The 54,168-nt window shown below is 55.1% G+C and carries 47 protein-coding genes, 1 tRNA gene and 1 pseudogene; 36 read left to right on the top strand and 13 right to left on the bottom strand.

The window, feature by feature from the left end; all coding sequences use genetic code 11:
- Nucleotides 1–295: 295 nt before the first annotated feature.
- From gyrA to dnaA, 9 genes are all read right to left on the bottom strand, one after another.
- Nucleotides 296–2,839: a DNA gyrase subunit A gene (gene gyrA / locus IDH44_RS22790; protein ID WP_190921134.1), complete on the bottom strand. Its 2,544-nt coding sequence runs from the start codon at nt 2,837–2,839 to the stop codon at nt 296–298.
- 198 nt (nt 2,840–3,037) lie between these two features.
- Nucleotides 3,038–5,131, bottom strand: a complete 2,094-nt coding sequence (locus tag IDH44_RS22785; protein ID WP_190921133.1) for an ATP-binding protein — start codon at nt 5,129–5,131, stop codon at nt 3,038–3,040.
- 1 nt (nt 5,132) lies between these two features.
- Nucleotides 5,133–6,233: a cobalamin B12-binding domain-containing protein gene (locus IDH44_RS22780; protein ID WP_190921132.1), complete on the bottom strand. Its 1,101-nt coding sequence runs from the start codon at nt 6,231–6,233 to the stop codon at nt 5,133–5,135.
- Between the two features lie 242 nt (nt 6,234–6,475).
- Nucleotides 6,476–8,386: a DNA topoisomerase (ATP-hydrolyzing) subunit B gene (gyrB, locus tag IDH44_RS22775; protein WP_190921131.1), complete on the bottom strand. Its 1,911-nt coding sequence runs from the start codon at nt 8,384–8,386 to the stop codon at nt 6,476–6,478.
- Nucleotides 8,387–8,441: 55 nt separating this feature from the next.
- Nucleotides 8,442–8,690: an extracellular matrix regulator RemB gene (gene remB / locus IDH44_RS22770; protein WP_190921130.1), complete on the bottom strand. Its 249-nt coding sequence runs from the start codon at nt 8,688–8,690 to the stop codon at nt 8,442–8,444.
- Between the two features lie 38 nt (nt 8,691–8,728).
- Complete coding sequence (gene recF / locus IDH44_RS22765; RefSeq protein WP_190921129.1) at nt 8,729–9,838, bottom strand: DNA replication/repair protein RecF; 1,110 nt, start codon at nt 9,836–9,838, stop codon at nt 8,729–8,731.
- 25 nt (nt 9,839–9,863) lie between these two features.
- The gene (gene yaaA / locus IDH44_RS22760; RefSeq protein WP_190921128.1) at nt 9,864–10,082 is read right to left on the bottom strand and encodes a S4 domain-containing protein YaaA; all 219 of its coding nucleotides are present in this window, start codon (nt 10,080–10,082) and stop codon (nt 9,864–9,866) included.
- 25 nt (nt 10,083–10,107) lie between these two features.
- Complete coding sequence (gene dnaN / locus IDH44_RS22755; RefSeq protein ID WP_190921127.1) at nt 10,108–11,250, bottom strand: DNA polymerase III subunit beta; 1,143 nt, start codon at nt 11,248–11,250, stop codon at nt 10,108–10,110.
- Nucleotides 11,251–11,506: 256 nt separating this feature from the next.
- A complete protein-coding gene (gene dnaA, locus IDH44_RS22750) occupies nt 11,507–12,862 on the bottom strand; it encodes a chromosomal replication initiator protein DnaA (RefSeq protein WP_190921126.1) in 1,356 nt (451 codons plus the stop codon).
- Nucleotides 12,863–13,561: 699 nt separating this feature from the next.
- On the opposite strand from dnaA, the gene rpmH reads away from it, so the two are divergent.
- From rpmH to IDH44_RS22690, 12 genes are all read left to right on the top strand, one after another.
- Nucleotides 13,562–13,696 carry a 50S ribosomal protein L34 gene (gene rpmH / locus IDH44_RS22745; RefSeq protein WP_190921125.1) on the top strand — a complete coding sequence of 45 codons (135 nt, stop codon included), beginning with the start codon at nt 13,562–13,564 and terminating at the stop codon, nt 13,694–13,696.
- A gap of 99 nt (nt 13,697–13,795) precedes the next feature.
- On the top strand, nt 13,796–14,137 hold the full coding sequence (rnpA, locus tag IDH44_RS22740; protein ID WP_190921124.1) for a ribonuclease P protein component: 342 nt from the start codon (nt 13,796–13,798) through the stop codon (nt 14,135–14,137).
- A 284-nt stretch (nt 14,138–14,421) separates the two neighbouring features.
- Nucleotides 14,422–15,144 (top strand): YidC/Oxa1 family membrane protein insertase, encoded by a 723-nt coding sequence (locus IDH44_RS22735; RefSeq protein WP_223869956.1) that lies wholly within the window; start codon nt 14,422–14,424, stop codon nt 15,142–15,144.
- Nucleotides 15,141–15,767 (top strand): RNA-binding cell elongation regulator Jag/EloR, encoded by a 627-nt coding sequence (jag, locus tag IDH44_RS22730; RefSeq protein ID WP_190921122.1) that lies wholly within the window; start codon nt 15,141–15,143, stop codon nt 15,765–15,767. The genes IDH44_RS22735 and jag overlap by 4 nt, the downstream gene beginning before the upstream one ends.
- Nucleotides 15,768–15,799: 32 nt before the next feature.
- On the top strand, nt 15,800–17,179 hold the full coding sequence (gene mnmE / locus IDH44_RS22725; RefSeq protein WP_190921121.1) for a tRNA uridine-5-carboxymethylaminomethyl(34) synthesis GTPase MnmE: 1,380 nt from the start codon (nt 15,800–15,802) through the stop codon (nt 17,177–17,179).
- Between the two features lie 18 nt (nt 17,180–17,197).
- Complete coding sequence (mnmG, locus tag IDH44_RS22720; RefSeq protein WP_190921120.1) at nt 17,198–19,087, top strand: tRNA uridine-5-carboxymethylaminomethyl(34) synthesis enzyme MnmG; 1,890 nt, start codon at nt 17,198–17,200, stop codon at nt 19,085–19,087.
- A 45-nt stretch (nt 19,088–19,132) separates the two neighbouring features.
- The gene (gene rsmG, locus IDH44_RS22715; RefSeq protein WP_190921137.1) at nt 19,133–19,807 is read left to right on the top strand and encodes a 16S rRNA (guanine(527)-N(7))-methyltransferase RsmG; all 675 of its coding nucleotides are present in this window, start codon (nt 19,133–19,135) and stop codon (nt 19,805–19,807) included.
- 569 nt (nt 19,808–20,376) lie between these two features.
- Nucleotides 20,377–21,192 carry a nucleoid occlusion protein gene (noc, locus tag IDH44_RS22710; protein WP_190921119.1) on the top strand — a complete coding sequence of 272 codons (816 nt, stop codon included), beginning with the start codon at nt 20,377–20,379 and terminating at the stop codon, nt 21,190–21,192.
- Nucleotides 21,193–21,713: 521 nt separating this feature from the next.
- Complete coding sequence (locus IDH44_RS22705) at nt 21,714–22,487, top strand: ParA family protein (protein ID WP_190921118.1); 774 nt, start codon at nt 21,714–21,716, stop codon at nt 22,485–22,487.
- Nucleotides 22,468–23,328 carry a ParB/RepB/Spo0J family partition protein gene (locus tag IDH44_RS22700; protein WP_190921117.1) on the top strand — a complete coding sequence of 287 codons (861 nt, stop codon included), beginning with the start codon at nt 22,468–22,470 and terminating at the stop codon, nt 23,326–23,328. Before IDH44_RS22705 ends, IDH44_RS22700 begins: the two co-directional genes overlap by 20 nt.
- 109 nt (nt 23,329–23,437) lie before the next feature.
- Nucleotides 23,438–24,598, top strand: coding sequence for an aminotransferase class V-fold PLP-dependent enzyme (locus IDH44_RS22695; protein WP_317890240.1), 1,161 nt, complete (start codon nt 23,438–23,440; stop codon nt 24,596–24,598).
- A gap of 41 nt (nt 24,599–24,639) precedes the next feature.
- Complete coding sequence (locus IDH44_RS22690) at nt 24,640–25,128, top strand: DUF4446 family protein (protein ID WP_190921115.1); 489 nt, start codon at nt 24,640–24,642, stop codon at nt 25,126–25,128.
- Here IDH44_RS22690 and yyaC read toward each other — a convergent pair.
- Complete coding sequence (gene yyaC / locus IDH44_RS22685) at nt 25,103–25,696, bottom strand: spore protease YyaC (protein ID WP_190921114.1); 594 nt, start codon at nt 25,694–25,696, stop codon at nt 25,103–25,105. The two genes, IDH44_RS22690 and yyaC, sit on opposite strands and share 26 nt — an antisense overlap.
- An 81-nt stretch (nt 25,697–25,777) precedes the next feature.
- Here yyaC and IDH44_RS22680 point away from each other — a divergent pair, with 81 nt between their 5' ends.
- From IDH44_RS22680 to IDH44_RS22665, 4 genes are all read left to right on the top strand, one after another.
- On the top strand, nt 25,778–26,011 hold the full coding sequence (locus tag IDH44_RS22680; protein WP_317890239.1) for a DUF3343 domain-containing protein: 234 nt from the start codon (nt 25,778–25,780) through the stop codon (nt 26,009–26,011).
- 127 nt (nt 26,012–26,138) lie between these two features.
- Nucleotides 26,139–27,014, top strand: coding sequence for a mechanosensitive ion channel family protein (locus IDH44_RS22675; protein ID WP_190921112.1), 876 nt, complete (start codon nt 26,139–26,141; stop codon nt 27,012–27,014).
- Nucleotides 27,004–27,222 carry a DUF951 domain-containing protein gene (locus tag IDH44_RS22670; protein ID WP_190921111.1) on the top strand — a complete coding sequence of 73 codons (219 nt, stop codon included), beginning with the start codon at nt 27,004–27,006 and terminating at the stop codon, nt 27,220–27,222. Before IDH44_RS22675 ends, IDH44_RS22670 begins: the two co-directional genes overlap by 11 nt.
- Nucleotides 27,223–27,282: 60 nt before the next feature.
- A tRNA-Ser gene (locus IDH44_RS22665) sits at nt 27,283–27,374 on the top strand.
- A gap of 437 nt (nt 27,375–27,811) precedes the next feature.
- On the opposite strand, the gene IDH44_RS22660 is transcribed toward IDH44_RS22665, so the two are convergent.
- A complete protein-coding gene (locus tag IDH44_RS22660) occupies nt 27,812–27,997 on the bottom strand; it encodes a YjzC family protein (RefSeq protein ID WP_190921110.1) in 186 nt (61 codons plus the stop codon).
- 258 nt (nt 27,998–28,255) lie between these two features.
- Between IDH44_RS22660 and rpsF the strand changes: the two genes are divergently transcribed.
- The 4 genes from rpsF (at nt 28,256) to IDH44_RS22640 (ending at nt 30,958) form a co-directional block, all read left to right on the top strand.
- Nucleotides 28,256–28,540: a 30S ribosomal protein S6 gene (gene rpsF, locus IDH44_RS22655; protein ID WP_190921109.1), complete on the top strand. Its 285-nt coding sequence runs from the start codon at nt 28,256–28,258 to the stop codon at nt 28,538–28,540.
- A gap of 59 nt (nt 28,541–28,599) precedes the next feature.
- Nucleotides 28,600–29,154 carry a single-stranded DNA-binding protein gene (gene ssb / locus IDH44_RS22650; protein ID WP_190921108.1) on the top strand — a complete coding sequence of 185 codons (555 nt, stop codon included), beginning with the start codon at nt 28,600–28,602 and terminating at the stop codon, nt 29,152–29,154.
- A gap of 49 nt (nt 29,155–29,203) precedes the next feature.
- Complete coding sequence (rpsR, locus tag IDH44_RS22645; protein WP_190921107.1) at nt 29,204–29,479, top strand: 30S ribosomal protein S18; 276 nt, start codon at nt 29,204–29,206, stop codon at nt 29,477–29,479.
- 291 nt (nt 29,480–29,770) lie between these two features.
- On the top strand, nt 29,771–30,958 hold the full coding sequence (locus tag IDH44_RS22640; protein ID WP_190921106.1) for an AI-2E family transporter: 1,188 nt from the start codon (nt 29,771–29,773) through the stop codon (nt 30,956–30,958).
- Nucleotides 30,959–31,103: 145 nt separating this feature from the next.
- Here the strand turns inward: IDH44_RS22640 and IDH44_RS22635 are convergent, their stop codons facing one another.
- Nucleotides 31,104–31,451, bottom strand: coding sequence for a DUF4870 domain-containing protein (locus tag IDH44_RS22635; protein ID WP_317890238.1), 348 nt, complete (start codon nt 31,449–31,451; stop codon nt 31,104–31,106).
- A gap of 195 nt (nt 31,452–31,646) precedes the next feature.
- On the opposite strand from IDH44_RS22635, the gene IDH44_RS22630 reads away from it, so the two are divergent.
- The 16 genes from IDH44_RS22630 (at nt 31,647) to IDH44_RS22555 (ending at nt 53,211) form a co-directional block, all read left to right on the top strand.
- Complete coding sequence (locus IDH44_RS22630) at nt 31,647–32,696, top strand: LCP family protein (protein WP_223869952.1); 1,050 nt, start codon at nt 31,647–31,649, stop codon at nt 32,694–32,696.
- Nucleotides 32,697–32,741: 45 nt separating this feature from the next.
- Nucleotides 32,742–33,215: a CBS domain-containing protein gene (locus IDH44_RS22625; RefSeq protein ID WP_190921104.1), complete on the top strand. Its 474-nt coding sequence runs from the start codon at nt 32,742–32,744 to the stop codon at nt 33,213–33,215.
- A gap of 3 nt (nt 33,216–33,218) precedes the next feature.
- Nucleotides 33,219–35,240, top strand: coding sequence for an amidohydrolase family protein (locus tag IDH44_RS22620; RefSeq protein ID WP_190921103.1), 2,022 nt, complete (start codon nt 33,219–33,221; stop codon nt 35,238–35,240).
- Between the two features lie 157 nt (nt 35,241–35,397).
- Nucleotides 35,398–36,363, top strand: coding sequence for a DUF2232 domain-containing protein (locus IDH44_RS22615; RefSeq protein ID WP_223869951.1), 966 nt, complete (start codon nt 35,398–35,400; stop codon nt 36,361–36,363).
- A gap of 18 nt (nt 36,364–36,381) precedes the next feature.
- Complete coding sequence (locus IDH44_RS22610; RefSeq protein WP_190921102.1) at nt 36,382–38,343, top strand: DHH family phosphoesterase; 1,962 nt, start codon at nt 36,382–36,384, stop codon at nt 38,341–38,343.
- Nucleotides 38,340–38,786, top strand: a complete 447-nt coding sequence (gene rplI / locus IDH44_RS22605; RefSeq protein WP_190921101.1) for a 50S ribosomal protein L9 — start codon at nt 38,340–38,342, stop codon at nt 38,784–38,786. Before IDH44_RS22610 ends, rplI begins: the two co-directional genes overlap by 4 nt.
- Nucleotides 38,787–38,856: 70 nt before the next feature.
- Entirely contained in the window at nt 38,857–40,218 is a 1,362-nt protein-coding gene (gene dnaB, locus IDH44_RS22600; RefSeq protein WP_190921100.1) for a replicative DNA helicase, read from the top strand.
- Nucleotides 40,219–40,380: 162 nt separating this feature from the next.
- The gene (locus IDH44_RS22595; protein WP_190921099.1) at nt 40,381–41,664 is read left to right on the top strand and encodes an adenylosuccinate synthase; all 1,284 of its coding nucleotides are present in this window, start codon (nt 40,381–40,383) and stop codon (nt 41,662–41,664) included.
- Nucleotides 41,665–41,816: 152 nt separating this feature from the next.
- Nucleotides 41,817–42,722 carry a hypothetical protein gene (locus IDH44_RS22590; RefSeq protein WP_190921098.1) on the top strand — a complete coding sequence of 302 codons (906 nt, stop codon included), beginning with the start codon at nt 41,817–41,819 and terminating at the stop codon, nt 42,720–42,722.
- A gap of 146 nt (nt 42,723–42,868) precedes the next feature.
- Nucleotides 42,869–44,371 carry a M23 family metallopeptidase gene (locus tag IDH44_RS22585; RefSeq protein ID WP_190921097.1) on the top strand — a complete coding sequence of 501 codons (1,503 nt, stop codon included), beginning with the start codon at nt 42,869–42,871 and terminating at the stop codon, nt 44,369–44,371.
- Nucleotides 44,372–44,805: 434 nt separating this feature from the next.
- The gene (locus IDH44_RS22580) at nt 44,806–46,440 is read left to right on the top strand and encodes an extracellular solute-binding protein (protein WP_190921096.1); all 1,635 of its coding nucleotides are present in this window, start codon (nt 44,806–44,808) and stop codon (nt 46,438–46,440) included.
- 178 nt (nt 46,441–46,618) lie between these two features.
- On the top strand, nt 46,619–47,524 hold the full coding sequence (locus IDH44_RS22575; protein ID WP_190921095.1) for an ABC transporter permease: 906 nt from the start codon (nt 46,619–46,621) through the stop codon (nt 47,522–47,524).
- A gap of 25 nt (nt 47,525–47,549) precedes the next feature.
- Nucleotides 47,550–48,434: a carbohydrate ABC transporter permease gene (locus IDH44_RS22570; RefSeq protein ID WP_190921094.1), complete on the top strand. Its 885-nt coding sequence runs from the start codon at nt 47,550–47,552 to the stop codon at nt 48,432–48,434.
- Between the two features lie 33 nt (nt 48,435–48,467).
- Nucleotides 48,468–50,789: a helix-turn-helix domain-containing protein gene (locus tag IDH44_RS27255; RefSeq protein ID WP_190921093.1), complete on the top strand. Its 2,322-nt coding sequence runs from the start codon at nt 48,468–48,470 to the stop codon at nt 50,787–50,789.
- A gap of 379 nt (nt 50,790–51,168) precedes the next feature.
- Nucleotides 51,169–52,482, top strand: a complete 1,314-nt coding sequence (locus IDH44_RS22560; protein ID WP_190921092.1) for a hypothetical protein — start codon at nt 51,169–51,171, stop codon at nt 52,480–52,482.
- 294 nt (nt 52,483–52,776) lie between these two features.
- Complete coding sequence (locus IDH44_RS22555; protein WP_190921091.1) at nt 52,777–53,211, top strand: hypothetical protein; 435 nt, start codon at nt 52,777–52,779, stop codon at nt 53,209–53,211.
- A gap of 282 nt (nt 53,212–53,493) precedes the next feature.
- Here the strand turns inward: IDH44_RS22555 and IDH44_RS22550 are convergent.
- Nucleotides 53,494–54,084, bottom strand: a pseudogene (locus tag IDH44_RS22550) (IS1634 family transposase); the annotation flags it as partial.
- Between the last annotated feature and the right edge of the window lie 84 nt (nt 54,085–54,168).

The raw sequence follows: 54,168 nt of genomic DNA, 5'->3' as shown, positions 1-54,168 counted from the left end.
TCCCGAAAGAATCTGGGGCTTTACGCTCGTTGTTCAGTTTTCAAGGAACCATTTTGTTCGTCTTGCTCGCCTCCGCTCTCTCAAGCGGCGACCAGAATAATATATCACATTTCCTTGGTATAATGCAAGACTTTTTTTAAAATTTTTGCGGTGGCAGTGCGCTGATTCGATCGATTAAGATGTGCCAGCGATCCCCTAAAGTCAAGCAAAAGGAGCCGTGTATATGACCCTCGCCGCAAAAGCGGCAAGAAGTAATATACCACGGCTCTCTATCCTGCGTCAAGCATTATTATATTTATTCTTCTTCCGCTTCGCCGGGGGCTACATCCAGTTGCGGAAGAGCACCTTCATCCAAGTTCTCCAGCTCGCCATCCACAGCCTCGACTGCAGCTTCGACCAAGGCCTCTGCTTCTTCGCTGCGTTCTACTTTGGTTACCGTAGCGACGGCGTCGTCCTCGCGGATGTTGATCAGCCTTACTCCCTGCGTGATGCGTCCCATTTCCGAAATTCCGGAAATACTCGTGCGAATCATCGTCCCCGAAGAAGTCATAATCATAAGATCCTCCTCGTTGCTGACCACCTTGAGGCCCACGACGGGACCATTCTTATCCGTCACGTTCAGGGTCTTGATGCCTTTACCGCCGCGGCTCTGGGTCCGATATTCTTCGATATTGGTACGTTTGCCGTAGCCCTTCGCCGTCACGATCAGCACATCCTGCTCGGGGATGATGACATCCATGTCGATAACCGCATCGTTGTCATCCAACTGGATGCCTTTGACGCCCGTCGCCGAGCGCCCCATGAAGCGTACATCTGATTCCAAGAATCGAATGGACATGCCCTGGGCTGTGCCCATAATGATCTCTTTTTGGCCGTCTGTGAGTTTGACGCTGATTAGATCGTCGTCCTCGCGCAGGGAAATGGCAATTAGGCCGACCTTGCGGATGTTGGCATAATCGTCAAGCGAGGTTTTTTTGACCACCCCTTGCCGGGTTGCAAAAAACAGGTAGTGCTCGGAGTCGAACTCCTGCACCGGAATGACCGCATTGACGGTCTCGCCCTGCTCGATCTGAATCAGATTGATAATCGGCGTGCCGCGTGCTGTCCGGCTCAATTCCGGAATTTCGTAAGCCTTCAGCCGGTACACCTTGCCCTTATTCGTAAAGAACAACAAATAATGATGGGTATTGGACACAAATAGATGCTCGACAAAGTCGTCTTCCTTAGTCTCCATGCCGATTACCCCGCGTCCGCCGCGCTTCTGACTGCGATACGTCTTGACCGGCAGGCGTTTGACATAGCCGGTATGGGTGACGGTAATGATGACATCCTCCCGCGGAATCAGGTCCTCGTCAAGAATCTCATTTTCGCCAATAGCCAGCTCCGTCCGGCGCTCGTCGCCGAATCGCTCCTTCAGCTCGTTCAGCTCTTCGCTGATAATGCCCAGGATCAGCCGTTCGTTGGCGAGAATTTCTTCGTATTCGGCAATTTTGCGCAGCAGCTCCGCATACTCCGCCTCGATCTTGTCCCGCTCCAGTCCGGTCAGGCGCTGCAGGCGCATATCGAGAATCGCTTGCGCTTGCTCCTGGCTCAGCTCAAAACGCGAGATCAAGCCGTCACGCGCTTCATCGGCGGTGCGCGAAGCGCGGATCAGCGCAATCACCTCATCGAGATGATCGAGCGCGATGCGTAGTCCTTCGAGGATGTGTGCGCGCGCGCGCGCCTTGCGCAGATCGTATTCGGTACGACGGCGAATGACCTCGATCTGGTGATTCAGATAATGATACAGCACATCCTTGAGACTGAGCACCTTGGGCTCGCCGTTGACGAGCGCAATCATGTTGATGCCAAAGTTGCTCTGCATTTGCGTGTGCTTGTAGAGATTATTCAAAACGATGCTCGGGTTGACATCCCGCCGCAATTCAATGACGATACGCATGCCGTTACGATCCGACTCGTCTCGAAGATCGGTGATGCCGTCAATATTTTTGTCCCGCACGAGCTCGGCGATTTTTTCTACGAGCCGCGCCTTATTGACCTGGTACGGGAGCTCGTGCACCAGGATGCGCGCCTTGCCGCTCGTCTCCTCGATGACGGCGCGGGCCCGCATCGTCACCGATCCCCGACCGGTATTGTACGCCTGGCGGATGCCAGAGCGTCCCATGACCAGACCGGCTGTCGGAAAGTCGGGCCCTTTGATAAATTCCATCAGCTCGTCCGATGTGATTTCCGGGTATTCAATCATGGCCTGCAGACCGTCGATAACTTCTACAAGGTTATGCGGCGGGATATTCGTCGCCATGCCGACCGCAATGCCGGAGACACCATTGACGAGCAGCTGTGGGAAGCGCGCCGGCAATACAGCAGGCTCATGCTCCTCCCCGTCGTAATTGGGGATGAAGTCGATCGTCTCTTTGTTGATGTCACGCAGCATTTCCATCGCAATTTTGGAGAGGCGTGCCTCTGTATAACGCATCGCTGCCGCCATATCGCCGTCGACCGAGCCAAAGTTGCCGTGGCCGTCGATCAGCATGTAGCGCAAGGAGAAATCCTGCGCCATCCGCACCATCGTCTCGTAGACCGCGCTGTCGCCATGCGGGTGATACTTGCCGATGACTTCGCCTACGATCCGGGCCGATTTTTTGTAGGGCTTGTCCGGGGACATGCCGAGCTCCGACATGGCAAACAAAATTCGGCGATGCACCGGCTTCAATCCGTCGCGCACGTCGGGGAGCGCCCGGCTGACAATGATGCTCATCGCATAATCCATAAAGGAATCGCGCATTTCCGTTCCAATATCACGACCTCGTATTTGAGGGGAACGCTGATCTTCCGCCATGCTCAACCTCCTGATCTATCCCTAATCAACGCACTATGGTTAGTATATTCATTTCACATTTAATAGACAATTAAACGTGCGAACGCGTTATTGTCTATTATACCATTCCTTGCTGCCGGTGTGGGAATAAAAAGGCAGTCCGTTTCCGGATACCGGAGACAGACTGCCCAGCGCTCCTGAACTTGAAGCAGCTTCTATTTATTGTTCTCCGCTACGCAGCGCGATCATATCAGCGAATTTGTCGCAAGAGTGTTCGTACAATCGCTGCAAATATTCAAGCAGCTCTGAATAGCCGCCGATGGTCCGGACCTTGGCGCGTCGCTCGATCGCGGAGGCCACATCGGCCAGCACGGCCATGCCGATACTGAGACTGGCCGACTTGATATCATGCGCGGTCTGCTCGGAGAGCGTCAGATCGCCCGCTTCCACCGAACGCGCCAGCATCGCCAACTTGGCTGGCGTATCCTGCTGATACATCTCGAACAATTGCCTTAGCATCGCCAGATCTTCCTCGTCCCAAGGCGAGGCGACAATGTCCTGGATCGTCTCCAGATGAATCAATTCTTCTTCATTGGGCTCGCCATTCAGCGCACGCTTTTCGGCTTCGCTTTTCCATTCCGGCAGCCACAGATTGAGCATTTCCCGCAGCTTTTCGAGCTGCACCGGCTTGGTGATGTAATCGTCCATTCCCGCCTGCAAGCTGCGATCGCGGTCTCCCTTCATCGCGTTGGCCGTGATGGAAATAATGGGCACCCGCTCGCCGGCGCATGCCGCGCTCTCCAGCTCGCGAATTTTGCCGGTGGCCTCGAAGCCATCCATGACCGGCATCTGATTGTCCATCAGCACAATGCCTGGTTTTTGTTGCTCCCACATCCGGACCGCTTCCTCTCCGTTGCGGGCCACCAGCACATTGGTGAAGCCAAGCTGCTGCAGCTGCAGCATGGAAATCTGCTGATTGACGACGTTGTCCTCCGCCAGCAAAATAACCGTATCCAGATTTTTCTGAGCCAGCTTGTGCTGGGATTTAAAGGCCGAACGCGGGGCTACGATTTCGCCGGCCGGCACCTCCGCTTTTTCGAGCTCGATTTCGATCCAAAAGGTGGAGCCGACGCCTTTTTCGCTGACGACGCCGATTGAGCCATTCATCATTTCCACCAGCCGCTTGGTAATCGACAGGCCAAGTCCGGTAGAGCTCTGCGGCTGGGTATACGATTGGTCCACCTGATAAAAAGGCTGGAATAATTTTTTGCTATTCTCCGCGCTGATGCCGATCCCCGTGTCGCGCACCTCGCAGCGCAGTCTTTGCTTCACCCCGGAGTCCGCCACCATGAACCAGCGAATTTCGATCTCGCCGCTGGTGGTAAACTTGATCGAATTGCCCACAAGGTTCACCATAATTTGGCTGATCCGATTGACATCCCCCCGCAGCAGTTGACTAATCTGAGGGTCAAGGTAATACGACATGCGGTTCATCTGCTCGTCTGCACGTGCCTGCAGCAGTTGCATCACGTTCTGCACTGCCGGCTGCAGGTAGAATTCCTTGCGGTCCAGAATCATTTCGCCCGCTTCGATTTTGGACAGATCAAGAATATCGTTAATGATGCTGAGCAGCAGATTGCCGGAATTGAGAATAATCGAAACCGTTTTTTGCTGCGCTTCGTCCAGCTCGGACTGAGATAGGAGCTCCGTACTGGCAATAATGCCGTTCATCGGCGTACGAATCTCATGACTCATCGTCGCCAAAAAGATGCTTTTGGTTCGATTGGCGTTCTCGGCATTTTCCTTGGCCAGCTTGAGCTCAATATTGGTCTTGGCCAGCTCGCGCTGCAGGGAAACCATCTCGTTGTTCAGCGCCGAAAATTCGTCGTAATTTTTTAGTTCCTGCTCCAGCTTCTGAACCATCTCCTGCGACAGCTTTTTAATCGTATCGCGCAACGAGACCATCTGCTGGTTGTTGATTTTCATCAGTTCATCGTAAAAGTAGGAATAGCTCGTGCTGTATGTGGAGCCGACAAGCAAGATATGGTCCTCAAACAAACCGCCGTTCATGTAAAAAAGTTCGGTCTTTTCCGGCAAATTCAGGTTGATCTCCCAATTGAAAACCGCTTGCTTGCGCGACAATTCTTCAAGAAAGTCCCGAAACTTGACCGTATTGAGCTCATCCATCGCGGAAAACAAGCCTCGCGATTTGTCAATCCGATCGGCAAGCTTGAGATCGTCCCGGATGATGCGTGTGATCTTTCCCCGATTGTCGCATAGCAATGAGATGACGTTACCCTGGTCCTCCTCCACGCTAAGTTGTCCTCCCAGCTTCGTCTGATGATACTAAAGGGTTCAGCAAATGCGTAGCCATCTGGATTGCCTCACGGGCCGAAACGGCATATCCGTCCGCCCCGACCTGCTTCCACAGGTCCTTGTCGATATTAAACGGCAGCCCGCCGACGAGTACCTTCACGTCGGCGCATCGTTCGTCGGCGCGAATATCGGCAATCAGATTTTTGACCAACGTGACATGATAAGTCATGGTGGCCGAGACGGCCAATACATCCGCCTTGCGTTTGATCACGGTATCGATAATGGCCCTAGTGGGCACGTTGGCTCCAATGTAATACGTATCCCATCCATGCAGCTCGAAGATATCGGAGATCATCCGCAAGCCGATCTCATGCAGTTCCTGCCCGATGCACGCCGCCACCAGTCTGGGACCGCCGCCCTCGGCCGAGAAGATATACGGATAGAGCTGTGACATGATCGTCTGGGTAGCTGCAGTAAAATAATGCTCCTGCGCGACGCTGATCTGATTCGTCTGCCACAATCGCCCAATCTCGTATTGGGACTGCTGGAAAATATGGGTATAAATCTGCTCCACGGATATTTGGCGCTGCACCAGGTCCATAATCAGCCGACTCGCGCCGCTGCGGTCGCCGCTCAATAGCAGCTCCGTATATTGATTCGCCTCTGCTTGCAGCTCGCTTTCTTCCAAATGCGATTTTTGCGGAGCCAGCGGCGTTGAAATTTGGACATAAGCATGCTCAATATAGGAGTCGACTACGGCATGCAGTTCTTCTTCCACGCGCTCGGCGATGACAGCGCGAATGCAATCGATGTTAATTTTGAGGTCGTCCGTAGTCACCTGATACCCATCGAGCAGGACCTTCAGCCAATGGATATAGCTTGAGAACAATAGCGGACTGTGAATCTGCAGGCTTTGCCCCAGATAGCGAATATTGTATAGCGTATCCTGCAGCGTCTTCCTCCGACCTCGCTCGCCGAATCGTTCCATCAAGTCCGGCTGCAGCTTATATTGGCGAGCAGTCGCCAACTCGGCCAATTCATCGCTGAGGGCAATCAGTCGTTCCCCTGCCGTAGCTGATAAGCTCGGTGTCGTTGTCATGAAGACTCACCTCCGGATTCTGGATGCTGACAGGTATTTTGGATATGAATTGCGACCAATATACTAGATCATTATACTACACTTATTTTCAAAAACCCAATTGTAAAAGAAGTAAGCTATGCATAGAAGTATGGTAACACACCTGCTCTGATCGACCAACCCGCCGTTCAGATTGCCTGGTACCTTCCGCAATCTTAACATAAAAAAACTGCCGATCATATTCGGCAGTTGGAAGGAATAGTCTATACATCAAGATTTTTTACATATCGAGCGAAGCTTTGGATAAAATCGCGGCGCGGCTCGACATTGTCGCCCATCAGGGTGTCAAAAAGCACGTCCGCCTCTATCGCATCCTCAATCGTAACCTGCAGCATGGTGCGGCTCTCGGGATCCATTGTCGTCTCCCACAGCTGGTCCGCGTTCATCTCGCCGAGACCTTTATAACGCTGGATGCTCAGCTTCGTGCCTTCGCCGAATTCGGCGATAATGCGTTCGCGCTCTTCCTCGCTCTGCGCGTAGCGCACCACCTTATTGCGCTCTATTTTGAACAACGGCGGCTGCGCGATGTAGACATAGCCGGCCTCAATAATTTTGCGCATGTAGCGAAAGAAAAAGGTGAGCAGCAAGGTGCGGATGTGGGCGCCGTCGACATCGGCATCAGTCATGATGATAATTTTGTGATACCGTGCCTTTGCCAAATCGAAGTCCTCGCTGATGCCGGTGCCAAGTGCAGTAATAATCGCGCGAATCTCGGTATTGCCCAGGATGCGGTCCAGCCGCGCCTTCTCTACATTGAGAATTTTGCCGCGCAGCGGCAGGATCGCCTGAAAATGCCGGTCCCGTCCCTGCTTGGCCGAGCCGCCCGCGGAATCGCCTTCGACAATGTAGAGCTCGCTGATTGAGGCGTCCTTGGAGGAGCAGTCGGCCAGCTTGCCGGGCAGCGAGCTCACCTCAAGCGCGCTTTTGCGGCGGGTAAGATCGCGGGCCTTGCGCGCTGCGTCGCGCGCGCGCGCCGCCTGCATGCCCTTCTCCATAATTTTGCGGGATACGGACGGGTTTTCCTCTAGGAATTCCTGGAACTTCTCGGCGAAGCACGATTCAACGATGCTGCGCACCTCACTGTTGCCGAGTTTGGTTTTGGTCTGCCCTTCAAACTGCGGCTCGGGAATTTTGACTGAGATGATCGCCGTCAGCCCTTCCCGAACATCGTCGCCGGTAAGATTGGACACATTATCTTTAAGCATGCCGATTTTGCGCCCGTAATCGTTGACAATCCGCGTCAATGCGCTTTTGAAGCCGGACTCATGCGTACCGCCCTCATGGGTATTGATGTTATTGGCGAAGGAGTAAATGTTCTCCGTAAAGGAATCGTTGTACTGGAGTGCGACCTCGACTTGAATCTGCTCCTTGACGCCCTCGACATAGATCGGCTGCTCGTGCATCACCTCACGGTTGCGGTTGAGGTAATCGACGAATTCGATAATGCCGCCGTCGTACTTGTACGTATTGCGGGTTTCGGTCCGTTCGTCGTAGAGCGAGAGCTCGATCCCTTTATTCAAGAACGCCAGCTCACGGATCCGCGTCTGCAGCGTTTCGTAGTCAAATATCGTCGTCTCCGTGAAAATGTCCGGGTCGGGCTTGAAGCGCGTCTGCGTCCCGGTCTCGTCCGTGTCTCCGATGACTTCCAGATCATGCTGCGGCGCACCGCGCCGGTACTCTTGCCGATAAACTTTGCCGTCGCGCTTGACCTGTACAATGACCAGCTCCGAGAGGGCATTCACAACCGACACGCCGACCCCGTGCAGGCCGCCGGACACCTTGTACCCGTCGCCGCCGAACTTGCCGCCGGCATGCAGGACGGTCATGACGACCTCCAGGGTCGACTTTTTCATTTTGGAATGCTCTCCGACGGGAATGCCGCGGCCGTTGTCGATGACTGTGACGCTGTTGTCCGGGTGAATGATGACTTCGATGCGCGTGCAATACCCGGCCAGCGCCTCGTCAATGCTGTTGTCGACAACCTCCCACACCAGATGGTGCAGACCCTTGCCGCTCGTGGACCCGATGTACATGCCGGGACGCTTGCGCACCGCTTCCAGCCCTTCGAGTACCTGAATCTGACTCTCATCGTAGGTATGCTGATTCAAAGACATGCTTGCTTCACTGCTCCTCTCAGGCTGCTCAACTAACTGCGCGGCTGCCGGCGTATCAGGTAGCCGCAAAATGATGGGCCCGCTTCTTGAGCGTCGAAGAAGATATGGGCGAATAAAACACTTTTTGCTTTGTGATGACGATGGATTTGGATTCTTCCTCGCCGATGACCTCCACGCCTTTGCGCTCGCGCGCGCCTGCGACGAATTGCTTCGACAGCTTGGAGGATTGCTCGATGGAAATGTCAAAAATGGCCACTAGCTCGGAGGCCCGTATAATTTTTTCTCCGCCCAGATGGATATACAATGCGATCCACTCCTTATCGCGAGCGTATGTTCGTCAGGCTAGCGCATCACTTGGCCCTCCTGCACTTGATACACCTTGGCGTCCTTCAGCTTGGCCAGATCGACGCTTTCGAGTCCGGTCGTCGTAATGAAGGTCTGCACCTTGCCCTGGAAGGTCTCGATCAATTGCGTCTGCCGCTGACGATCAAGCTCCGAAAGCACATCATCCAGCAGCAGCAGCGGATATTCGCCGATTTCTTCGCGAATCAGCTCGATTTCGGCCAGTTTGAGCGATAGCGCGGTCGTGCGCTGCTGACCCTGCGAGCCGTAGATTTGGGCTTCTTTGCCGTTAATTTCGAACGCTAGATCGTCGCGATGTGGGCCTACCAGTGTAATGCCCCTTCGCATTTCCTGATCTTTCACCTGTGTTAACTTTATCATAAATTGATCAAATAAAACAGATTCATCTTGATCGGCTGCGGCGTCCAGCGAAGGACGGTAATGAATGCGCAATTCCTCCTTGCCGGCCGTAATGCCGCTGTGGACCTGCTCGGCCCAGCGCTGCAGGGTATAAATAAAGCCTTGCCTTTTTTTCATAATTTTAACACCGTGCTCGGCGAGCTGCGCATTCCATACCTCCAGCATGGTCTGTTGGGTGGCTGACGCCTGCGGCGATTTCAAAAAATTGTTGCGCTGCTGCAGCACTTTTCCGTACTGCTGCAACAGGTGCAAATAACCGGGCTGCACCTGGCCGATCTCCATGTCGAGAAACCGGCGGCGATTCCCGGGGGTTCCTTTCACGATTTCCAGATCCTCAGGCGCAAACATGACCACATTGAGCGTGCCGACAAAATCGCTGAGTCTGCGTTGCTCCAAGCCGTTGATCTTCGCTTTTTTCCCCTGCGCCGAAAAGCTGAGCGCCAGCTTGACGTCGCCATATTTCTTGGACACTTCTCCCTGCACGTGCGCAGCATCGGCGTTCCAACCGATCAATTCACGGTCCTTGCCGGTACGATGCGACCGCGACAGTGCAAGGCAAAAGATTGCCTCCAGCAAATTCGTTTTGCCCTGCGCGTTGGGCCCAATGAACAGATTGACGCCGCTATCGGTCTGAATGTCCAGTTTTTCGTAATTGCGGTAATGCTGCATTGCAATTCGGTTCAAAAACACCTCTTGGCCTCCTGTGCGGGCCGCGCTAGCCTTCTCGCGTTACCGCAAACGTCCCGTGCGAGCCGACGGATACGCGATCGCCGGGGTAAAGCTTGCGACCGCGCCGGTTGTCCGGCTCGCCGTTAATGACGACCTCGTTGGTCTGCAAAAAGATTTTGGCTTGTCCGCCGGAATCGATGCAATCGGCCAGCTTGAGAAACTGGCCGAGGGCAATATATTCGGTCGTAATGGAAATTTCTTTCATGGGAAAAGAACCTCCGCTGCATGCATTAGCCTGTCGTCCGGTAAGGCAGAACGAGATGCAGGCTGTGATCATGTTCTGTCGGCTTGACGATGATCGGGCTCATGGCGCCGTTGAAGCCGATGAATAATTGTTCGCTGTCAATGGCTTTGAGCGTATCGAGCATGTATTTCGAGTTGAAGGAAATACGCAGCGGTTCGCCCGCGATGCGTACGGCGTCCAACTGCTCGGTGACCTTGCCCAGCTCCGACGAGCTGGAGGAAATTTCGATTGTGCCGTCCTCGAGCGTAATCAGCCGCACGATATTCGTTTTTTCCTCGCGCGACATCAGATAGGCCCGATCGATCGCATCGGTTAATCGGCGCGTATCCAGTACTAGTTCTGTTTTGTATTGTTGCGGAATAATCTTAGAAGTATCGGGATAGGTCCCGTCCAGCAGACGCGAATAGAACAGCACACGGCCAATCTTGAACAAAATCTGGTTGTCTGTGACGACGATCTCCACGGGTTCCCCTTGATCGGGTACCAAGCGAGAAACCTCCTGCAGCGTGCGTCCGGCTACGACGACATTGGCAAAGCGGTATTCCGGCGCCGTCTCCACATTAGCAACGCGGCTGGCGAGCCGGTGCCGATCGGTTGCCACGAATTTGAAGCGCCCTTCCTGCAGGTTCCAGAGCACGCCGGTCAGCACGGGCGTTTGCTCGCTTGTGGAGACGGCAAACGCGGTTTGACGGATCAAGGTTTTGAGCAGCGCGCCTTGAATCGCAAACGATTCGTGTTCGTCCATTTGCGGCAGCACCGGAAATTCTTCCGGATCGAGACCGACCATTTGGATGTCGCTGGATCCGGAACGCAGCCGGGTCTGGAAATGCTCGCCAACCTCAATTTCGATTTCGTCGGACGGCAACTTCTTAATGATTTCGACAATAAATTTGGCGGGCAATACGACGCTGCCCGGCTTGTCGATTCTAGCGTTAATACGCTCGCCGCTTTCGACCGGCACGAAGCTCTGGATGGAAATATCCGTGTCGCTGGCGGTCAAGGTTAGACCTTGGTGCGCCACCTCGAATTTGATGCCGCCGAGAATCGGAATAGCAGGCCGCGTTGACGCGGCTTTGGATACTTGCTGAATGGCGTCGTTCAGTTCGTTTTTTTGGATCATCAGTTTCATCGCGATTCACTCCTAATTGCAGCCGCTAGTATTTAAGTTATTTTAACATTCTTTTAGTAGAAGTCGTAGTAGGGGCGCTGGATATGTGGATAAGCCAAGAAAACGCAGACGGAGCAAGCTTATCCACATGTGCATAGCTTGTGAATGGGCTTGCTCTGTTGTACACAGGTGTATGCGCATGACGATTCGGACAAGACGTCCTTTGACGGCGCTACGTGTTTTGTGCTGTCCGGGCCCCGAACCGGGAGCCTTTTGTCTAGGCATGCGTGTGGCTTTTGATTCGTTCGGACAGTGTCTGCACGATCTTGTACAGTTCTTGGTCCACCTTGAGCTGCTGGCTAATTTTCTCGTGCGCATGAATGACAGTCGTATGGTCGCGTCCGCCGAAAGCTTCGCCGATTTTGGGCAAGGAGAATTCAGTGAGCTCGCGGGCCAGGTGCATGGCGATTTGCCTTGGAAATGCGACGGCCTTGGTCCGTTTGCGCGCCTTGAAGTCCTCCAGCTTGAGGCCGTAATATTCACCGACGCGCTGCTGAATATCCTGAATGGTAATCATTTTGGGACGCGTCGACGGAATAATATCCTTGAGCGCTTCCGCTGCCAAATGAGACGAGATATCTTGATTGATCAGCGAGGAATAGGCGACGACGCGAATCAGCGCGCCCTCCAGCTCGCGGATGTTGGTATCGATCTGATTGGCGATATAGATCATCGCCTCGTTTGGAATATCCAGATTGTCCGCTTTTGCTTTTTTGCGCAGAATGGCGATCCGCGTCTCCAGATCCGGCGGTTGAATATCGGTGATCAGGCCCCATTCAAAGCGCGAGCGCAGCCGTTCCTCGAGCGTCGGGATTTCCTTGGGCGGCCGGTCGCTGGAAATGATGATTTGTTTGCGTTCTTCGTGGAGCGCGTTGAAGGTATGGAAAAATTCTTCCTGCGTTTGCTCCTTGCCCGCCAAAAACTGAATGTCGTCAATGAGTAAAACGTCGATATTGCGATATTTAATCCGAAAATTTTCGCCGCGGTTGTCCCGAATGGCATTAATGAACTCGTTGGTAAATTTTTCGGAAGAAATATAGAGCACGCGCATGTGCGGATTATGCTCCAAGATGTAGTGGCCGATCGCATGCATCAAATGCGTCTTGCCAAGTCCAACGCCTCCATAGAGAAACAGCGGGTTGTACGCCTTGGCTGGCGCTTCCGCCACCGCCAGCGAAGCTGCGTGCGCAAAACGGTTGTTCGAGCCGATGACAAAGCTGTCGAAAGAATATTTGGGATTGAGCATATGCGAGAACGACTCTTCCTGAACCGGCATCGGAGCCGGCTTCGCCGGATAAGGCGCTGCCGGTTCGGGCGGCTTGTCTTCTTCGATAGCAAAGCGAATGTCGATTGTTCTGCCGAGAAAATCCTGTAGCGTGGCGCGCACGAGCTTGGTGTATCGACTCTCCAGCCACTCTGCGGCGAATGTCGTCGGCGCAGTAATGACAAGCAGATCTTCTCCGATCATAGACGCTTTGGTGGCCTTGAACCAGGTATCGAAGCTCGGCTTGCTCAGTTTGGATTGAATGATTGACAGCACCTGCTGCCAGACTTCATGCGTATCGCGATCCACAGCATGTCACTCCTTGTCCGTAGGGTGCGTTAGACAAGCCGAGCTCCTGTGTAGGCGCGTGTCCGGGCTTGTCATAAGACGCGAAACGTCTCCCGGAGCGTTGCAGCTGGCGGGAGACTTTGAGCGTCAGTATCGTTTTTCGCCGTCCGAGGGCGGGGAATTCGTCGAAATATAATCCACATTATTAAGAATTATGTAGGTGGAGTTATACGATGGGGATGAAAATTGTTCACAATGTTATCCACAGGCTGTTAATAAAACGCGGGCATTGCCATAGCCGTCCACATCAAAAACAAATCTATCATAGCAAAATAACCCCTTGAATTCAATGGCACGAACGATTTTATCCACATTATCAACAACTTGTATGACGCAGTTATATACAACACTAGATATTGTTTATAACTTGTTAAGATTCGACAGCATTCGCGTAAACGACTGAAAATGTTGTCCACATGTTGTTAAATTTGTTGAAGCGGGACCGATCCTGTGGATGAATGGCGAATCAAAGGGGAAAGAAGGGAACGCACGTGGAACCTTGACTTTTGAGGATAACCGTGCGATAATGATAGCTGGTGTTTTCTGCTTGCATGAGGTAATGGTACGGCTGCCACGGTTGAGGGACAGACCGCGCCGTGTGCGGATGACCCAATAGAAGAAGCAATATTGAGATCGTTCATGTAAGGAGGTGCAGGATCGATGAGACCGACATTTCGGCCGAACGTGAGCAAGCGCAAAAAGGTGCACGGCTTCCGTAAACGGATGAGCACGAAAAATGGACGCAAGGTACTGACCGCTCGCCGCAAAAAGGGAAGAAAAGTACTGAGCGCATAGAGCAAATGATGTTTCGAGGGAAAGGCCACGTTCGGTGGTCTTTTTTTATGGAAATATGGGAAGGCTTGAAATATATGAAGAAGGTTCGGTGGATGGTCCGTGCAACGTAAGCTGCGCCTGAGGAACAGACAGGACTTTAACCGCATATATCGAGGCGGCCGTTCGTTTGCGAATAGCCAGCTCGTCGTGTACTGGAAGCGCACGCCGGAGGTGGAGCACTTCCGGATGGGCGTGTCGGTCAGCAAAAAGCTGGGCAATGCCGTCGTGCGCAACCGGATGCGAAGGGTGCTCAAAGAAATCGTGCGGCTGCAGGCGGATCGGATCGGGAAGCATGTGGACTTTATTCTGATTGCGCGTCGACCTGCCATCGGCATGCGTTCAAAGGATTTGGAGCGCAGTGTGCTGCATGTGCTTCGCAAGGCGAAATTGTTGTCACGCTAAGCGATCCGGACAAGCCGCAGGTTCTGTTTCCTTGTCCCAGAATATGTGATATAGTTGAGAATGAACGCGTGGCTTCTCGGAACGAAACTCGCTGCGCCCGTAAAAGAACGGCTTGTCCGTTTCGCCTTGAAATTATAGAAAGCATAGGATTTCGCTTATGCTTTTCTAAATTTCTCGGAACGAAACTCGCTGCGCCGTAAAAGAACGGCTTGTCCGTTTCGCCTTGGAGAGGAGTTTTGATGTTGTCCCGGATTTTACGAAAAAGATGGCTGCTTATATTGGCAATGCTTGCGCTAATGGTGGTGCTGGCCGGCTGCGCGCCGCTCGACCATACGATGGACACAGGGGACTTGAAGAACGGTAACTTCTGGGAGCGCAACGTCGTGTATTACTTCGCGACCATGCTCGATACCTTCGCCGATTGGTTCGGCGGGTCGTACGGGCTGTCGATCTTGTTGCTTACTATTATAGTAAGAACAATCATTCTGCCGTTGACGCTGAAGCAATATCGAAGCTCCAAGGCCATGCAGGCGCTGCAGCCTGAGATGAAGCAGATTCGCGAGAAGTACAAGGATAATCCGCAAAAGCAGCAGGAAGAGACGATGAAGCTGTTCCAAAAGCATCAGGTCAATCCGCTTGCCGGATGTCTGCCGCTGATTGTGCAGATGCCGATTTTCATTGCCCTTTACAATGCAATTTACTGGAATGCCGATATACGCGAGCATACATTTTTGTGGCTCCAGCTGGGGGAGAAGGACCCTTACTTCATTCTGCCGGTAATCGCGGCGATTACGACGTTTGTGCAGTCGAAGATGATGCCGCAGCAGCCGAATAACCCGATGCAAATGATTTTGCTTATTTTCCCGGTACTGATCTTCGTTATGGCCATTTCGTTCCCGGCCGCGCTTCCGCTGTACTGGATCTACAGCAATATTTACACCATTACTCAGAACTACTTCCTGTATGTCCGCAATTCGGATAAAGGCAAGGAGGTTCCTGCAAAATGAAAACGCTCGTTGCATCGGGCAAGACGATCGAAGATGCGGTAGCGAATGGATTGGCACAATTGCAAGTGACCGAAGATCGCGTACGGACCACCGTACTGGAGCAGCCCGCAAAAGGGCTGTTTGGTCTTATCGGGGTCAAAGAAGCAAAGGTTGAACTGGAGGTGCTGCCCGATCCGGTAGGGGAGGCGGAGCGCTTCCTGCGCGAGGTGGCGGAAGCGATGGGATTATCGGTGCGAATCTCTCGCGCCGACGAGGATGACAGCGTGCGGCTGGAGCTCGTCGGCGGAGACGAGCTGGGCATGATGATCGGCCGTCGCGGCCAGACGCTGGATGCTTTGCAGTACTTGACCAATATTGTTGCCAATCGTCATGCCGACGAGTATCTTCGCATCGTGCTCGATGCCGAGAATTTTCGCGCGCGCAGGCGCCAGACCTTGGAAGATTTGGCCGATCGTTTGGCCAGTCGCGTCATTCGGACGCGTAAGGAAGTCGTGCTCGAGCCGATGCCGGCCCATGAGCGCAAAGTCATCCACACCCGGCTGATCCAACATCCGCGTGTGAAGACGCACAGCACAGGCGACGATCCGAATCGACGCGTCGTGATTGCGATGAGAACGTCATAAAAAAGCATGACAACATAGAGGTGTCAAAGCCTATGATACTGGATACGATTGCCGCTATCTCGACCGCTGTGGGAGAGGGCGGCATTGCCGTTATACGGGTAAGCGGAGTTGAAGCAGTCCCTGCGGTGGAGCGCATGTTTCGTTCCAAAAGCAAGCTAGGCGAGGTCGAATCGCACACGGTGCATTACGGCCGTATTGTCGATCCGCAAACGGGTGAGGCCATCGAGGAAGTGCTCGTTACGGTGATGCGCGGACCGCGCTCCTTCACAGCCGAGGATGTCGTGGAAATCAGCACGCATGGCGGGTTTATTTCGGTCAAGCAAGTGCTTGATCTTGTGCTGCGTCAGCCTGGATTGCGTGCGGCTGAGCCAGGTGAATTCACGAGGCGGGCTTTCCTGAACGGCCGAATCGATCTGACGCAGGCCGAAGCGGTCATGGATCTGATTCGCGCCAAGTCGGACCGGGCATCGGCGATTGCGCTCAAGCAGGTCGACGGCCGTCTGGCGCGCATGATTCAAGGGCTGCGCGGCGAACTGATCGAGCTGCTGGCGCATATTGAGGTTAACATTGATTATCCCGAGCATGACGTGGAAGCGATGACGGCCGATTACATTCGCACGCAATGCGGCAAAGTCATTTCGCGCGTGGATGAGCTGCTGCGCACCGCGAACGAGGGCAAAATATTGCGCGAAGGCATTACGACGGCTATTGTCGGCCGGCCCAATGTCGGCAAGTCTTCGTTGCTCAATGCGCTGGCGCAGGATAACCGGGCTATCGTGACCGATATTCCCGGTACGACGCGGGATGTGATCGAAGAGTATGTGACGGTGGGAGGGATTCCGCTCAAGCTGCTCGATACGGCGGGTATTCGAGAGACACTCGATACGGTTGAACAGATCGGCGTAGCGCGCTCGCGCGCGGCTATCGTCGATGCGGATTTGATCTTGTTCGTCCTGAGTGCCGGCAATGCGCTGCATGAGGACGAGCGCGAGCTGCTCGCGCAGTTGCGCAGCCGCCAATGCATCGTAATTTTGAACAAAAGCGACCTGCCACGCCGGCTTGAGCTGGAGCAGGTGCTGGAGCAAATGCCCGAGCCGCAGCTTGTGCAGATGTCAGTCTTGCAGGAGCAAGGACTTGAGCAGTTGGGGGACGCGATTCGCACGATCTTTTTCGCGGGCGAGCTGGAGTCTGCGGATCTGACTTATGTCAGCAATGCGCGGCATATCGCGTTGTTGAAGCAAGCGAAGGCTGCGGCTGCGGATGCGATCGATGCGGCCGACGCGGGGATTCCGATTGATTTGATCCAGATCGACGTACGTACCGCCTGGGAGCGCTTGGGCGAGATCAATGGCGAGAACGCCGGCGATTCGTTAATCGATCAGATTTTTTCGCAATTCTGTCTCGGAAAATAAGAGGAAGGAGAAGACAACATGACGTACGAAGCGGGAAACTACGATATTATCGTCATCGGCGCCGGTCATGCCGGCTGCGAGGCGGCACTTGCCGCGGCGCGCATGGGATGCGAAACTCTGCTGTTGACGATCAATCTGGATATGGTGGCCTTCATGCCGTGCAATCCGTCGATTGGCGGCCCGGCCAAAGGCCATGTCGTGCGGGAAATCGATGCGCTCGGCGGGGAGATGGGGCGCAACATCGACAAAACATATATTCAAATGCGAATGTTGAATACCGGCAAGGGGCCGGCGGTCCATGCGCTGCGGGCGCAGGCCGACAAATTTCTGTATCAGCACATGATGAAAAAAACGATTGAAGAAACGCCGCGCCTTACCTTGCGCCAGGGCATGGCGGAGGAGCTGCTGGTGGAGGACGGTGCTTGTACCGGTCTGGTCACCAAAACAGGTGCGATCTACCGTGCCAAATCGGTCGTCCTGACGACAGGCACGTATTTGCGCGGTAAAATTATTATGGGCGAGCTGATCTACGAAAGCGGCCCTAACAATCAACAGCCTTCCGTCAAGCTGTCCGAAAGCTTGCGTGAACTGGGCTTTGATCTGGTGCGCTTTAAAACCGGCACGCCGCCGCGCGTCCATAAGGATACAATCGACTTCGACAAGACGGAGATTCAACCGGGCGACGTAAAGCCGAAGTTTTTTTCCTACGAAACGCTCTATGCGGATAACGAGCAACTGCCATGCTGGCTGACCTATACCTCGGCCGAAACGCATCAGATTATCAACGACAATCTGCACCGCGCCCCTATGTTCTCTGGCGCAATCGAAGGGACGGGGCCGCGCTATTGTCCGTCAATTGAGGATAAAATCGTGCGCTTCGCCGACAAGCCGAAGCATCAGATTTTCCTGGAGCCGGAGGGCAAGCAGACATCGGAATACTACGTACAAGGGCTCTCTACCAGTATGCCCGAGGATGTGCAGCTCAAAATTTTGCGCTCGATCCCCGGTCTCGAACGCGTCGAGATGATGCGCAACGGTTATGCCATCGAATATGATGCAGTCGTGCCGACGCAGCTCTGGCCGACACTGGAGACGAAGAGGGTACCGTATCTCTTCACAGCGGGACAGATTAATGGCACATCCGGCTATGAAGAAGCGGCGGGGCAGGGCATCATGGCCGGAATCAATGCAGCGTGCAAGGTGCTCGGCAAAGATCCGGTCGTGCTGGAGCGTTCACAAGGCTATATCGGAGTTATGATTGACGATCTCGTCACGAAGGGAACGAACGATCCATATCGGCTGTTGACCTCCCGTGCCGAGTACCGCTTGCTGCTCCGCCACGACAATGCGGATATGCGATTGACCCCTCTGGGCTATCAGCTCGGCCTGATCAGCGAGGAGCGTCACGGCAAATTTCTCGTCAAACGCGAGCGGGTACAGCAGGAAATCGAGCGTCTCAAGTCTGTCAAAATCAAGCCCGATGAGCCGATTCAGTCGATGCTGCAGGGCCTGGGTTCGGCGCCGATTACTCAGACTTCCGACGCACTGTCATTGCTACGTCGCCCTGAAGTGACCTACGCGCACCTGGAGCCGTTGATTCCGTCTCCGCTGGAGCTGACGGACGAGATGAAGGAGCAGGTGGAAATTCAGATCAAATATGCAGGCTATATTGAGAAGCAGTTGCTGCAGGTGGAACGAATGAGCAAGATGGAGAAAAAGAAAATTCCGGCCAATATCGACTATGCGGATGTGCGTGGCTTGGCGTCGGAAGCCAGACAAAAGCTGACCGAGATCCGGCCATTGTCGATTGGTCAAGCTTCCCGAATCGGCGGGGTCACACCGGCTGACATTTCGATCCTTCTGGTGTATATGGAGCATCACAACCGCGTCGTCGCGGCTCGGGGGTAGAACGTGAAGCATTGGTTCGAATCAAGGTTGGCAGAGCAAGGGCTAATGTTGTCCCTGGAGCAGTCCGAGCAATTTGAGATCTATTACCGTATGCTGGTCGAATGGAATGAACGTATGAATCTGACCGGCATTACCGAGCGCGAGGCCGTATATGAGAAGCATTTTTACGATTCCCTGACGGTGATGATGCGTGCTCCCCAAGGTGTGAACAACATTCATACAATGGCTGACATTGGTTCCGGGGCAGGCTTCCCGAGCGTGCCGATCGCGATTATGCTTCCCGAGCTGCGGGTGACCATTGTTGACTCCCTTAACAAACGCATTCAGTTTTTGCAAGCATTGACGGATGCGCTTGGGCTGAAGCATGTGAAGGGTGTGCACGGTCGTGCAGAGGATGTCGCACGCAGGACAGAGCATCGTGATCGTTACGACCTGGTGAGTGCCAGAGCGGTAGCTCGATTGTCGGTATTGAATGAGCTGTGCTTGCCCTTTGTTCGCCCGCAAGGCCATTTTGCAGCGATGAAAGGGGCCGATCCAAGGCTTGAGCTAGAGGAAGCGGGGAACAGCCTGAAAAAGCTGAAGGGGACCGTGAGAAAGGTGGATCAATTGGAGCTGCCCCAAGAAAGATCCGAACGTCACATTGTATGGATACACAAAACGGATGCAACGCCGCCTGCTTACCCGCGCAAGGCAGGCACACCGGCCAAAACCCCCTTATAAACGTCAAGCCAACCCGAATCGCTCTGGTTGACGGCGATGACGCAGATGCGTCATAATAATACCAATGTTCCACGTGGAACATTGGTTTATTTTTTGGGAATCGCAGATGTCAAGCAGGAAATGAAACGGGGATCGACGAATTTATTAGAGTATATATCCTATCTCAAAAGTATAGAAAGCAACTCGCTTCGCCGCAAAAGGACGGCGCCAGCCTATTCGTCTTGAATTGATAAATTCTTGGGACGAAGCTTGCTCGGTCGCAAAACGTCTTCGCCGTTTCGCCTTCGATCGGAAGACTGTATCGGCTGAATTGGTGTGCCCGTGGCAGGAGCTTCAGGCGGTTAAACGTGCTTTAAAAACGGCTGATTCATTTTGGAATAAGAGTGCGCATTCGGTGTTGCCAATCGAACGAATGGATAGCGTGGGGAGAGCGAGACGTGTCGCGCCAGACAAAGCCGGCGGACGTTTCGCGTGGTCGCAATAGATGGCCATGTGAGTTTCGCCGTGAACTAAATTTCGTCGTTTGGCTTTGCGGGTATCTTAAAGATGATCGGGTGGTAATCCATATTATGAAAGAACAATTTTCACGTTTATTCGGGCTTGGGGAGAAACCAGCGCAGGACGAAGTGAAACAGCTTCCATTGACGCAGATTGATCCCAGTCCGTATCAGCCACGGACCATATTTGACGACGAGAGAATTGACGAATTGTGTCAGACGATTCGGACGCACGGCGTCATCCAGCCGATCGTCGTCAGAATGCGTCAGGACCGGTATGAAATCATTGCCGGCGAGCGGCGATTTCGGGCGGTTTCGAAGCTTGGCTTGGACACCATTCCGGGAATTGTACGGGATTTTAATGATGCGCAGGCAGCTTCCATTGCCTTGATCGAGAATCTGCAGCGTGAGGGATTGACTGCCATTGAAGAAGCTGCGGCCTATCAGAAGTTAATCGATCTGCATCAATTGACGCAAGAAAGCTTGGCACAGCGGCTAGGGAAGAGTCAGTCAACCATTGCCAATAAAATACGCTTGTTGAATCTGTCGGAGCCGGTGAAGCAAGCCTTGATCGATCGTAAAATAACGGAGCGCCATGCTCGTGCCTTGCTCGCGCTCGACGGCGAAGAGCTTCAAATGAAGATTTTGAAGGAAGTCTTGGAAAAAGAACTGAATGTCAAGCAAACCGAGGGTCGCGTCGCTTTTTACAAAGAGGTCAAAAAGCTCAATAAGTCGCGGCGCGTCTCGTATACAAAGGATGTCCGGCTGGCCTTGAATACGATTCGGCAGTCCATCGAAATGGTGTCGGGTTCAGGGCTTAAGATCAAGACGGATGAAAAGGATACGGAAGAACATTACGAAATTGTTATTAAAATTCCGAAACGTTAAGCACATAAGGCTCATGAGCCGCCGTCCTGATTGGGACGGCGCGTCCTTTTGTAATAGGAGGTCAAAGAGGCCTTGCCGTTTCGCCTTGAAATCATAGAACGTATAAAAGTTGTTTGATACGTGTCTAGATTTTTCGGAACGAAGCTTGCATGCCGTCCGAGGACGGCATGCAACCGTTTCGCCTTGAATAGATAGAATTTATAAGATTCACGCTTATAAACGGCTCTATCTATTCTCGGAACGAAACGGAATCGGCCATAAGAAGACGGCCTCGCCGTTTCGCCTTGAAATCATAGAACGTATAAAAGTTGTTTGATACGTGTCTAGATTTTTCGGAACGAAGCTTGCGTGCCGTCCGAGGACGGCATGCAACCGTTTCGCCTTGAATAGATAGAATTTATAAGATCCACGCTTATAAACGGTTCTATCTATTCTCGGAACGAAACGGAGGTTGGCGATGACGGTCATGAACGGCTGTAACAAAATCAGGATATTATGCTCAAATTATAGAGGTGAACAGCTTGGCTAAGATCATAGCGATAACAAACCAGAAGGGTGGCGTTGGAAAGACAACGACATCCGTCAACTTAGGCGCATCGCTCGCTTCCTTAGGAAAGCAGGTGCTGCTCGTTGACATTGATCCGCAAGGCAATACAACGAGCGGAGTAGGGATAAACAAAGGCGACGTCGAAAATTGCATTTACGACGTGCTTATTAATGAGGTCCACCCGAATGATGCCATCCAAGAGACGATGATTCCCGGACTTTCCATTATTCCGGCTACAATACAGCTTGCAGGGGCGGAGATTGAACTGGTTCCGACGATTTCCCGAGAAGTGCGGTTGAAAAAATCGCTTCAACTCGTTCGTCAGCATTATGACTACATCTTGATTGATTGCCCGCCTTCGCTCGGTATTTTGACAATCAACTCCTTGACGGCTTCGGATTCGGTCATCATCCCGATTCAGTGCGAATATTACGCGTTGGAGGGGCTGAGTCAACTGCTGAATACCGTTCGTCTGGTCCAAAAACACTTGAATACCCAACTGCAAATTGAAGGTGTGCTGCTGACGATGTTCGATGCGCGGACGAACCTGGGGATTCAAGTCATAGAAGAAGTGAAGAAGTACTTCCAACAAAAAGTGTACCAAACCATTATTCCGCGCAATGTACGACTCAGTGAGGCGCCTTCGCACGGGCAATCGATTGTAACATACGACCCTAGATCGAAGGGTGCCGAAGTCTATCTTCAACTGGCAAAGGAAGTGATCACATATGAGCAAGCGGCTAGGTAGAGGGCTTGATGCATTAATTCCGTCATTGTCAGTCAGCGAAGACGATAAAGTGGTTGAGGTCCCGCTGGAGCAGCTGAGGCCAAATCCGTATCAGCCCCGCAAGACATTCGATGACGATTCCATCCGCGAGCTTGCCGAGTCGATCAAGCAGCATGGCGTGATTCAGCCTATCATTGTTCGCAGTGTCTTGAAGGGATATGAAATCATCGCCGGCGAGCGGCGATACAGAGCCTCCAGCCTTATTGGCATGAAAACGATTCCTGCAGTCGTTCGTTCTTTCTCGGATCAGCAGGTAATGGAAATCGCATTGATTGAGAATTTGCAGCGTGAGGACCTCAATGCGATTGAAATCGCGATTGCGTATCAAGCCATTATGGACAAATTCCAGTTGACCCAGGAAGAACTTTCATTAAAAGTTGGGAAATCGCGCTCACATATAGCCAACTTTTTGCGCTTGCTTGGACTACCGGAGGAAATCAAGGAAAATGTTTCACGTGGAACATTATCGATGGGGCATGCCAGAGCGCTCGCGGGGATTAAGCAGGATAAGGTGCGCAAGGAACTCGCTCAGGAAGCGGTCGCTCAAGAATGGAGCGTGCGTGAGCTGGAAGATGCGATTCAAAAACTGGATGTTCGATCGACAGAACAAAAAGTAGAGACTGGGAAAACAAAAACGAAAAAACGCGATCCCTATATTGAAAATATCGAGGAGTCGCTCCGGGAAACATTTAAGACAACCGTCAAAATCAAACAGCAAAAAGATAAGGGTCGGATTGAGCTGTTGTATTACAATAAACAAGATCTTGAACGATTGCTTGAACTGCTCGAGAGACTGGCCTAAAGTTTGTTTTGCAATAGCACGCCAAGTTGTATTCTTCTCGGGGAAGGATTAAACTTAGGGGTGCTATTGTTTTGTCGAGATGCGGGCTGTAAAGGGAAGGGGTGGGAAGGTGCAGAAAGAAAATGAGGTGCTGTATTTCGACCATGCAGCGACATCCTGGCCGAAGCCGCAGGCGGTGCTGGATGCGGTCATGTCGGCCATGCAACACGAATCGGCTAACCCCGGGAGGGGAAGCCATCGGATGGCGGTCAAAGCAAGTCGGGTGCTTTTTGGAGGGCGGAGATCGCTTGCCAAGCTGTTCGGAATTCGCAACCCTAATGATATTGCGTTCACCTTGAATACGACAGCCGCCTTGAATGTGGCGATCAAAGGATTTTTGAAGCCGGGGGATCATGTGATAGCCACTGCTGTCGAACACAATTCGGTCCGCCGTCCGCTCACGTATATACGCGAGCATGGTGTTGAAGTGTCGTATGTAGATACCGACGAGCACGGGGAACTGGACGCAGCGATGGTGGAATCGGCCATTCGCCCGCATACCGCTTTGATTATTGTTAATCACAGCTCCAATCTGCTCGGAAGCATTCTGCCGGTGGCGGATATCGGGGAGGTCGCACGTCGGCATGGCGTTCGCCTGTTGGTGGATGCGGCGCAAAGTGCCGGGGTACTCGACATTGATGTGGAAGCGATGGGTATAGATATGCTCGCGTTCCCCGGCCACAAGGCTCTGCTCGGTCCACAGGGGACAGGAGGGCTCTACCTGCACCCCGAGCTTGATCTGGAGCCGCTGCTGCACGGGGGGACGGGGAGTCAATCCGAGGCGGAAGGGCAACCGGATATTCGGCCGGACCGATACGAGGCAGGCACGCCGAATACGCCGGGCATCGCCGGTCTCCGTGCAGGGGTAGAGACGATCCTGGATGTAGGCACTGCTCGTATTCGCGCGCACGAGCGTGAGTTGACGTTGAGGCTGATGGACGGGCTGCAGGCGCTCAAGGGATTGCGAATCTTGGGGCCGCCGGCCGGGCGGCCGCGCACCGGGATCGTGTCGTTTGTAGCGTCTGAGGTGGATCCCTCGGAATTGGCGTTCATTCTCGATCAGCACTACGGCATTGCGGTGCGTGCCGGGTATCATTGTACGCCGCTCGCGCATGGTCAAGCAGGGACGTCGTCGACCGGAGCGGTGCGGGCGAGCGTCGGCTGGACGAGCACGACGGACGAGGTGGATGCCTTCATAGCAGCGATGAAGGAGATCATGAAGCATTATTGAACAGCCGCAAGGGCAATTACATCAGGGGAGCGAAACATAAGATGGAGGCAATGCGTAATAGCGAGTGGATGGCGGCAGCGATACTGGGAGCAGGGGTGCTGCTATTGATGCTCTGGCTCATCGTGCTGAGTGTGAAGCTCCGCAAGATGCGTCTCACCTACGACAGGTGGGTATCCGGTGCGCAGGTGAGCAATCTGGAGGACGTGATTCAGACGTTCCATTCGTCGCTCCGGCGGCAAGAGGAACACCTGCAGGTGCATACGGAAAAGTTGAAGGCCCTGTCCGAGGCAATGGCCATTGCACATGGACATGTCGGTGTCGTGCGGTACAATGCGTTTGCCGAACAGGGAAGCGATATGAGCTTCTCCTTGGCCATCGTCAACGAGCGTCGTGACGGGATCGTCATTACCGGCTTGCACAGTCGGCAAGAGACGTACGTCTATGCGAAGCCGCTTAAGGAGGGGGCCTCCATGTACGCCCTGTCGACGGAGGAACAGCAGGCCATCACTCAAGCGTTACAGCAGGCATGACGGTCCGCTCGAGCGACAAGATCGCGTGCAGGAGCGACGTAGAGATGATATCGGACATGGACATGACCAGATGCAGGCGAGTGTTTTGCAGGACGAAATATTCCATGAAGCCGCCGACATTCACGATGCCTGTAATGTGCATGTCGCCGACTGGCGGCAGCTCCTTGTTCACACCGGCGCCTGGACGCACCGGCCCCAGCCCGATCTGAATGCTTCCGACGCTCGACACCTGTCCAAGACACGCATCTATCCCGACGATGAAGGGGTTGTCCATTTCGCGATCAATCTGTGCCATCGTTTCTTCGAGATTCATAGCATGTACCGGGCTCTCTAGCGTGCCATAGAGCTCGAAGAGGGGACAAGCGTACTTATGAAGTGCAGTGCCGATCAGCGGACCGAGTGCATCGCCGGTGGAGCGGTCCGTGCCGATGCATACGACGGCAATCTGTCTTCGATTATATAGCCGGCTCATGGTTCTACCGAGATGCGAGGTCAAGGTGGTATGGATTGCGGGATCAGTGTATGCAATTCTGAGCGACGATGCTTCATGCAACGATGGAAGTTTCATTTTCGATTTCCTCCGCCAGTAAGGGTTAGTATATAGTATATGGAGAAGCAATATGTTTTATACTTTCGGAGGAGGGATGGGGTGCTCATCGCATTCGACTCGACGCAGCAGGCGTTGCGCGCCGAATTGTTGCTGGAATATGCGGAAATCGAAATCGACATTTGCCCGACACCCAAGGAAATAACAGCGGGTTGTGCATTGTCGATTGCATTTGACGACGCGGACGAACAAACCGTGCGCGCCGTCATTGTGGAGGAACAGATCGAAATTCGCGGTATGTTCCGTAAGACGGCGGACGGATACGATCCGATCTAGTATACAAAAGCGGGAATTTCCCATCCAATTATAAAAAATGATGAGCGGGTTCCGCATTGCAGTGCGTGGATGGCGGGAGGACAGCGGCGAAAAAGGCCGACGCTATGAACGAGGGAGCGACGAACAGATGGAATGGGACTCGTGGGGGGAGGCCCTTCGGGGGTGGTTCTCAAACGAATGGGTCTGGTCGAATATCGGTTGGTCGGTCATACGCATTGTATTGATTCTGGTGCTGGGCCGCTTGACAGTCTATATCGCCACGAAGACCATTGCCGATAGTATTATGGAGCGTAAGTCTAGTCGCCTGGCGATCCAGACGCGGCGTATTCGCACCGTGGGCAAGCTTTTTAGCAACATTGTAACCTATGTCGTCTATTTTGTGGCGGGCTTGTTGATTTTGGCAGAATTCAACGTCAACCTCGGTCCATTGCTGGCGGGAGCCGGCGTCGTCGGGCTGGCGATTGGCTTTGGCGCCCAAAGCCTCGTAAAGGATGTCATTACCGGCTTTTTCATCGTGGTGGAAGATCAATTCGCAATCGGAGATGTCGTGCAGACAGGCACCTTCAAGGGCACGGTTGAAATGATCGGCATGCGTTCTACGCGTCTGAAAAGCTGGACCGGCGAGGTTCATATCATTCCCAACGGCATGATTAATGAAGTGACCAACTTCTCACTCAATAATTCCATGGCGGTCATCGATATCTCTGTCGCTTATGAAGAGAATATCGATCAGGCTGAGCGCGTCATACGGGAAGCGGTCGAAGAAGTGGAGGACGTCGAGATGGTGCGTCTGCCGGAGGTGCTGGGGGTGCATTCGCTCGGTCCGTCCGAAGTTGTCATACGCATCATCGCGGAATGTCGTCCTAATACGCAAGCCGCTATCACTCGTAAGCTGTATGCGCATGTCAAAAAAGCGCTGGATTCACGCGGAATCGAAATTCCGTATCCGAAAGTCGTGACCTATCATCGGAATGGAGAAGGGGGGGTACAAAATGGAGCGTAAGCAGTTCGAGCTCGGCGACGTGGTCGAAATGAAAAAGCCGCATCCGTGCGGCACCAATGAAATGGAAATTATACGAATGGGCATGGATATTCGGATCAAATGCGTAGGCTGCAAGCATAGCGTGCTGATTCCGCGTTTGAAGTTCGAAAAGAGCTTGAAAAAAGTGCTTCGCCGCGCGGAGAACAGTGCTGAACAAGGCGGAGAATGAACCTGAAAAAAGCTTGCCAACACCGTTGGATTATGGTAAAATAAATTCTGTTGCGGAAATGGAAAGGTACCCAAGAGGCCCAAGGGGGCTGACTCGAAATCAGCTAGGCGGGTAACTCCCGTGCGTGGGTTCGAATCCCACCCTTTCCGCCACATTCTTTTTTAAAATTAGATCTTCTGCCAGAGGTGCAGAGGATTTTTTTGTTTTCGAAATGTCTAGCGAAACTAGCTGTAGGATGCGGCCCTAGAGTTGAAAGAAGCGCGCAAAATGTGAGGCTGCAGGGATGGAATTGGCTTAAAAGAGGTATCAAAAAACACGGTTGCCGTTATGCTAACGGCAACCGTGTTTTCGGGTGGCGGTGCTTCGTTTGGGTTGTGCCAGGTGCTTGATGCAATGTGAGAATAAGGCGAGCATTTGCCATGCCATTCACGCAGTTGCGCATTCCAGCATAGGTTTTCCAAATCACCGTGGACAGCCGCATAGTTGTTTTAAAACAGCTGTGCGGGAGTAACTCGGTTCAACGGAACCACACCTCTCTTTGCACCGCCACTAGTAGGATGCCACGCGAGCGATCCTTCATACATCCAAATTATGACTTGTTGATTCTTTTCCATTTGCGATCGTCGTTAGTCGTCTCGGGGAAGCGCTCGCCCTTGCGAAGCTTGATCTTCTGCGGATCCTCGATGCCCATATGCACCGCGTCTTCGCCGACCTCCATATATACGCCGTCATTGGGCGCCTTGTCGCCATGCTTGAACTTGGTCCACTCGCCCACGTCGATTGTTCCTCCTTATATCGAAGAATGAACGGCAGTCCGGACTGCCTGAGCGTAGTGTTTGCAATTCCCATCGCGTGCATTCAAAAAGACGATCTCACCGGTCTGTCTTGTCTACGCGAGTTTTGCCTTGCCTCCAGTTTCAATATTTGCTATACTGATATGGTGTGCGTGTCATGCCATGCATATTTAGCGAGTCTACTCGCTCCTTGCTTCCGCCACGGTGGAAGCCGCATAGTCCAAAAGGAGGTGAATCAAATGCGCAAATACGAATTGATGTACATTATTCGTCCTGATGTCGAGCAAGAAGCTGTTCAAACGCTTGTCGAGAAGTTCGATGCCATCATCAACAACGGCGGAGAATTGACGAAGACCGATGTCGTCGGCAAACGCCGCCTTGCGTATGAGATCAACAAGCTTCGTGACGGGATTTATGTCCTGGTTCATTTCAACGCGACTTCCGAAGTCGTCAATGAGCTGGATCGCGTCATTAAGATTACGGATGAAATCATCCGTTACTTGGTCGTCAGAGACGTAGCGTAAGCTGCGTCAAGTGGTGGTGTTCAAATTATAGGAAGCCTTGAATGGGGAGGCGATAAGCGATGTTGAACCGTACAATCCTGATAGGCAGACTTACGCGGGATCCCGAGATGCGATATACGCCTTCCGGCGTGGCTGTGACGCAGTTCACGCTGGCCGTGGATCGGCCGTTCACGAGCGGATCCGGCGAGCGCGAGGCCGATTTTATTCCGATTGTCACCTGGCGTCAGTTGGCCGAGACCTGCGCGAATTACTTGCGCAAGGGCCGTCTGACCGCGGTCGAAGGCCGTATCCAAGTGCGCAATTACGAGAATAACGAAGGTCGGCGCGTCTATGTGACCGAGGTCATCGCGGACAATGTCCGCTTCCTGGAGTCGAACCGTGATTCCCGGGGCGAGGATTCCGGCGGCGGCCAAAGCGGAGGTTCCGGCGGCGGCTACGGCGGCCAAGGTGGACAAGGCGGCTATGGCAATTCGGGGGGCTCCGGCGGCAGTGGCGGCGGCTCGTACGAAGGCGGCGGCGGCCGATCGGGGAATACGTCACGGAACAACAACAACGATCCATTCTCCGACGACGGACGGCCGATCGACATTTCAGAGGACGATTTACCTTTTTAAAAAAATCGAGCGATTTGCTCAATTATCCACATAGAAAGGAGTTTTGAACATGTCTGTTGCAGAACGCACGGAAGGCAGAAGCGAAAGAAGGTTCAGCGGCCGCAAAGGCAGAGGCAAGCGCAGAAAAGTGTGCTACTTCACGGTGAACAAAATCACGCATATTGACTACAAGGACACAGACTTGCTGAGACGTTTCGTCAGCGAACGCGGCAAGATCCTGCCGCGTCGTGTCACGGGCACGAGCGCCAAGTACCAACGCGCTCTGACGATCGCGATCAAGCGCGCAAGACAGGTAGCGCTGCTGCCTTACACGACCGACAACTAAGCAAGCGTCTTATTGCGGGCGCGGCTCCTAACGGAGCCGCGCCCGTTTTGCATTTGTCGGCCGTCCACCAGGCAGGGTTCGTCGCAGTCAAGAGCCTGGGTGTCAAGTTGCGCTTTGCAGGCCGATGCGGTATAGTTAACGAGGACACGAAAATTTCCGATTTTTAGAATTAGAAGTACGGAATATAGATTGCGCTGTTGCCCATGCACAGGCGGAATAGAGGGAGAGACGGCCGTGCGGCTGCCTCTCCCTCTATCGACTTAATATGGATATAGAAAGCGAGCGTTCGGCATGGAGAAGAAGCAGCCGGCAACCGGCATGGATCGTTTCAAGCGATTTATTTTAAACAACAAATTTGTGCTGTTTTTGTTCGTGCTCATGCTGGTCGGGCTCAATATTATGATTTTGACCAAAATTTCTTTTATATTCAAGCCGTTTGTGGTTCTCGTTAAAACGGTGCTGCTGCCGCTAATTTTGGCTGGTATCGCGTATTATTTGCTCAATCCGCTTGTCAATTGGCTGGAGCGCAAGAAGATCAAGCGCCTCTATTCGATTTTTGTCATTTTCCTGCTCATCGCGGGGCTGTTGACCATATTACTATTTACGGTCATCCCGCTCATCGACAAGCAGATCAGGGATCTGATTGACAATCTTCCGACCTACGGCGAGCAGATTCAGGAAGAATTCAACCTGTTCATGAGCAGCGGTCTGATGAGCCAGGCGCAAAACTGGCTGTCCATCGAACCGTCTGACCTGACCAGCGATATTACGAGCCGGGCGACGGCATTTTTGGATGACGCATGGTCCAGCCTGGGGTCGTTTGTCGGCGCCCTCAAGGAAGTCGTGCTCGCCATTATCACCCTGCCGTTCATCCTGTACTACTTGCTCAAGGACGGCAAGCGCATGCCTCGTTATATTGCGTCCGGTCTGCCTACGCGCATGCGCTCGCACTCACTGCGCATCATGCGCGAGATCAACACGCAGATCAGCGGCTATATCCGGGGTCAGATTATCGTCAGCTGTTGTATCGGCCTGCTGCTGTATATCGGCTATCTCATTATCGGGCTCAAATATTCGCTGGTGCTGGCGCTGATCGCCGCATGTACGGCCATTATCCCGTACCTCGGCCCGGCGATTGCGATCACGCCGGCGCTCATCGTGGCGATGGTGACGTCTCCAATCATGCTGATCAAGATGATTGTCATCTGGACGATCGTGCAGCTCATCGAGGGCAAATTCATCTCGCCGCAAATTATGGGGAAAACGTTGCAGGTTCACCCGATTACCATCATTTTCGTCATTATTACAGCCGGCAATTTGTTCGGCGTGTTGGGGATTATTTTGGCCGTGCCGGGTTATGCCGTATTGAAGGTGATCGTGACCAACCTGTTCATTTGGGTCCGGCGCAAGTCCTCGCTGTACGAGGACCGCGCCAAGATCCGACCGTCTGCGACGACCGGAGGGGAAACCGAGATTTAACGAGGGATAGCCGGCCAGCAGTAATTTAGTCCGCCATTTTGCTCCTCGATTCCTTCCTTTGATAAGGTTAATTTCAAGGAATCGGGGCGGAACGGCGGCTGGAAACGCATTTCGGGCACGGCGGCGTTAGTTTTTCACCACACCTTTAGAAGCGGCCGGCTTGTTGCTCAGCGTAATCGCCGGCATACGGCAGCTTGAACCATTTGCCCTGAAGGGCCATGAGCATCAGCACGATCCACAGGATAAAGGAGAGCGGAGTCAGCACCAGCGATGCAAGCCATCCCAAAAACGGGATGAGCCCGAGGATCAGGTTGATGACGGTCAACGCGCCGAATACGACAATCGATTGCATCGCGTGAAATTTGACGAACCGGCTTTCTTTCTCCAGAACCAGAAATATAATGCCGGTGACAAAGATGCCGGCGTAGCAAAGCAGTCCGGCGACCTTGGGGTCCAGTCCGGTGGAGGAGCGGGACAAGTTCGGTTCCTGCACGGGGCGACACATCCTTTCTAATCAAAAGTTCTCGGTATGGCATATGTATTCGGGCTCGGGGACGGGTATACCTGCCAGATCCACAAAAGAATCGACATTTTGCTCGCAATTTGTAACTTCCTTGCATCTGGCACCGTTTTAAATAGAGAGAAGCGGTGTAATGAGTTACAGACGAATGGAGAATGGGAGATTATCATGACAATGCTACGAAAATACAAATGGCTCTTCGCGGCCATCGCCCTTGTTTTGATTGCCGGAACGGTCGGCTATTATAATCGAATGCAGCTCGCCATTTGGGGCTTCGACACCTTTCTTTCGTCAAATGTGGAGAAGGAGCTGGAAAAATCGTATCAACCGCTCGAGGGGCGCGAGCCTGTCGTCGTCACCCATGCGGAAACGAAGCAAATCGAGCCGTTCTCGCTCTTGCTGCTCGGCCTCGACCAGCGGGGCGGTGAGCGCGGACGCTCGGACACGATGCTGTACACCGTCGTTCGTCCGGTGGACGGCGCGTTGCTGATGGTCTCAATTCCACGCGACGCTTATGTCGAGATTCCGGGTCGTCACGGTGACAAGATCAACCATGCTTATGCCTACGGTGAAGCAGAGCTCGCAGTCGAAACGGTCGAATCACTCTTCGATACGAAGGTTGATCATTATGCGACCGTCAACTTTTCCGGATTCCGCGATGTGATCGACGAGATGGGAGGTATCTCCTTGCCGATCGACAAGGACCTGGTCAACGACGATCCCGGGCATGAGAAGTTCGTCGTTAAAGCGGGGCAAGACCTTTACAACGGTCAGGATGCGCTGAATTACGTGCGCTTCCGCGAGGATGCCGGCGGCGACATCAGTCGTACGGGTCGCCATCAGACCTTCGTCAATGCGGTGTTGGAGCGAGCGGGAGATATTCAGAATTGGAGCAAAATTCCGCAGCTAATCGAAACGATGGGCGACAATTTCGCCACAGACATGAAGCCGGATACGATCATTGATGTCGCTAAGGCGATGGTGCAGGCCGATACGCGCTCGATCTATGGCGAAACTCTTGGCGGGAGCGGCGGTTATTCCGATTCCGGCGCCTGGTATTTCTACCTGGACGAAGAAGATCTGACAGAAGCGAAAAGCTGGATTGCCGATTGGCTGGACGACACGCGCACTTTTGCGCGGCTGCCGCGGCCCGGCCAATACGACGGAGGCACCGGCGGCGGCCGTCCGCTCTCCGCATCCGAGGCGGTAGAGCAATAACGCAAATTCTACAGTACGATAACGGAACGGAGTGTCCAATTCGATATGAACATTGCCTTTTTTTTGCTGCCCAAGCAAGAGGTGATCTGCATGACGCAGGAGGCAACTCTGCGGCAGACGCTGGAACGCATGGAATATCATAGGTATTCGTCTGTGCCTATTCTCGATAGCGAAGGCTGTTATCGCGGCACGGTGACCGAGGGCGACCTGCTCTGGTACATGAAGAATCATTCGCAGCTTTCCTTTGAACAAACGCATCGCGTCAAGCTGGCGGAGGTCCCGCTCTGTCTGAAGCATAAGGCTGTCGCGATCGACGCCAACATGGAAGACCTGATCTCGCTCGCCAAGGTACAGAATTACGTCCCGGTGGTCGACGATATGAACCGCTTCATCGGCATTGTGCGGCGCAGCGATATCATTGACTATTGCGCGCGAGTCGTGCTGGAGGCGTCTGCGCAATCGGCCGAAAGCGCCGAGCGGCAGGTCAAGCCGCCTCAAGCGGTGGAACAGGAGGCCTAACCGATGCCGATGCAACGAAGCGGAAGAGGCAATCGGCGGCGCAGTGGCCGTACACGTCTGCTGGCGGGCGCGGCTGCGATCATTGTAATCGCGGTCGGCGTTTATCTGGCGTGGTCGCTTTTTGGCGGCGGCTCGAGTCCGGAATCCGGCAACGACCAGACGCCGATCGCCGGCGAGACGACGCCGGATGGCGGACAAGCCGGTGACGGCGAGCAAGGAGACGATCGTGCGAACGGCGAGGCAGAGGCTGATGGGGATGAAGAGACCCAGGCCGATCCGGAGGAGGAGGCGACGCCCGAGGAACTGGGGAAGGTATACGACATCGTCATCGCAGGGGGCCGCGTCGTCAATCCCGAGACGCATCTGGACAAGGAAGGCATGAATGTGGGCATCAGCGGGGATACGATCGAAGTCGTTACCTCACAGCCGCTGCAGGGCGAGCGCGTCATCGATGCGTCAGGCCTCGTCGTGGCGCCGGGTTTCGTCGACAATCTGTCGTACGACCCCAATCCGCTCGGCGTGTGGAACAAAATCGCCGACGGCGTGACCTCGAATATCGCCATGCACGGCGGCACCACGGTGCCGGAGCAATTCTACCGCTATTACGAGCGTGATAGGCCCCCGGTTCATTTCGGGGCGTCGTGGTTCTACACGCGGGCGCGTTACGACCAGCAGCTCGGCCGCTACGACGCTGCCCGCCCGGAGCATACCGAGGCGCTCTTGCAGCAGGCGGAGCAAGCCCTCCAGGAGGGCGCGCTCGGCATTTCGTTCAGCTTTGAATATGTGCCGGGGATCACGCAGGAGGAAGTCGAACCGTTGATGGACCTGGCCTACGAATATAATGTTCCGGTCTACTTCCACGGCCGCTACTCCGATATGGAGGAGCCCGGCACGAATATCGACACGATGGAGGAAATCATCGGCTATGCTCGCAAGTCGGGAGCTGCCGTGCACATTGACCATATTAACAGCACGGGCGGCACATTCTCCATGGAGCAGTCGCTGCAGATGATCGACGAGGCGCTGGCCGAGGGGCTGGATATTACGGCTTGCGTGTATCCGTACGATTTTTGGGGCACATATCTGAATTCGGCGCGCTTCGACGAGGGTTGGCAGGAGCGCTTCCGCATCTCGTATGACGATCTGCAGATTGCAGGCACCGAGGAGCGGCTCACCGCGGAATCGTTCAAGCGATATCAGGCGGAGGGCAAGCTCGCCGTCGCCTATGCCATTCCCGAGGAGGATACGGTGCTGGCGCTGCAGCATCCGAATGTCATGATCGGCAGCGACGCCATCCTGGAGCCCGGGCACAACAATCACCCGCGCGCCTCGGGGACGTTCGCCCGCACGATCGGCCGCTACGTCCGCGAGCAGGAGCAGATCACCCTGAGCGAAGCGATCCGCAAGCAATCGCTGCAGCCGGCCCAGCGGCTGGAGAAGCAAGCGCCGGCCTTGCGCAAGAAGGGGCGCATTGCCAAGGGCATGGATGCGGACATTGTCGTATTCGACCTGGAGACGATCAGCGACCGCTCGACGGTAGTCTCGCCCGAGCTGACCTCGGCGGGCATTGAGTACGTGCTGGTCATGGGCCAACTGGCGCTGGAGAACGGCGAGCTCAATCGGGACATCCGGCTCGGGCAGGGGCTGCGCAGCGAGTTCGTCCGCTTCGAGGAGGCGGCCGGGGAGCTGCTGTGGACGGACAAGACATATCCGCTCGTGAATTATCGCGACCGGCTCTATGTCGATCTGGCGGCGCTGGCGGAGCATAATTACGGCGTCAGCCACGTCTCGACGAGTAAGGTATACGCCATTGAGGCCGGCGGGACCGCCTCCGAGGCAGGCCCCAGTCCGGCAGCCGAGCCGCAGAGCGGCACCTTGATGCTCGAGCGCGGCTACACGGCTGATGCGGACGGCGTCCAAGCGGAGCTGCTCTCGATCGGCGAGCGTGTGTTCATGCCGATCACCGATCTCGAGGCGCTCGGTCTGAACCTGGTCAATGACGGCGACGTATGGACGATCGAATAGCCAAGTATAGCGATCTGCGCCATGCGGCGAATCCGCACAGGCGAATCAGCCCATCAGACCGGCCCTATATCCAGGGCCGGTCTTTTTCTAACGAAGACGAGTCATCCCGGCACGCCTTATGACGCGGCCCCAATTTGTGTTATAATGAGGCTTAACGTTGCCCGAACGGGCAGCACGTACAGCATTCGGACGGATTTTGAATCAAGAGGTGAACGGTGTGACTACTGGCCTGAAATCGCTGCTGTGGAGCTCGGCGGCATTGGGATTGTTGGTGTTATTGCTTGTGCCGGGGCTGAATTTGATCGCAGCTGCGCTACTGATTGTGCCGTTTGCCGTGTTGTATACGAGCGTGTCCGCGAGGCTGTTCGCAGGGTGCGTGGCGATTGTGCTGGCGCTCGGGTTTTGGCTGCTTGGCCCCGGGGCTTTGATGCTCGGTATCTTTTTCCTGGTGCCGGCGATCGTCATGGGGCACCTGTATCGCCGCGGCGCGCAGGCGCGCACGGTGATCATGGCCGTCTCGTTGACGCTGTTGGCGGAATTTTTGCTGGAGCTGTTGGTTTTCTCGGTCTTGCTCGACATCTCGCTGATCGGCGAAATGACGAAGCAGGTCCGGCTCATGTTCGCGGAGCTGACCGCGCAGACGCCTGCCGGACAGATGTGGGATCCGCAGATGACAGAGCAGCTGATCAAGACGCTCGTGCATGCCATACCGCTCGTGCTCATTCTCATTTCATTCCTGTGTGCGGTTGTCGCCCACTGGGTCGCGCGCCGCGTGCTTCGCGCCGCTTACGGCACCGAGGTGGCAGGCGCCAAGCCGGCCCGCGATTGGATGCTGCCGCGTGTGTTGGTGTGGTATTATTTGATCGCGCTCGTGCTGGATTTGTTCGTGCCGGCCGGCGACGATTCGTATTTGACCGTCGTGCTGGTCAATTTGATTCCGCTCTTGCGGTTTGCCTTTTCCATTCAGGCGATCGGGTTTTTCTTCTATGTCGCTTACCAGCGCGGGTGGAGCAAGGCTGTGCCGCTGCTGCTGGCCATCCCGGTGCTGATCTTCCCGCCGCTGAGTCTGATCGGCGTGCTGGACGTGGCGTTTCCGATTCGCAAGTCATTCAAAAAAACATAGGTACAGGGGCGGGTTGTAATGCCGAAGTTTCTAGTCAAACGCTGGCATGGTATGCACCATGTATGGGCATTTGTCCTGCTGGTGGCGCTTACGATCGCACTGACGTTCTATCAGTGGGCGCTAGGCCTGGTCGGCCTGCTGCTGACGCTGGCGGTTGGCGCGCTATCCTATGTGGCGGAGCGCGCTTTTCGACGCGACTTGAAGGCGTATATGAGCACGTTGACGTATCGCGTCAAAAAAGCCGGAAGCGAGGTCATCACCGACCTGCCATTCGGCATCGTGCTATATAATGAAGACAAAATCGTGCAATGGCACAATCCGTTCGTCTCGGAGATCATGGGCCGGGAGTCAGTCGTCGGCGAGCCTCTGGCCGAGCTCATTCCGGCCTGGAAACCGGGCAAGGAAAAGAAGCGTCTCGTGGAGGTGCCGATCGGCGAGCGCATGTATGAGCTCATCGTCAAGCACGAGGAGCGGCTGATCTATATCCGCGATATTACCGCGCGCTGGAAGCTGGCCAAAACCTACGAGGATGAAAAGCTCGTGCTCGGCGTCGTCGTGATGGACAATCTCGACGAGGTGACACAGGGGATGGACGATCAGCAGCGCTCGGCGCTGATGTCCAAGGTGACGGGGGTCATCACGGACTGGGCGCAGCGCTATCAGCTCTATCTGAAGCGGCTCAATTCCGATCGCTACCTGATCACGACGAACCGCGAGACGCTGCGTCAGCTGGAGCATTCGCGCTTCGTCATCCTCGACGAGGTGCGCGAGCTGACGCACGACCAGAAGATTCCGGTGACGCTGAGCATCGGCCTGGCGACCGGCGGCGACACGCTGATCGAGACCGGACAATGGGCGCAGCGGAGTCTCGACATCGCGCTCGGCCGGGGCGGCGATCAGTGCGCAGTCAAGCAAGGCGACCGCCAGACCTTCTACGGCGGCAAGTCCAATGCAGTGGAGAAGCGGACCCGGGTGCGGGCGCGCGTCGTCGCCCACGCCCTGCGCGACATGATCAAGGACAGCAGCAACGTCGTCATCATGGGGCACAAGATGCCGGACATGGATTCGGTGGGGGCGGCGATCGGCGTACTGAAGGCGGCGCGGTTATTCGGCCGGGACGGCTACATCGTGCTCGACGGCGTCAATCCGGCGATCCAGAAGATGATGGAGATCGTCAAGGAAGAGGAGCCGCTCTACAAGTGCTTCGTCACGCCGGAGCAAGCGCTCGGCCTGATTGACGCGCGCAGCCTGGCGGTCGTCGTCGACACGCACCGCGGCTCGATGGTCGATGAGCCCAAGTTGTTGACGCATACGGAACGGGTCGTGGTCGTCGACCATCACCGCCGCAGCGAGGAATTCATCACCAATCCGATGCTGGTCTATATGGAGCCGTATGCCTCCTCGACCTGCGAGCTGGTGACGGAGCTGCTGCAGTATATTATCGATCGGGTCGTGCTCGATGTGACCGAGGCGACGATGCTGCTGGCGGGGATCACGGTCGACACCAAGAGCTTCTCGCTGCGCACCGGAGCGCGGACGTTCGAGGCGGCGTCCTTCCTGCGGCGCAATGGCGCCGATTCGGCGATGATCCAGCGCATGCTCAAGGAAGACCTGCAGCAGTACATTAAGAAGGCGGAAATCATCAAGGATGCGGAGCTCGTGCACGAGCATATCGCCATCGCAGTGACGGACCCGAGCCGCACCTATCCGCAGCTGCTGATCGCGCAGGCGGCCGATACGCTGCTCAATATGAACGACGTGCTCGCCTCCTTCGTCATCGGGCAGCGTCAGGACGGCCAGATCGGCGTCAGCGCCCGCTCGCTCGGGGCGATGAATGTGCAGGTCGTGATGGAGCGCCTGGGCGGGGGCGGCCATCTGACGAATGCGGCCTGTCAGTTGGAAGGCTCGCCGGCCGAGGTGGCGGAGCGACTCAAGCAGGTGCTGGACGAAATTGAAGAGGAAGAGGGGTTATTCGAATGAAGGTCATTTTCTTGCAGGATGTCAAAGGGCAAGGCAAACGCGGCGAGGTCAAAAATGTCTCGGAGGGCTACGCCCGCAATTTCCTGTTGCCCAAGGGGCTCGTCAAGCCGGCCTCGGACGGGAATATCAAGACGCTCGAGGTGCAGCATGCCTCGGAGCAAAAGCGCAAGGACAAGGAGAAGGAAGAAGCGCAGGAGCTGGCGGCAAGGCTGGGCGAGCTGATCGTCGTCATCCCGACCAAGGCCGGCGAAGGCGGCCGGCTGTTCGGCGCCATCACGAGCAAGCAGATCGCAGAAGCGCTGGCGAAGGCGGAGAGCATCAAGGTCGACAAGCGCAAGATCGAGCTCGACGAGCCGATTCGCTCGCTCGGCATCACGGAGGTGCAGGTGAAGCTGCATCCCGAAGTGAAGGCGAAGCTGCGCGTCCAGGCGGCGGAGGAATAATGGCGAGCCTGCTGCATCGGCGCATGGACGCGCGCCGGAGCGCATCAAGAGTCGGGACAGGTGAAGCGCGATGAGCTCGGAGATGATGTTCGACCGCATCCCGCCGCAGAATCTGGAGGCCGAGCAGGCGGTGCTGGGCGCGATCCTGCTGCAGGGCGAGGCGCTCATCACGGCAATGGAGCGGCTGCGCAGCGAGGACTTCTACAGCGGCGCCCATCAGTTGATCTTCGATGCGATGGTGGAGCTGGGCGAGAACAACGAGCCGATCGATCTGGTGACGCTGACGGCGCATCTGCAGGATCAGCAGCAGCTGGAGGAGATCGGCGGCGTCAGCTATCTGGCCAAGCTGGCGGGAGGCGTGCCGACGGCTGCCAACATCGACCACTATGCCCAGATCGTCGAGGAGAAGGCAATGCTGCGCCGGCTGATCCGCACGGCGACGCAGATTGTCTCCAACGGCTACGCCGCGGCCGACGATGTCGGCCGCTTGCTCGGCGAGGCCGAGCAGCGCATCATGGAGCTCTCGAATCGACGCTCGAGCAGCGGCTTCGTCTCGATTCGCGACGTGCTGATGGAGGTGTTCGACCGCGTCGAGCAGCTCTATACCAACAAGGGCGGGGCGACGGGCATCCCGTCGGGCTTCTCCGATCTGGACCGGATGACGTCGGGCTTTCAGCGCAATGATCTGATCATCGTCGCGGCTCGGCCCTCGGTCGGCAAGACCGCCTTCGCCCTCAATATCGCGCAGAATGTCGGCGTGCGGGCGCGGGAGACGGTCGCGATCTTCAGTCTGGAGATGTCGGCCGCGCAGCTCGTGCAGCGGATGATCTGCGCGGAGGCCAATGTGGACGCGGGCCGGATGCGGACCGGGTATCTCGAGGGCGACGATTGGGAGAAGCTGACGATGGCGATCGGCTCGCTCTCGGAGGCGGAGATCTACATCGACGATACGCCCGGCATCACGGTCGCGGACATCCGTGCCAAGTGCCGCCGGCTCAAGAAGGAGCGCGGCCTCGGTATGATCCTGATCGATTACCTGCAATTGATCGCCGGCCGGGGCAAGGCGGGGGAGAATCGCCAGCAGGAGGTGTCCGAGATCTCGCGGACGCTCAAGCAGATCGCCCGCGAGCTGGAGGTGCCGGTGATCGCCCTGTCGCAGTTGAGCCGGGGTGTCGAGCAGCGTCAGGACAAGCGCCCGATGATGTCCGATCTGCGGGAGTCGGGCTCGATCGAGCAGGATGCCGATATTGTGGCGTTCCTGTATCGGGACGACTACTACGACAAGGAGTCGGAGAAGAAGAACATTATCGAAATCATCATCGCCAAGCAGCGGAACGGGCCGGTCGGCACGGTCGAGCTGGCCTTCCTCAAAAATTTCAATAAATTCGTCAGCCTGGATCGGGCGCATGAGGAGCCGGGTTACGCATCATAGCCCTAAATCCGAACATTCGGATTTAGGGATAATGAATTGTTCGCATTTGATTTGACAATGAAAATCGGGCCTGCTACACTGTTAGTGCTGCCTTAGGCGCGCACTCCTGCGCAAGGGGCGGTAATTTTCGGTGTGGTCAAGCACTGAATCGGGGGTATGCGCATGTCTACGGTAGTGGTTGTCGGAACGCAGTGGGGAGACGAAGGGAAGGGCAAAATCACGGATTATCTGGCTGACGGCGCCGATGTCGTGGCTCGCTATCAGGGCGGCAACAACGCCGGTCACACGATCCTGATCGGCAACAAGAAATACAAGCTGACGATGATCCCTTCGGGCATCTTCAATCACGATAAGCTGTGTGTCATCGGCAACGGCATGGTCATCAATCCCGCCGCGCTCATTGAAGAAATCAATTACATTCACGATAATGGCTTCTCCGCCAAAAATCTCAAAATCAGCGATCGCGCGCATGTCATCATGCCGTATCATCTGGTGCTCGACGCACTCGAGGAGGATCGCAAGGGCGACGACAAGATCGGCACGACCCGCAAGGGGATCGGGCCTTGCTACATGGATAAATCGGCGCGCTCCGGCATCCGCATCGCGGATCTGATGGACGCGTCGGAATTCGAGACGAAGCTGCGCCGGCTCGTCGAGGAGAAGAACCATCTGATTCGCCAGGTCTACGGCGGCGAGCCGCTGGACGCCGATCAGATCCTGCGCGAGTACCTCGGCTACGCCGAGGAGCTGCGCCCGTACGTCACCGATACGTCGGTCGTGCTCAACGATGCGATCGACGAAGGCCGCAAGGTGCTGTTCGAGGGTGCGCAGGGCGTCATGCTGGACATCGACCAGGGCACGTATCCGTTCGTCACGTCGTCGAATCCGACGGCAGGCGGCGTCTGCATCGGCTCCGGCGTCGGCCCGTCGAAGATCGAGCAGGTTATCGGCGTCGCCAAGGCCTACACGACGCGGGTCGGGGACGGCCCGTTCCCGACCGAGCTGCACGACGAGGTCGGCGGCGCGATTCGCGAGAAAGGCCACGAATACGGCACCGTCACCGGACGCCCGCGCCGCGTCGGCTGGTTCGATAGCGTCGTCGTGCGCCACGCCCGCCGCGTCAGCGGCATCACCGGCCTGTCGCTCAATTCGCTCGACGTGCTGACCGGACTGGAGACGGTGAAGATCTGCACCGGCTACCTGTACCGCGGCGAGGTGATCGAGCACTATCCGGCCAGCCTCAAGATGCTCGGCGAGTGCGAGGCGGTATACGAGGAGCTGCCAGGCTGGAGCGAGGACATCACCGGAGTGAAGTCGCTGGAGGAGCTCCCGGCCAATACGCGCCGCTATGTGGAGCGGGTATCCGAGCTGACCGGCATTCCGATCGCGATCTTCTCGGTCGGCCGCAATCGCGAGCAGACCAATCCGGTCATCGAGATCTATTGAGATCGTCGCCTGTTCAGGGCGCTTTCACGGCTTCGCTTATGCGAAGTCGTTTTTTTTATTTCCCGGGAAAGGAGAATGGCCGCCCGAATCTTGGTCCATACTGGTAGGGTGAGAGACTGGTAGGGTCAAGGCATAGAAAGGGTGACCAAGTCATGTGGAAATGGATCGCTTCGATTGGGAAGGCGGCGGCGATTGTGCTGATCGCCAGCTTTTTGTCGATCTGGACGACGGGGTATATCGTAAACAGCTATATTATGACGATCGTCAAGCAGTACAAGCTGCCGCTGGAGATCCAGCCGGTGGCACTCTCCGGCGTGTGGGGCCGGCTGTGGGGAGCCGAGCAGGTGACGGCCGAGGAGGATGGCGACCTGCTGACCGAGCGCGATGCGGCGGAGACCGGCGGCTCAGCCGGCGACCGGACCTCGAGCGAGGCGGGGGGCGCAGACCTGTCCTCGGGCGAGGATCACGACGACCCGGCCGGCAGCGGCGCACCGAGCGGCGACGGGGCGGCATCCGAAGAGCCGGCCGACGGCCTGGGCGATCCGCGCGGGGAGAACGGCGGCGAGGCATCCTCCTCGGAGCGCGAGGGCGAGCAAGGCGGCGTAGAGGGCGAAGCCGGAATCGGCAGCCAAGCACAGGGAGACGGAGCGGGAGCGAATGCGCCCGTGGCGGAGCCGGATGCGACGGGGGAGCCGCCACGCAGCACGCAATCTGGAGGCGGGGAAGGCGCGAGTGCGGATGCGGGCGCGGCGCGGGGCGAGATCGAAGACACACAATTGTCGGATTCTTCGGACGATGCGCAGGCGGCGTGGACGACGGAGACGGCCATGACCGAGGAGGAGCTGAGCGAGGTCAAAAACGAACTCAGCGCATCGGATCGGGACCAGCTCTTTTCGCTGCTGATCGGCGAATTGCCGCAATCGGCGTGGCAGGAAATCTCCACCTATATGGAGGATGGATTGACGGATGAGGAGCTGCAAAATGTGCAGCAAATCGTCGCGCGTTATTTGGACGAAGCCGCCTATGAAGAGCTGATGGGCATTCTAAAAAAATATTAATCTCAGATCGCTCCAAGAGCAGTTGCTCATATTGTCTGCACTGTGTTAAAGTAGATTTCGTAAATTGACAAGCTAGGGCTATTTTCCCGAAATTCTGTCGGATTTACGAAAATGAACGCATCGTGCAAGCGATAAAGGAGCAGATCATGACGGTTTTTAGGAATAAAGGTCCAGCCGACCAGCCGCCGATTCAGACCCCCGCTGCAGACGAAGGGAAGACGGTCCGGGTCAAATGGATGGCGGTGGCAGGGCTCGCACTCATCGCCCTTGCGGCGGCTTGGTTCGGCGTACGTGCCCATATTGAAGCCAATACGGTCTCTTTTTATCACGTATATAAAGACGGCGAAGCCATCGGAACGGTGGATTCGAAGGAAGACGTAGAGCAGTTGACTGCTCGGCTGGAAGCCGAGGCGCGGCAAGCGCATCCGAATGCGACGATGATCGTCGAGACGGGCAGGATCACCTATGAGCCTGATAACGCTTACAAGGCGGAAGTCAACAGTGCGGCAACGTTGGCGCGGCTGGCGGATACCTTCGCCGTGACCGCCGCCGGCGCGGAGGTGCGCGTCAACGGCAAGCTGATCGGCATCGCCAAGGACGAGGCCGCGGCGCAGCGCGTCTTGGAGCGCGTGCAGGAGCAGTACGCAGGCGCCGGAGAAGGGGCGGCCAAGACGGCGTCCGAGCCGGAGGTGAAGGCACTGGCGTATGACGCTGCCACGGCGGCAGCGGCGCCTGCGGCGCCCGAATCATCGGAGCTGGTCTCGATCAAGATCGTGGAGGATGTACATACGGCGGACATCCGGGTAGCGGACCCGGATCGGGTGAGCGGCGAGGATGAGCTATTCGAGCGGCTGATCCAGGGTACGACGCGTCCGACTCAATATACGGTGCAGGAGGGCGATTGCGTCGGCTGTATCGCGCAGAAGTTCGAGGTGCCGATGGAGACGATCCATGCCAATAACCCGTGGATCGTGGACGAGATCGTGCGTCCGGGCGATGTGCTCGATCTGACGATCGAGCAGCCTGCTGTGACCGTGCAGACGATCGAGCGTGTGACGGAGACGATCACGCTCGAGCCGCCGGTGGAGATTCGCGAGAATCCGGACATGCCGACCGGCACGACAGAGGTGATCCGCCCCGGCAAGGCGGGCGAGAAGCGCGTCACCTACAAGCAGATCAAGCAGAACGGCAAGCTGCTGAGCGAGGAGCCGGTAGAGGAGACGCTCGTCCGCGAGGCGGTGCCCAAGGTGGTCATGAAGGGCACGAAGGTACTCGGGGAGGGTACGGGCACCTTCGCCTGGCCGGTAAACAATTACCGAATCACGAGCAAGTACGGGCCGCGCTGGGGCCGTCAGCACAAGGGCATCGATCTGGTCGGCAATTCCAGCATCCTCGCTTCCGACAATGGCGTCGTCGAATTCGCCGGACGCAAGAACGGATACGGCAATGCGGTCATCATCGACCATAACAACGGCTATAAGACGCTCTACGGTCACATGAGCAGCCTGTCGGTGGAGCAGGGCGAGATTGTGGAAAAGGGTGACAAGCTCGGCGTAATGGGTACGACCGGCAACTCCACGGGCATCCATCTTCACTTCGAGATCATCAAGGACGGCGAAGTGCTAAATCCTCTGAACTACTTAAAATGATTCCTTCATTAATATAGCGGCCGACCTGGCAGCGCGCGCTCGCCCCGACAAGGGCAGCGCGCGCTTTTTTATTTGCCAAGGCCCTTGCCATCTGATGACCATGTCATGAGCTGCAAAGCGAAAGGCGGCATTGCCGATTGCGAAAGCGCTACCAGCCTGGAATAATGAGTCCAGGCAAAGCCGTTGCCCAACAGAGCGTCCGGCGCTTCTTCTCAAGCGGGAATATGGGCGCTGGCGCCGCTCGGTCATGAGATGACAAGCGGCGACGCCGATTGCGTATTGCTTCCTGGCGGAGACGCGCTACACTGGTAGCATGGGCCGCGGACGTGGCGACAAGCGCCAACGATCGCGCTGCACGCAGACTGCACAATACGCAAGCGGCAACGGCTGGCCGAATCCGATCGTGGAACTTCATAAGGGAGGTCAAATGAACGATGCGTAACATGCCGAACAAAAGAAAGCTGTCCCTGCTCTTATTGCTGTCGCTGGTGCTCGTGCTGGCAGCTTGCTCGGGCGGCAACAATGCCCCGGGAAATTCGACAGGAAACACAGGTGGCAACGCTGGCGCAAATGCAAACGGCAACGCAGGCGGGAGCGGCGAAACGGCGCCGGTCAAGCTCACCTACTGGGTGGCGATGGACGGTAATGCGTCGCGCTCGCTCGGCAGCTACAGCGAGATGCTCTTCTTCCAGGAGCTGGAGAAGCGTACGGGCGTGGAGGTTGAATTCCAGCATCCGGCCGTCGGCAGCGAGAAGGAGCAGTTCAACCTAATGATCGCCTCCGGTAATCTGCCGGATGTCATTGAGAGCGATTTCACCGCGTATCCGGGCGGACCGGAGAAGGCGATCGCCGATCAGGTGCTGATCCCGCTCAACGACGTCATCGACGAGCACGCGCCGAATCTGAAGGCGTATCTCGACGAGCATCCCGAATTTCGCAAGGAAATCGTCACCGACGACGGGACGATCTATGTCTTCCCGAGCATCGGCATCGGCAACCGCGCGGTGTCCGGCGGCCTGATGCTGCGTCAGGACTGGCTCGACGAGCTCGGGCTCGACGTACCGGTGACGATGGACGACTGGACGAATGTGCTGCGCGCATTCAAGGAGAAGGGCGCGGCCTTCCCGTTCACGGCTCGCCTGGGCACGTTCAATGCGACCAATGCGTTCAACGGCGCATACGGCGTCGGGCAGAACTTCTATCAGAAGGACGGTCAGGTCAAGTACGCGCCGCTCGAGCCAGGCTACAAGGACTACCTCGCCCAGCTCAATGCCTGGTATGAGGAAGGGCTGCTCGATCCGGACTTCGCCACGCAGGATGCCAAGGCCCATGACGCCAAGGTCAGCAACGGCGATTCGGGCGCATTCTTCGCCTACATCGGCAGCGGCATGGGGCGCTTCCTCAATGCGATGGAAGGACAGGAATTCGACCTCGTCGGCGCGCCCTATCCGGTATTGAACGAGGGCGAGGAGCCGTACTTCGTCAACAAGCCGTACGAATACCGCGGCGGCGGCAGCGCAGGCATCACGCCCAACAACGAGCATGTGGCCGAGACCGCGGAGTGGCTCGACTACCTGTACTCTGACGAGGGGCATATCCTCAAGTCGTTCGGCATCGAGGGCGAGACGTTCAACATGGTGGACGGCGATCCGCAATACTCCGAGCTGATCATGGATAATCCGGACGGCCTCTCCATCGGCGAAGCGATGGGCAAGTATCTGCGGGTGTCCACTCCGACGCCGGGACTGGTGGGCGACGACCGCTACGCCGAGCAATATTACGAGTACGAGCAGCAGAAGAAAGCGTCCGCCACCTACAGCGAGCATCAGGACAATGCCGATCAAGTGCTGCTGCCGCGCATCAGTCAGACGCCGGACGAAGCCAACGAGCTGTCGGCGATCATGGCCGAGGTGCAGACGTACCAGGACGAGATGCTGCTCAAGTTCATCATGGGGTCGGAATCGCTCGAGGACGGCTACGAGGCGTACACCGAGCAGCTGCGCAAGATGAACATCGAGCGGGCGATCGAGCTCAAGCAGGCCGCATTGGAGCGTTACAAGCAGCGTTAAGCTCATACGCGGGTGAAGCAACAGCAAGCCCGCCGGATGAGGCGGCAGGATGAGGCGCGGCCTGCGGGCCGGGCCGGACTATACGGCCCGCGGGCCGAAGCAAGGGCTTTTGCGCCGGCGGGCGGGGCGGGCTGCGGCCGGCCTCGCTCGCGGCAAAGGCGAACAGGAGGGTGCCGCAATGAAGACATTGGCGCGCGATTACAAGAGGCACAAATATTTGTATTTCATGATTCTCCCGGTCGTGCTGTACTATGCGCTGTTCCAGTACGGGCCGCTCTACGGCGCGATCATCGCCTTCAAGGATTACCGGATCGCCGAGGGATTCCTGGGCAGTCCGTGGGTTGGCTTCAAGCATTTCCTGAGCTTCTTCGACAGCTATTACTTCTGGCGGTTGATGAAAAACACGCTGCTGCTCAATGCTTACTTGCTGCTGTTCTCGTTCCCGGCGCCGATCATCTTCGCACTGCTGATCAACGAGATCGGGCGCAGTCTGTTCAAGCGCTTCGTGCAGACGGTCACGTACCTGCCGCACTTCATCTCGCTCATCGTCATCTGCGGCATGATCACGCAGTTCGTGGCACGCGACGGCATGATCACCGATCTGCTCGTCTGGATGGGCATGGACCGCACGGCGCTGCTCGGACAGCCGGAGTACTTCCGCACGATCTACGTCGTCTCCGACATCTGGCAGAGTGTCGGCTGGGGCTCGATTATCTACCTGGCGGCGATCAGCGGCATCAATCCCGAGCTGTACGAGGCGGCGACGATCGACGGGGCCAACAAGTGGCGCCAGACGATCAACGTGACGCTGCCGGGCATCCTGCCGATCATCATCATCCTGTTCATCCTCAAGATGGGCAACATGCTGGAGATCGGATTCGAGAAGATCATCCTGCTGTACAACCCGAATACGTATGTCACGGCTGACGTGATTAATACGTTCGTCTATCGCAAGGGCCTCGGCGAGTCGTTCGAATTCAGCTACGCGACCGCGGTCGGCCTGTTCCAGGCGGTCATCAACTTCATCCTGCTCATCCTTGCGAACCGCTTCAGCCGCAAAGTGAGCGACAGCAGCCTGTGGTAGACACGGGAGAGGGGGACTCGTCATCATGCATGTGATTCGCAAAAGCAAAGGGGAGCGCATCTTCCAGGGGGCCAACACGGCATTCATGCTGTTCATGGTCGTCATCACGCTCTATCCGTTCGTCTACGTCGTCATGTCCTCGCTCAGCGACTCGCGGCAGCTGCTCTCGCATACGGGGACGCTGCTGTGGCCCAAGGGCTTCACATGGGAGGCGTACAAGCTCGTCTTCCAGAATCCGAACATCACCCGCGGCTATCTCAATACGCTCATCGTCGTCGTGGGCGGCACCTCGCTCAATCTGCTGCTGACGTGCATGGGCGCGTATGTGCTGTCGCGGCGCGGCGTGCCGTGGGCGCCCAAGCTGATGCTGATCATCGTCTTCACGATGTTCTTCTCCGGCGGCCTGATCCCGATGTACCTGCTGGTCAACAACTGGCTGCATCTGGGCAACAGCCTGCTGGCGCTGATCATCCCGAGCGCGATCTCGACCTGGAATCTGATCATCCTGCGCACCTCGTTCGGCGCCCTGCCGGACAGCCTGATCGAGTCGGCGCGCATCGACGGGGCCCATGACTTCACGATCCTGTTCCGCATCGTCATCCCGCTGTCGATGCCGGTCATCTCGGTGATGATCCTGTTCTACGGCGTGCAGCACTGGAACTCGTGGTTTCAGGCGATGATCTACTTGCGCGAGCGGCATCTGTTCCCGCTGCAGCTCGTGCTGCGCGAGATCCTGATTCAGAATAGCACCGAGTACATGATGGCCCAAGGTGACGCGGACGTCGAGTCGGTCGGCGAGAGCATCAAGTACGCGACGATTATGGTGGCGACGCTGCCGATCTTGTTCGTCTATCCGTTCATGCAGAAATATTTTGTCAAAGGTGTTATGATAGGATCAATCAAGGGCTGATCGCCAGGCCCGGGGCAGGGAGCGTGACGCGACGTGAGCAAAGCGCCAGGCAAGCCATCCACCAGCGTGCGCAGCCGCTGGCTGCGCTCGTATGCGATCGTGCTGCTCGTGCCGATCGTGCTGATGGGCGTCACGTACTTCCAGACGAGGCGCGTCATCGAGCATGAGATCAACCGCGCCAATACGGCGCTGCTCACGCAGCTGCAGCAGGACATCGACAGCCATCTGGAATACGCCTACCGGCTGAGCGGGAACATCGCCTACAACGAGCATGTCAACGCGCTGCTCGTGCAGCAGCGTACGCTCGGCTCCGCGCAGCGCATCACGATGGTGGAGGCGATCAAGGATTTCAAGGTGTACAACAGCACATCCCGCTACCTGAACCATTTCTACATTTACTTTCAGGAGGGGGATTTCGTGCTGACCGAAAGCTCGAACTACACCTCCGATATGTACTACGATCTCCACCTGGCGGACACCGAGCTGACGCAGGTCAATTGGAAGCGGTTGCTTGGACAGCAATACCGGGGCCAGTTCATGAATATGAGCAGCATCGCCGGCGCCGGGAAGCGGGGCATGCTGTTCATGCAATCGCTGCCGATGGGCGAGCGCGGCGCGCCGCGGGCGACGCTCGTGGTCGAGCTGAGCGAGGAGCAGCTATTGCCGACGATTCGCAACGTGCAGGCGTACAATCAGGGCGAGGTGTTCATCCTCGACAGCTCCAGCCAGGTGCTGACCTCCTCGCTGGCGGAGCCGAGCGACATGCCCGGGCTCAAGGGGCTGCGCGGCGAGCTCGGCACGGTGCGCAGCCAGTGGCGGGGCGAGGAGGTCGTCATCTCGTATATCCAGTCGGGACGCACGAACTGGACGTACGCCTATGTGCTGCCGGCCAAGCTGTACAGCGAGAAGGCGGAGTACGTGCGCAATCTGACGCTCGTCATGCTGCTCGTCGCGCTCGGGCTCGGCACGCTGTCGGCGGTGTGGCTGGCGCGCCGTAATTATCATCCGCTGCAGCGGCTCATGCAATCGCTGGCGCTGCGCGCCAAGATCGACCCGCACGGGCGCGGCAACGAATACGCGTATATCGAGGAGGCGCTGGAGCGCACGCTCGGCCGCAATCACGAGATGAACCGGATCATCGAGCAGCAGAAGAAGGTGCTGTACTCCAATCTGCTGCTGCGGCTGCTCAAGGGGCGCGTGGAGCGGGGCTATCCGATCCGCGAGGCACTGCGCGAGTACGGGATCGAGCTGCATTCGGACCGCTTCGCGGTGCTGCTGTTCTACGTCGAGGACTATAGCGGGCTGCTGGGCGCGCAGGACGATCCCGGCGAGACCAAGCACGAATTCGTGCAGCTCATCTTATCCAACATTGTCGAGGAGCTGGCCGGGCACGCCCACCAGGGCTGGATGACCGAGATCGACGGCATGCTGGCCTGCATCGTCAATGTGCGGGAGGAAGCGAGCGACGAAGCGGCGCGCGCCGATCTGCTGCAGCTGGCGGAGGAGGCGCAGCGCTTCATCGGGCGCAAGTTCCACATCCTGTTCACCGTCGCGGTGAGCAACCTGCACGTCATGGCCGAGGGCCTGCCGGCGGCGTATCAAGAGGCGCTGGAGGCGATGGAGTACAAGCTGCTGTACGGCTCGCAGGCGATCATCGGCTACGACCAGATCCGGCAGCAGGATGCGTCGTATCTGTACCCGCTGGAGAAGGAGCAGCAACTGATCAACCACGTCAAGGCGGGCGAGCATGCGAAGGCGCAGGCGATCCTGGACGAGGTCATCGACCGCAATCTGGCGGAGCCGGGGCTGTCGATCGAGATGGTGCGCTGCCTCATGTTCGACATGACGAGCACGATGATGAAGGCGGCGATGGAGGCCAATCTCGACCAGTCCGAGCTGTATGCGCACAACCTGCGGGCGGTGCAGGAGCTGACCGGCGGCAGCACGGTGGCGGCAATGCGCTCGCGCATGAGCGAGTTCCTCGCCGAGGTGTGCGCCCACGTGACGAGCCGCCGCCACAGCCACAGCGAGCGGCTCAAGGCGCAGGCGCTCGACTACATCCACGCGCACTACGCGGACAACAACCTGTCGGTCAATACGATCTCCGAGCACTGCGGGGTGCATCCGTCGTACCTGTCGCGCTACTTCAAGAGCCAGGTCGGCGAGACGGTGTCGGACTACATCAACAAGCTGCGCGTCGAGCACGCGAAGCGCCTGCTGGCGGAGGACGAGATCCTGATCAAGGACGTCGGCGAGGCGGTCGGCTTCTTCAGCATCAGCACGTTCATCCGGCTGTTCAAGAAGTACGAGGGCGTGACGCCAAGCGTGTATCGCGAGACGGCGCGGCTGGAGTAGCGGTGGTGAGGGGGAGCTGGTGAGGCTGTAAGGGAATCGTAAGAGGAGTGCTGGGCTAGGGGATGGGGCAGCGTTTTTGGGGCGTGGCTGAATGTAGAGCATGAGATGCGCAGAGCAAAATAGGGATTAGAGTGTAAAGCCGACCGCCGCGGTCGGCTTTTTTCGACATGGTGCGACAGGAGGCGACGTGGAAGGATGGGACGAAGGTACCGAATTGTGGGAAATCCGGGATTTTCCCTTGAAAAGCAGTTTTTGGGTGTGGTAGGATTTGGGATGTCTTGAACCGGTTCGAGATAAAAAATATGGAATATTAGAAATTCAGTATTTCTATTAAGCTCGCGTCTTTAAAAATTTTTTGTACCAGGTGGAGGTTGTTAAAATGATTAAGAAAAAAATTCTTTTCTCATCATTTGTTGTTTTATTATGTTTATTAGTTGTTTCTATGAATGAACAAGTGATAAAAGCTAATAACAGTGGTTTAGAAAAAGATTTAGAATTAAACCTAATAAATAAAAATATTAGGAATGAGCTAATGGAAAATGGTATGAAAATTAAAGAGTCAAAATTGAATTCAATTTTTAGAAGTGCGAAAAATTCGAATGGAAATAACGGTAAAATTAATCTAAAAATAACTAATAGTAAAGTTATAAAAGGAGACACTTTAATAGATGGAACAGTTAAAGTAAAATTTAATGAACTAGAATTTAAAACGAATTTTGATAATCAAAAGTTATTGGAATTACAACTTGAAAATGGTGATTATATCAGCTTAATTGAAATTGATTCTAAGGTTGATGTTAAAAACGAAAAAAGAAACTCTTCTGTTTTTTTTGCTTTATTCCCAAATGAAGAAAAATATTACGCAAGTGTTTCTGTGGGAGAAATCAACTCAGGTGATTTTTTAGCTGTAGATTTTGGAGAACGATTCTTAAAAAAAGACTTAATGAATCAAGTAGAGCAATCGCTTAAAATCATGGAAGAAAAGGAATTCCATTTAGATGATCAAGTAACTAGCAAACAAACTTCGGCAGCCTCAGTTAATTGGGGAAGTTACACTTATAAAGCAACAGTAGATACTGCTTTTTCTGATAGTAACCAATATTGGGGAAGGGCAGCAGTTTTGGCCGTTGGAAGGAAGTATTCAACTAACTGCCAATGCGGTGAAGTGATTCTTAAAGCTTTTGTTCCTTATGAAGATGTAGAAAATGAATCTGGAAATAATTATATTATTCCCAATAAAATAAAAATGGGAGTTGAACATAATAATGGACAAGTAAATGAAGTGTATCCTTTAGAGACGTCTTCTACATCAACTACTGTAATTTATGATTTTTTAAGTGTGGCTGGTGTTCCAACTAATACTATAGCTTCAGTAGCAAATGGTTTTAGCTCTTCTATAACTCATTTATCAGGAAATTCTGGAAACCCACAAGATAAAGCTATTGAATATGCGAGGGGATTAGGTTTATCTAGTACTACATTTATTCCTGCTAATGTATCAACTAATAACGTTGTAAGTACCTACGATGGTGTTCAGAGAGGTGCAACTGCTTATTTTAACGTATCAAATTATCAACCTAATGCGACTGTCAAGTCGTATGCCCAAGTAAGATATAATGCTCGCACAGTTAGTGGGCTATATTTAAACCTTTGGTCTGACGAGGCGTATGCTATACATTACGTGAATCAATAATTATATTTTATGGAAATATTTTAATCCAAAAAGAGTTGAATTACAACTCTTTTTGGATTTTTGAAATTTTAAATAAATATTATAAATGTTCCTTGGTAACGCTGGTTTACAATGGCACGAAGTTAGCATGTGATCGTCTAAATCGCCACTTACAAGAACAAGCCGCATAATTTTCAAAAATCGGAAATACTCAAATTCGGTTAGTCTACGATTCAGTAACTAAGCATTATAAAATTGATTCAATTTTGTTATAATTTCAAACTTTAATTACTAAGAGAAGGCGGTGTTTGCATTATGAAAAAACCTGTAACATCTATTATATTAATAAGCGTATTTGTTATAGGGATTGTTTTTTATATCAATACTCAAAATCGTCTACATGAAAATCAACAAATCGGATATCTTTTGCATGCGCAACATCAACTAACCGCTTCAATTATAAATAGCATAGAAACGGAACAAACGGTTGATCATATCCGTGGGCAAATTCAGTCGATTCGATATATTGGATTAGGTGCCGGTTTTTTTGAAAATGTTAATGGGTATATTGAATACTGTCTTGTTGAATTGGACGAAGGCGGTCCGGAGAGCGTGCTGCCAACACTGAAACGCGCACTTGCCCTCACTGACAAAGCCGTTCAGGATCAAAGCGATAAAACTGAAACGTTGGAAGCATGGAACAATTTTTTGTTAGAATTTAAGTTTCCCAATTCCACAAGCGCATCATAAATCCAAAAACGTAGAGCCTTCGACAATGTTCAATTTAATTCCTCAAAATCTGCATGTGAAAATTCTCCGGCAGTGTAATAGGATGAAATGTAGAATTGGATACAAAAACCAATTATGGATTTGGAATTTATATATATGTTTTTGTCAATATCTTTTTGAGCCAGCTCACATTCCGCACCCTGAGCATGTGGTAGCGAATGGAATTTTTGGGGGTCAAGCAGCCGTTAAACAGATGTAGCGATGGTTCAAGGAGCAAAACCACCGCGGAGTCAGGCGATTCGATTAGCCAAGATAGACCGATTCATTCAAGCCGAGACTGGCCAACACACGCTTCTCTTCTTTAGTCAAGGGTCGAGCGAATTGCCTGGTTCGGGTCCCGTCCGGCATACGAAACACGACAACCTTCCGGTACTTGAAGATTTGGAAGATGGCCGCGGCTGTGGGCTTGCGCAGGATCCGACCGCCCGATCCATGCATCGGGTTTTGCTCGGTGATGTGCTGCCTGATTCGTCGTTGGAACACGCGATAAACGGTAAGCGCCAGCAAGAACAAATACCCCAGCACCTTCACGTGCTCCGCCTTCTTCAGGTAGATTTCATCGGTGTACACGGGATCCTTCAGGAACGAGAAATTCATTTCAATGTGAATTTGTCCTTTATATAAGCCGAGCAGCGCCGCTCCATCCATCGTTTCGCCGCGCCACTCGGACGGCAAGGTGGTGGCCAGCACGAAGCGGGATGCCCGCCGGCGCGCTTTCTGAAACCGCGCTTCGTCCGGCGTGATGGCGGCCTCCAGCACGTAGACCGTATCCACTTGGGGAACATCGCCGTGCTTCGGACGTCCTCGTTTTTTGCGAACGACCTCCTTGAATATTTCAGTGCGGCGGAGCCGCTGAGTTAATGAGTGAGAGCCACGATGTTAATGAAATAGAGCCACCGTGTTAATGGACAGAGCCAC

This window comes from Paenibacillus sabuli (genome assembly GCF_014705605.1).
In the GTDB taxonomy this organism is placed as follows: Bacteria; Bacillota; Bacilli; order Paenibacillales; family Paenibacillaceae; genus Paenibacillus_D; species Paenibacillus_D sabuli.
Note: the sequence above shows the minus strand (reverse complement) of the source record. Positions and strands in the feature narration are given on the sequence as shown.

Bases quoted from the DNA above. Each gene is read 5' to 3' on its own strand.
- gyrA (WP_190921134.1), bottom strand. From the start codon at position 2,839: ATGGCGGAAGATCAGCGTTCCCCTCAAATACGAGGTCGTGATATTGGA.
- IDH44_RS22780 (WP_190921132.1), bottom strand. From the start codon at position 6,233: ATGACAACGACACCGAGCTTATCAGCTACGGCAGGGGAACGACTGATT.
- gyrB (WP_190921131.1), bottom strand. From the start codon at position 8,386: ATGTCTTTGAATCAGCATACCTACGATGAGAGTCAGATTCAGGTACTC.
- yaaA (WP_190921128.1), bottom strand. From the start codon at position 10,082: ATGAAAGAAATTTCCATTACGACCGAATATATTGCCCTCGGCCAGTTT.
- dnaN (WP_190921127.1), bottom strand. From the start codon at position 11,250: ATGAAACTGATGATCCAAAAAAACGAACTGAACGACGCCATTCAGCAA.
- rpmH (WP_190921125.1), top strand. From the start codon at position 13,562: ATGAGACCGACATTTCGGCCGAACGTGAGCAAGCGCAAAAAGGTGCAC.
- IDH44_RS22735 (WP_223869956.1), top strand. From the start codon at position 14,422: ATGCTTGCGCTAATGGTGGTGCTGGCCGGCTGCGCGCCGCTCGACCAT.
- jag (WP_190921122.1), top strand. From the start codon at position 15,141: ATGAAAACGCTCGTTGCATCGGGCAAGACGATCGAAGATGCGGTAGCG.
- mnmE (WP_190921121.1), top strand. From the start codon at position 15,800: ATGATACTGGATACGATTGCCGCTATCTCGACCGCTGTGGGAGAGGGC.
- mnmG (WP_190921120.1), top strand. From the start codon at position 17,198: ATGACGTACGAAGCGGGAAACTACGATATTATCGTCATCGGCGCCGGT.
- rsmG (WP_190921137.1), top strand. From the start codon at position 19,133: ATGTTGTCCCTGGAGCAGTCCGAGCAATTTGAGATCTATTACCGTATG.
- noc (WP_190921119.1), top strand. From the start codon at position 20,377: ATGAAAGAACAATTTTCACGTTTATTCGGGCTTGGGGAGAAACCAGCG.
- IDH44_RS22700 (WP_190921117.1), top strand. From the start codon at position 22,468: ATGAGCAAGCGGCTAGGTAGAGGGCTTGATGCATTAATTCCGTCATTG.
- IDH44_RS22690 (WP_190921115.1), top strand. From the start codon at position 24,640: ATGGAGGCAATGCGTAATAGCGAGTGGATGGCGGCAGCGATACTGGGA.
- yyaC (WP_190921114.1), bottom strand. From the start codon at position 25,696: ATGAAACTTCCATCGTTGCATGAAGCATCGTCGCTCAGAATTGCATAC.
- IDH44_RS22675 (WP_190921112.1), top strand. From the start codon at position 26,139: ATGGAATGGGACTCGTGGGGGGAGGCCCTTCGGGGGTGGTTCTCAAAC.
- IDH44_RS22670 (WP_190921111.1), top strand. From the start codon at position 27,004: ATGGAGCGTAAGCAGTTCGAGCTCGGCGACGTGGTCGAAATGAAAAAG.
- rpsF (WP_190921109.1), top strand. From the start codon at position 28,256: ATGCGCAAATACGAATTGATGTACATTATTCGTCCTGATGTCGAGCAA.
- ssb (WP_190921108.1), top strand. From the start codon at position 28,600: ATGTTGAACCGTACAATCCTGATAGGCAGACTTACGCGGGATCCCGAG.
- rpsR (WP_190921107.1), top strand. From the start codon at position 29,204: ATGTCTGTTGCAGAACGCACGGAAGGCAGAAGCGAAAGAAGGTTCAGC.
- IDH44_RS22640 (WP_190921106.1), top strand. From the start codon at position 29,771: ATGGAGAAGAAGCAGCCGGCAACCGGCATGGATCGTTTCAAGCGATTT.
- IDH44_RS22630 (WP_223869952.1), top strand. From the start codon at position 31,647: ATGACAATGCTACGAAAATACAAATGGCTCTTCGCGGCCATCGCCCTT.
- IDH44_RS22625 (WP_190921104.1), top strand. From the start codon at position 32,742: ATGAACATTGCCTTTTTTTTGCTGCCCAAGCAAGAGGTGATCTGCATG.
- IDH44_RS22620 (WP_190921103.1), top strand. From the start codon at position 33,219: ATGCCGATGCAACGAAGCGGAAGAGGCAATCGGCGGCGCAGTGGCCGT.
- IDH44_RS22610 (WP_190921102.1), top strand. From the start codon at position 36,382: ATGCCGAAGTTTCTAGTCAAACGCTGGCATGGTATGCACCATGTATGG.
- rplI (WP_190921101.1), top strand. From the start codon at position 38,340: ATGAAGGTCATTTTCTTGCAGGATGTCAAAGGGCAAGGCAAACGCGGC.
- dnaB (WP_190921100.1), top strand. From the start codon at position 38,857: ATGAGCTCGGAGATGATGTTCGACCGCATCCCGCCGCAGAATCTGGAG.
- IDH44_RS22595 (WP_190921099.1), top strand. From the start codon at position 40,381: ATGTCTACGGTAGTGGTTGTCGGAACGCAGTGGGGAGACGAAGGGAAG.
- IDH44_RS22590 (WP_190921098.1), top strand. From the start codon at position 41,817: ATGTGGAAATGGATCGCTTCGATTGGGAAGGCGGCGGCGATTGTGCTG.
- IDH44_RS22585 (WP_190921097.1), top strand. From the start codon at position 42,869: ATGACGGTTTTTAGGAATAAAGGTCCAGCCGACCAGCCGCCGATTCAG.
- IDH44_RS22580 (WP_190921096.1), top strand. From the start codon at position 44,806: ATGCGTAACATGCCGAACAAAAGAAAGCTGTCCCTGCTCTTATTGCTG.
- IDH44_RS22575 (WP_190921095.1), top strand. From the start codon at position 46,619: ATGAAGACATTGGCGCGCGATTACAAGAGGCACAAATATTTGTATTTC.
- IDH44_RS22570 (WP_190921094.1), top strand. From the start codon at position 47,550: ATGCATGTGATTCGCAAAAGCAAAGGGGAGCGCATCTTCCAGGGGGCC.
- IDH44_RS22560 (WP_190921092.1), top strand. From the start codon at position 51,169: ATGATTAAGAAAAAAATTCTTTTCTCATCATTTGTTGTTTTATTATGT.
- IDH44_RS22555 (WP_190921091.1), top strand. From the start codon at position 52,777: ATGAAAAAACCTGTAACATCTATTATATTAATAAGCGTATTTGTTATA.